The sequence below is a fragment of the Nocardioides aequoreus genome (assembly GCF_000720335.1).
Taxonomy (GTDB): Bacteria; Actinomycetota; Actinomycetes; order Propionibacteriales; family Nocardioidaceae; genus Marmoricola; species Marmoricola aequoreus.
On record NZ_JOJN01000003.1, the window covers coordinates 394384 to 451386 of the forward strand.

Annotated in this window: 51 protein-coding genes and 3 tRNA genes (2 of these 54 cut by a window edge); 30 read left to right on the top strand and 24 right to left on the bottom strand. The window is 74.1% G+C overall.

The window, feature by feature from the left end; all coding sequences use genetic code 11:
- A protein-coding gene (locus IG63_RS0108345) for a type VII secretion protein EccC (protein ID WP_030483915.1) crosses the window boundary here: on the bottom strand, positions 1-3125 show its 5' portion. The gene continues 871 nt to the left of window position 1, outside the view; only the first 3125 of its 3996 coding nucleotides appear in the window; the start codon lies at positions 3123-3125; the stop codon falls past the left edge of the window.
- Positions 3126-3354: 229 nt separating this feature from the next.
- Between IG63_RS0108345 and IG63_RS0108350 the strand changes: the two genes are divergently transcribed.
- The 12 genes from IG63_RS0108350 to purQ all read left to right on the top strand — a co-directional run bounded on the left by IG63_RS0108350 (position 3355) and on the right by purQ (position 15853).
- Entirely contained in the window at positions 3355-4809 is a 1455-nt protein-coding gene (locus IG63_RS0108350; RefSeq protein ID WP_030483916.1) for a hypothetical protein, read from the top strand.
- A gap of 222 nt (positions 4810-5031) precedes the next feature.
- Entirely contained in the window at positions 5032-5331 is a 300-nt protein-coding gene (locus IG63_RS0108355; RefSeq protein ID WP_211249252.1) for a WXG100 family type VII secretion target, read from the top strand.
- A gap of 31 nt (positions 5332-5362) precedes the next feature.
- Positions 5363-5656, top strand: coding sequence for a WXG100 family type VII secretion target (locus IG63_RS0108360; RefSeq protein WP_030483918.1), 294 nt, complete (start codon positions 5363-5365; stop codon positions 5654-5656).
- A gap of 82 nt (positions 5657-5738) precedes the next feature.
- Positions 5739-6287 carry a hypothetical protein gene (locus IG63_RS0108365; protein ID WP_030483919.1) on the top strand — a complete coding sequence of 183 codons (549 nt, stop codon included), beginning with the start codon at positions 5739-5741 and terminating at the stop codon, positions 6285-6287.
- 2 nt (positions 6288-6289) lie between these two features.
- A complete protein-coding gene (locus IG63_RS0108370; RefSeq protein ID WP_030483920.1) occupies positions 6290-7696 on the top strand; it encodes a S8 family peptidase in 1407 nt (468 codons plus the stop codon).
- Entirely contained in the window at positions 7693-9477 is a 1785-nt protein-coding gene (locus tag IG63_RS21410) for a hypothetical protein (RefSeq protein ID WP_051706389.1), read from the top strand. The genes IG63_RS0108370 and IG63_RS21410 overlap by 4 nt, the downstream gene beginning before the upstream one ends.
- A 94-nt stretch (positions 9478-9571) precedes the next feature.
- Positions 9572-10954 (top strand): type VII secretion integral membrane protein EccD, encoded by a 1383-nt coding sequence (eccD, locus tag IG63_RS0108380; RefSeq protein WP_030483922.1) that lies wholly within the window; start codon positions 9572-9574, stop codon positions 10952-10954.
- Between the two features lie 123 nt (positions 10955-11077).
- On the top strand, positions 11078-12172 hold the full coding sequence (locus IG63_RS23270; RefSeq protein ID WP_051706391.1) for a hypothetical protein: 1095 nt from the start codon (positions 11078-11080) through the stop codon (positions 12170-12172).
- Between the two features lie 110 nt (positions 12173-12282).
- Positions 12283-13620: a type VII secretion protein EccB gene (gene eccB, locus IG63_RS0108390; protein ID WP_030483924.1), complete on the top strand. Its 1338-nt coding sequence runs from the start codon at positions 12283-12285 to the stop codon at positions 13618-13620.
- Positions 13617-14870, top strand: a complete 1254-nt coding sequence (locus IG63_RS0108395) for a S8 family serine peptidase (RefSeq protein ID WP_030483925.1) — start codon at positions 13617-13619, stop codon at positions 14868-14870. Before eccB ends, IG63_RS0108395 begins: the two co-directional genes overlap by 4 nt.
- Before the next feature lie 42 nt (positions 14871-14912).
- Positions 14913-15158, top strand: coding sequence for a phosphoribosylformylglycinamidine synthase subunit PurS (gene purS / locus IG63_RS0108400; RefSeq protein WP_030483926.1), 246 nt, complete (start codon positions 14913-14915; stop codon positions 15156-15158).
- Positions 15155-15853: a phosphoribosylformylglycinamidine synthase subunit PurQ gene (gene purQ / locus IG63_RS0108405; RefSeq protein ID WP_036194737.1), complete on the top strand. Its 699-nt coding sequence runs from the start codon at positions 15155-15157 to the stop codon at positions 15851-15853. Before purS ends, purQ begins: the two co-directional genes overlap by 4 nt.
- Here the strand turns inward: purQ and IG63_RS21420 are convergent.
- Together IG63_RS21420 and IG63_RS0108415 are read right to left on the bottom strand one after the other, a co-directional pair.
- Positions 15846-17318, bottom strand: a complete 1473-nt coding sequence (locus IG63_RS21420; protein WP_051706393.1) for a glycoside hydrolase domain-containing protein — start codon at positions 17316-17318, stop codon at positions 15846-15848. The two genes, purQ and IG63_RS21420, sit on opposite strands and share 8 nt — an antisense overlap.
- A gap of 90 nt (positions 17319-17408) precedes the next feature.
- Complete coding sequence (locus IG63_RS0108415) at positions 17409-18023, bottom strand: hypothetical protein (RefSeq protein ID WP_030483929.1); 615 nt, start codon at positions 18021-18023, stop codon at positions 17409-17411.
- Between the two features lie 18 nt (positions 18024-18041).
- Here IG63_RS0108415 and IG63_RS20565 point away from each other — a divergent pair, with 18 nt between their 5' ends.
- The 12 genes from IG63_RS20565 (at position 18042) to IG63_RS22080 (ending at position 33509) form a co-directional block, all read left to right on the top strand.
- Positions 18042-18221 carry a hypothetical protein gene (locus IG63_RS20565; RefSeq protein WP_036194739.1) on the top strand — a complete coding sequence of 60 codons (180 nt, stop codon included), beginning with the start codon at positions 18042-18044 and terminating at the stop codon, positions 18219-18221.
- A 9-nt stretch (positions 18222-18230) separates the two neighbouring features.
- Entirely contained in the window at positions 18231-20510 is a 2280-nt protein-coding gene (gene purL, locus IG63_RS0108425; protein WP_084596838.1) for a phosphoribosylformylglycinamidine synthase subunit PurL, read from the top strand.
- A gap of 144 nt (positions 20511-20654) precedes the next feature.
- On the top strand, positions 20655-22817 hold the full coding sequence (locus IG63_RS0108430; protein ID WP_157210077.1) for an ATP-binding protein: 2163 nt from the start codon (positions 20655-20657) through the stop codon (positions 22815-22817).
- A 9-nt stretch (positions 22818-22826) separates the two neighbouring features.
- The gene (locus IG63_RS0108435; RefSeq protein ID WP_051706395.1) at positions 22827-23177 is read left to right on the top strand and encodes a sterol carrier family protein; all 351 of its coding nucleotides are present in this window, start codon (positions 22827-22829) and stop codon (positions 23175-23177) included.
- 26 nt (positions 23178-23203) lie between these two features.
- On the top strand, positions 23204-24562 hold the full coding sequence (locus IG63_RS0108440; protein ID WP_030483933.1) for a dipeptidase: 1359 nt from the start codon (positions 23204-23206) through the stop codon (positions 24560-24562).
- Between the two features lie 115 nt (positions 24563-24677).
- Positions 24678-26717 carry a sensor histidine kinase gene (locus IG63_RS21425; RefSeq protein WP_051706396.1) on the top strand — a complete coding sequence of 680 codons (2040 nt, stop codon included), beginning with the start codon at positions 24678-24680 and terminating at the stop codon, positions 26715-26717.
- A gap of 9 nt (positions 26718-26726) precedes the next feature.
- Positions 26727-27521: an inositol monophosphatase family protein gene (locus IG63_RS0108450; RefSeq protein ID WP_051706398.1), complete on the top strand. Its 795-nt coding sequence runs from the start codon at positions 26727-26729 to the stop codon at positions 27519-27521.
- A 201-nt stretch (positions 27522-27722) separates the two neighbouring features.
- A complete protein-coding gene (locus IG63_RS0108455; protein WP_030483936.1) occupies positions 27723-30050 on the top strand; it encodes a molybdopterin cofactor-binding domain-containing protein in 2328 nt (775 codons plus the stop codon).
- A 14-nt stretch (positions 30051-30064) separates the two neighbouring features.
- Positions 30065-30550, top strand: a complete 486-nt coding sequence (locus IG63_RS0108460) for a (2Fe-2S)-binding protein (protein ID WP_030483937.1) — start codon at positions 30065-30067, stop codon at positions 30548-30550.
- Positions 30551-30578: 28 nt separating this feature from the next.
- A complete protein-coding gene (gene purF, locus IG63_RS0108465) occupies positions 30579-32147 on the top strand; it encodes an amidophosphoribosyltransferase (RefSeq protein WP_030483938.1) in 1569 nt (522 codons plus the stop codon).
- The gene (gene purM / locus IG63_RS0108470) at positions 32144-33205 is read left to right on the top strand and encodes a phosphoribosylformylglycinamidine cyclo-ligase (RefSeq protein WP_030483939.1); all 1062 of its coding nucleotides are present in this window, start codon (positions 32144-32146) and stop codon (positions 33203-33205) included. Before purF ends, purM begins: the two co-directional genes overlap by 4 nt.
- Before the next feature lie 127 nt (positions 33206-33332).
- Positions 33333-33509, top strand: a complete 177-nt coding sequence (locus IG63_RS22080; protein ID WP_084596840.1) for a DUF3073 family protein — start codon at positions 33333-33335, stop codon at positions 33507-33509.
- A 28-nt stretch (positions 33510-33537) separates the two neighbouring features.
- On the opposite strand, the gene IG63_RS0108480 is transcribed toward IG63_RS22080, so the two are convergent.
- Positions 33538-34665, bottom strand: a complete 1128-nt coding sequence (locus IG63_RS0108480; protein ID WP_084596842.1) for a Glu/Leu/Phe/Val family dehydrogenase — start codon at positions 34663-34665, stop codon at positions 33538-33540.
- 317 nt (positions 34666-34982) lie between these two features.
- Between IG63_RS0108480 and IG63_RS0108485 the strand changes: the two genes are divergently transcribed.
- The gene (locus IG63_RS0108485) at positions 34983-35195 is read left to right on the top strand and encodes a BldC family transcriptional regulator (protein ID WP_030483941.1); all 213 of its coding nucleotides are present in this window, start codon (positions 34983-34985) and stop codon (positions 35193-35195) included.
- 47 nt (positions 35196-35242) lie between these two features.
- On the opposite strand, the gene IG63_RS20570 is transcribed toward IG63_RS0108485, so the two are convergent.
- Both IG63_RS20570 and IG63_RS0108495 read right to left on the bottom strand, forming a co-directional pair.
- Positions 35243-35818: a DUF2231 domain-containing protein gene (locus IG63_RS20570; RefSeq protein WP_051706400.1), complete on the bottom strand. Its 576-nt coding sequence runs from the start codon at positions 35816-35818 to the stop codon at positions 35243-35245.
- A 39-nt stretch (positions 35819-35857) separates the two neighbouring features.
- Positions 35858-36577 carry a DUF305 domain-containing protein gene (locus IG63_RS0108495; RefSeq protein ID WP_051706401.1) on the bottom strand — a complete coding sequence of 240 codons (720 nt, stop codon included), beginning with the start codon at positions 36575-36577 and terminating at the stop codon, positions 35858-35860.
- Positions 36578-36722: 145 nt separating this feature from the next.
- Between IG63_RS0108495 and IG63_RS0108500 the strand changes: the two genes are divergently transcribed.
- Positions 36723-38285 (top strand): LVIVD repeat-containing protein, encoded by a 1563-nt coding sequence (locus IG63_RS0108500; protein WP_030483944.1) that lies wholly within the window; start codon positions 36723-36725, stop codon positions 38283-38285.
- 36 nt (positions 38286-38321) lie between these two features.
- Here IG63_RS0108500 and IG63_RS0108505 read toward each other — a convergent pair whose 3' ends face one another.
- The 4 genes from IG63_RS0108505 to IG63_RS0108520 form a co-directional block, all read right to left on the bottom strand.
- Positions 38322-39299: a lipid kinase gene (locus IG63_RS0108505; protein WP_051706402.1), complete on the bottom strand. Its 978-nt coding sequence runs from the start codon at positions 39297-39299 to the stop codon at positions 38322-38324.
- Positions 39300-39361: 62 nt separating this feature from the next.
- Positions 39362-40219: a patatin-like phospholipase family protein gene (locus tag IG63_RS0108510; RefSeq protein WP_051706404.1), complete on the bottom strand. Its 858-nt coding sequence runs from the start codon at positions 40217-40219 to the stop codon at positions 39362-39364.
- A gap of 150 nt (positions 40220-40369) precedes the next feature.
- Positions 40370-41191, bottom strand: coding sequence for an SDR family oxidoreductase (locus tag IG63_RS0108515; RefSeq protein ID WP_030483947.1), 822 nt, complete (start codon positions 41189-41191; stop codon positions 40370-40372).
- A 78-nt stretch (positions 41192-41269) separates the two neighbouring features.
- On the bottom strand, positions 41270-42853 hold the full coding sequence (locus IG63_RS0108520; RefSeq protein ID WP_030483948.1) for an SLC13 family permease: 1584 nt from the start codon (positions 42851-42853) through the stop codon (positions 41270-41272).
- 130 nt (positions 42854-42983) lie between these two features.
- Here IG63_RS0108520 and IG63_RS0108525 point away from each other — a divergent pair, with 130 nt between their 5' ends.
- Complete coding sequence (locus tag IG63_RS0108525; protein WP_030483949.1) at positions 42984-44435, top strand: PhoX family protein; 1452 nt, start codon at positions 42984-42986, stop codon at positions 44433-44435.
- A gap of 112 nt (positions 44436-44547) precedes the next feature.
- Positions 44548-44820: a GlsB/YeaQ/YmgE family stress response membrane protein gene (locus tag IG63_RS0108530; protein ID WP_030483950.1), complete on the top strand. Its 273-nt coding sequence runs from the start codon at positions 44548-44550 to the stop codon at positions 44818-44820.
- Positions 44821-44919: 99 nt separating this feature from the next.
- On the opposite strand, the gene IG63_RS0108535 is transcribed toward IG63_RS0108530, so the two are convergent.
- From IG63_RS0108535 to IG63_RS0108545, 3 genes are all read right to left on the bottom strand, one after another.
- A complete protein-coding gene (locus IG63_RS0108535; RefSeq protein WP_030483951.1) occupies positions 44920-45759 on the bottom strand; it encodes a helix-turn-helix transcriptional regulator in 840 nt (279 codons plus the stop codon).
- A 31-nt stretch (positions 45760-45790) separates the two neighbouring features.
- Positions 45791-46768 carry an SDR family oxidoreductase gene (locus tag IG63_RS0108540; RefSeq protein WP_030483952.1) on the bottom strand — a complete coding sequence of 326 codons (978 nt, stop codon included), beginning with the start codon at positions 46766-46768 and terminating at the stop codon, positions 45791-45793.
- A 125-nt stretch (positions 46769-46893) separates the two neighbouring features.
- Positions 46894-47727: an Fpg/Nei family DNA glycosylase gene (locus IG63_RS0108545; RefSeq protein ID WP_030483953.1), complete on the bottom strand. Its 834-nt coding sequence runs from the start codon at positions 47725-47727 to the stop codon at positions 46894-46896.
- Positions 47728-47928: 201 nt separating this feature from the next.
- Between IG63_RS0108545 and IG63_RS21430 the strand changes: the two genes are divergently transcribed.
- Complete coding sequence (locus IG63_RS21430) at positions 47929-49647, top strand: CapA family protein (protein WP_051706406.1); 1719 nt, start codon at positions 47929-47931, stop codon at positions 49645-49647.
- A gap of 66 nt (positions 49648-49713) precedes the next feature.
- Here the strand turns inward: IG63_RS21430 and IG63_RS0108555 are convergent.
- A tRNA-Phe gene (locus IG63_RS0108555) sits at positions 49714-49790 on the bottom strand.
- Between the two features lie 144 nt (positions 49791-49934).
- On the opposite strand from IG63_RS0108555, the gene IG63_RS0108560 reads away from it, so the two are divergent.
- Entirely contained in the window at positions 49935-50708 is a 774-nt protein-coding gene (locus IG63_RS0108560) for an acetoin reductase (protein ID WP_030483955.1), read from the top strand.
- Positions 50709-50719: 11 nt separating this feature from the next.
- On the opposite strand, the gene IG63_RS0108565 is transcribed toward IG63_RS0108560, so the two are convergent.
- The 10 genes from IG63_RS0108565 to IG63_RS0108610 all read right to left on the bottom strand — a co-directional run.
- Positions 50720-51103: a RidA family protein gene (locus IG63_RS0108565; RefSeq protein WP_030483956.1), complete on the bottom strand. Its 384-nt coding sequence runs from the start codon at positions 51101-51103 to the stop codon at positions 50720-50722.
- Positions 51100-51699, bottom strand: a complete 600-nt coding sequence (locus IG63_RS0108570) for a TetR/AcrR family transcriptional regulator (protein WP_051706408.1) — start codon at positions 51697-51699, stop codon at positions 51100-51102. The genes IG63_RS0108565 and IG63_RS0108570 overlap by 4 nt, the downstream gene beginning before the upstream one ends.
- Positions 51700-51742: 43 nt before the next feature.
- Entirely contained in the window at positions 51743-53218 is a 1476-nt protein-coding gene (locus tag IG63_RS0108575; protein ID WP_030483958.1) for a phytoene desaturase family protein, read from the bottom strand.
- Positions 53215-53661, bottom strand: coding sequence for an SRPBCC family protein (locus IG63_RS0108580; RefSeq protein ID WP_030483959.1), 447 nt, complete (start codon positions 53659-53661; stop codon positions 53215-53217). The genes IG63_RS0108575 and IG63_RS0108580 overlap by 4 nt, the downstream gene beginning before the upstream one ends.
- 67 nt (positions 53662-53728) lie before the next feature.
- Positions 53729-53805 (bottom strand) — tRNA-Asp (locus IG63_RS0108585).
- A gap of 43 nt (positions 53806-53848) precedes the next feature.
- Positions 53849-55045: a cysteine desulfurase-like protein gene (locus IG63_RS0108590; RefSeq protein ID WP_030483960.1), complete on the bottom strand. Its 1197-nt coding sequence runs from the start codon at positions 55043-55045 to the stop codon at positions 53849-53851.
- A gap of 1 nt (position 55046) precedes the next feature.
- Positions 55047-55119 (bottom strand) — tRNA-Glu (locus IG63_RS0108595).
- A gap of 39 nt (positions 55120-55158) precedes the next feature.
- On the bottom strand, positions 55159-55512 hold the full coding sequence (locus IG63_RS0108600) for a metallopeptidase family protein (RefSeq protein WP_030483961.1): 354 nt from the start codon (positions 55510-55512) through the stop codon (positions 55159-55161).
- A 90-nt stretch (positions 55513-55602) separates the two neighbouring features.
- Complete coding sequence (locus IG63_RS0108605; RefSeq protein ID WP_036194741.1) at positions 55603-56751, bottom strand: fatty acid desaturase family protein; 1149 nt, start codon at positions 56749-56751, stop codon at positions 55603-55605.
- A gap of 52 nt (positions 56752-56803) precedes the next feature.
- Positions 56804-57003: the 3' end of a ferredoxin reductase gene (locus tag IG63_RS0108610; protein WP_030483963.1), read on the bottom strand. It continues 949 nt past the right edge of the window; only the last 200 of its 1149 coding nucleotides appear in the window; the start codon falls outside the window, past its right edge — the gene reads right to left on this strand; its stop codon occupies positions 56804-56806.

Sequence of the window (57003 nt, forward strand, 5' to 3'; positions counted from 1 at the left end):
GGCAGGCCGGCGAGGAAGTGCAGCTTGCCGCCCCAGCGCTGCACGATGCCGCGCCCGGGCCGGCCGCTGGGCACCAGCTGGGCCACCTTGCGGTCGATCTCGGAGTCGAGCGGGTCGCCCAGGCGCAGCTCGAGCCGGTTGCCGAAGAGGTCGCGGATGGCGGCGCGGTAGTCCGACCAGCGGCTCGCGGCGGTGAGCAGGTGCAGGCCGAAGGTGAGCCCGCGCTGCGCCAGCACCTGCAGGCTCATCTCGAGGTCGTCGAAGTCCGAGCGCAGCGTGCTCCAGCCGTCGACGACGAGGAAGACGTCGCCGTAGCCGTCGTCGGCCGTGCCCTCGGCACGACGTCGGCGGTAGGTCTCGATGGAGTCGATGCCCTGGGAGCGGAAGTACCGCTCGCGCTTGTCGACGATGCCGGTGACCTCGGCGAAGGTGCGCCGCACCACGTCGGGCTCGGAGCGGGTCGCCACGCCGGCCACGTGGGGTAGCCCGGCCAGCGGGGCGAAGGTGCCGCCGCCGAAGTCGAGCACGTAGAACTGCGACTCCCGCGGCGTGGTCGCCATCGCGACGCCGGTGACCAGGGTGCGCAGCATCGTGCTCTTGCCGCTGCGCGGACCGCCGACGACCGCCACGTGGCCGCCGGCGCCGGTGAGGTCGGCCTCGAGCACGTCGCGGCGCTGCTCGCGGGGCCGGTCGACGATGCCGAGCGGCACGACGAGCCCGCCGCGAGCGCGCCAGGCGGGCGAGTGCAGCCCGTGCTCGGCATCGGCGGTCAGGTCGGGCATCAGCTGGTCGAGGGTCTCGGGCTGCTCCAGCGGGGGCAGCCACACCTGGTGGGCCTCCGGACCCTGACCCACCATCGTGTCGACGGCGATGTCGAGGATCGAGCGGCTGTCGCTGGTCTCCTGCGGCGGGACCACGAGGTCGTCGGCCTGCTGCTGCTCCACCGCGGCGCGCGGCGGCAGCACGTGCCCGCTCGTGAAGGGCAGGATCGCGGTCTGGCCGGTGCCGGCGCTGCCCTTGCGCCGGGCGCGACGCGGCGGCGGCCCGGAGACGTAGCTGGCCTTGAAGCGCAGCAGCGTCGCCTGGTCGGGCTTGAGGTAGCCCAGGCCCGGCACGGGCGGCAGCTCGTAGGCGTCGGGCACGCCGATGACCGCGCGCGACTCCTGGCCCGAGAAGGTCCGCAGCCCGACCCGGTAGGAGAGGTGGCTCTCCAGGCCGCGCAGCCGCCCCTCCTCGAGGCGCTGGCTGGCCAGCAGCAGGTGGATGCCGAGCGAGCGGCCCAGGCGGCCGATGGCCACGAAGAGCTCGATGAAGTCGGGCTTGGCCGAGAGCATCTCCGAGAACTCGTCGACGCAGATGAAGAGGCTGGGCAGTGGGACGAGGTCGGCGCCGGCCGCCCTGGCCTTCTCGTAGTCGCGCAGCGAGGCGTAGTTGCCCGCGGCGCGGAGCAGCTCCTGGCGGCGCACCATCTCGCCGGACAGGGCGTCCTGCATCCGGTCGACCAGGGTGAGCTCGCCCTCGAGGTTGGTGATGACCGCCGAGACGTGCGGCGCCTCGGCCAGCCCGGCGAAGGTGGCGCCGCCCTTGAAGTCGACGAGCACCATGTTGAGCGTCTCGCTGGAGTGCGTGGCCAGCAGGCCCAGGACCAGGGTGCGCAGGAACTCCGACTTGCCGGAGCCGGTCGCGCCGATCACGAGGCCGTGGGGCCCCATGCCCTGCTGCGCCGACTCCTTGATGTCGAGGTGGATCGGCTGGCCGTTGTCGCCGACGCCGATCGGCACGCGCAGCCGGTCGCGTGCAGGACGCGGCGTCCAGGCCTGTGCCAGGTCGAGGTCGTGCACGTCGCCGAGGCCGAGGAGGTCGAGCAGCTCGGGCGTGGCCTTGGTCGGGTCCTCCCGAGCCGGTCCCTCGTGCGCCTCCAGCGGTGCGAGCCGTCGGGCGAAGGCCTCCGCGGCGGCGACCGACATCTGGTCGCCGGCGGCGCGGGCGGGCTGCTCACGCAGCCGCACGGCGGTCAGCGGCACGCGGCCGCTGGGAAGCACGGCGGGCTCCAGGTGCAGGCGCAGCCGGCTCGGGTCGTCGAGCTCGCCCCACGAGGCGGGCAGCTCGAGCACGGTGACGCCGTCGAGACCCTCGTCGGGCAGCACGCTGTTGCCCGGCGGGAGCGTGACGCCGTCGACCACGAGCACCAGGTGGGGCGTGGTGTCGCGGGGCTCGTGGGAGAAGCGCGGACGGTCGCGCACGTCCTTGGGCAGCATCTCGAAGAGGTCGGGGAGCGAGTCGCTGACCATGCGGCTGCGACCGAGCGCGTCGTGCTGCTCCGGGCTGTGCGCGTGGGGCAGCCACTTGACCCACTCCCAGTGGGCCAGCGCCTCCGGCGAGGTCAGCACGGCCACCATCACGTCGTCGGGTGCGTGCGCGGCGGTGGCCGAGCACACCGTGGCCCGGGCCAGCGCCCGCGCGCGATCGGCGTCGCCGGTGACCTCGATGCGGCTGAAGGCCCCGAGCTTGAGGGCTGCGGGCAGGTCGGGCTGCACCCGGTGCACGGCGATCAGCCGGTGCAGCGCCGAGGCCGAGACGGGGTCGAGCTGGTCGATCGGCGCGGTCTCCGGCGCCACCAGCTGCAGGGCGAGCTCCTGGGGGGCGACGCCGTAGCGCACCTGCAGGAACTCCGGGTCGTCGCTGCCGCGCTCCCACAGCCGGGTGCGGTCCTCGGCCAGCGCCGGGAGCGACTCGGGGTCGGGGAAGCGCCACGTCAGGCTGCGCCGCTGCTGGTCGGCGGCCGCCCGCACCGTCTTGCGCACGCCGGCGAGGTAGCGCAGGTACTCGCGGCGACCTCCGGAGACCTTCTGGCTGCGCTGCTTGCGCTGGCGGTCGATCTGGACGAAGACGAAGCCGAGCATCGCGACCAGGAACATGCCCGAGGCGATGTAGCGCCCGGGGCCGGCGTTGCCGGACCCACCGGCCGCGACGAAGACGATCGCGCCGACGCTGCCGAGCATCGGCAGGGCCATCATCAGCACCCCGCCCGCACCCTCGTGGGGCTCCAGCTCCGGTGGCGGCTCGAGGTGCAGCGTGCCGTGCGGCAGCTCGGGCACCTGCAGCGTGCGGTCGGAGCCCAACATGGCGGTCACGGTGCTGCTCCTGTCACGTCGGCGGTCTCCTGCGGCCTGCGGCGGGACCGGGTGCTGCGCGTCGGGACGGGTCTGGCGATCTCGCGACGTGAGCCGCGCCCCCTGCGGCATGATGATAGGTGCCAGGCGGACCTGCGGGGGCAGAACGTATCTTCCGGACAGACCGCGCGAGGCGACGGACGGGCTGCGCCGGGCACCACACGGCGACCACGGGGGGACGATGACGACGCAGGCGCGCGGTGGCGACGGTCCGACGGGCGCCACGCCGTCGGTCAGGCCGACGCACGGCGTCGACACGGCGCTGCGCGTGACGGTGCAGGGGGCCGCCGGCCGCACCGACCTGGTGGTGCCCTTCGGCACCGACGTCGCCGCGCTCGCCGAGACCTACGCCGCCGAGGTCGGCCTGGAGGGCACCTCGCCGCGGCTCGCCAGGCCGAGCGGCGCGCTGCTCGACGCCGCGACCGACCTCGACGACGTGGTCGACCAGGGCGCCCTGCTGGTGGCGGTCACCGACGACGGCCCGTCCGAGGCCGCCGGTGAGGCCCCCGAGAGCGTCGTCGTACGGCGCCCCCCGCGGCTGGCCGGCTCGGACCCGCGGGCCGTCCTGGTGCTCGCCTGCCTGGTCTCGCTCGCGGCCGCGGTGATCGCGGCGGTGAGCAGCGGCTCGGCCGAGACGCCCGCCTGGCTGCGGCCGGCGGCGGCGGCCGTGCTGGTCGTGGGCGCCCTCGCGGTGGCCCTGCGCACGGCGCGGCACGGCACCTCCGACGCTCCCGTCTACGTGGCCGCCCCGGCCTTCGCCGCGGCCGCGGGCTTCGCGCTCGGCTACGCGCCCGGCCCCGGAGGGGTGCTCCTCGGCCTCGCCGTGGGCGGTCTCAGCGCCGGCGTCGTGGCGGCGGTCGGCCGCACGGGAGCGGAGACCGAGGGCGAGCAGGTGCTACGCGCCTGGCTGGTGGTGGGCGCCGCCGCGTCGGCCGGCGCCGTGCTGTGGCTGCTGCTAGGGGCCAGCCTGCTGGCCCTCGCCGTGTCGGCCTTCGCACTGACGGTGGTCGCGACGCGGCTGCTGCCCGCGATGGCCGTCGACGTCGACGACGACGTGCTGCTCGACCTCGACCGGCTCGCGGTCACCGCGTGGTCGGCTCGCGACACCCCCCAGGGCGGCCGCAAGCGCCACCAGGTGCGGACGCCGATGGTGCGCGACGTCGTGGCGCGCAGCCGCCGCACCGTGCTCGCCGGCGTGCTCGTCGCGGCCGGCGTCGCCTCGGTCTCCGGCTCGGCCGTGGTGCTCGGCACCGGTGACGACCGCACCGCCTGGACGGCGCTCGGCGGCCTGGCCATGGTCGCCCTCGGCGGCGGCTCCTTCGGCCTGGTGGCCCGCACCTTCCGCTCGCGCTGGCCGCGGCTGCTGCTGGGGCTGACCTCCTGCTGGCTGCTGGCGCTCAGCGGTGCCGCCCTGCTGGCGCTGCTGGGGGAGACCTGGCGGTGGTACGTCTTCGCCGGGCTCGCGCTCGTCGTCCCGGCGGTCGTGCTCGGCGCCGTCAAGCTCGGTCAGGGCTGGCGCTCGGTCTGGTGGGCGCGCACGGGGGAGGTGCTCGAGACGCTGGCGGGTGTCTTCGTGCTGGCGCTGGTGCCCCTGGCGACCGGCCTCTTCGACCTGGTGAGGACGTCGTTCAGCTGATGATCAGACCCAGGTGCGTGGCGGGTTCTCGCCACTTCGGTGAGTTCCCCCGGCGCGGCGGGAAACAATTCACGGGTTCAGGTTTGGGGGACAACTCGGGCGGATATCGTCCGACGTGATCCAACCCACGTGCTCCACAGGGGGGCGCACTGCGCGGGCCGGGACGGACTCGGAATCCCGTAGGGACGACGAAAGGGGGCTGGCGGACTCATGGCCAGCGGAATGAACAAGGAAGACGGCGCTCTCGAGCGCGGAGCAGGCCTGGTCGCCACCGCCCGTGGCGAGCTCGACCAGGAGCTCACCGGTCTGCGGGGCAAGCTCGCCGGCATCGGTGCCCAGTGGCAGGGTGGCGGCTCGGCGGCCTTCCAGAACACCATGACCCGGTGGGACGAGAGTGCTCGCAAGATCACCTCGGCGCTCGACGAGTTCGAGGCCAACCTCCGTGGCTCGGAGCAGACCTACAACGCGACCGACGAGTCGCAGCAGGCCACCTTCACCAACTTCGACAGCCGCATCGGCTGAGCGCGCACCACCAGACCACGGGAGACATCAGATGAACACCGGAAACCTCAAGGTCCAGTTCGGCAGCCTCGAGGCTGCCTCGGCCGACATCGCCGGGTCCGCCAACAAGCTCGAGGCGCGCATCGACCAGCTGGAGTCCGAGCTGGCCCCCATGCGTGCGAGCTGGGAGGGCGAGGCGCAGGCCGCCTACATCGCCTGCAAGGCCAAGTGGGACCAGGGCATGCGCGACATCAAGCTGCTGCTGGGCGAGATCGGCACCGCCGTGGCCACCTCCAACGCCGACTACCAGGCGACCGAGAAGGCCAACGCGGGCCGCTGGGCCTGAGTCACCACACAGCACCGAGTCGGGTGGGTCGCGTCCGTGAGGACCGGCCCACCCGGCTGAGCCACCAGGGGGAGAGAACCACATGATCGTGCCCGACTCCGGCGGGGGCACCGCCGCCGCGGCTGCCGCCGTCGAGCTCTCGATCGAGCGCATCCGCGAGATCGGCACCACCACGATGGCGCAGCTCGAGGCCGCGACCTCCGAGGGCACCACGACCTTCAAGAACATCGAGCCCACGGCGGCCCACTTCTCCTCGGTGCCGCTGGCCCAGGAGTTCCACGCCCAGCAGCAGGCGGCCAAGGAGGCCTTCGTGGCCACCATCGAGGGCATCCTCAGCGACCTGCAGTCCTTCGGGGCCAACCTGGTCGCCTCGGCCGAGGCCCACGAGCAGACCGACGCCGAGGTGCAGGCGGCGCTGGCGAGCTTCGGCGAGCACTACGTCGACCAGGACCTCGCGACCATCACCTCCTTCGAGGAGTACCGGGGCGACGTGGCGCTGAACACCACGGGCGCCCAGCAGGCCAGCGCGCCGCAGGCCCAGGACGGCGGCCCGGCGTCGTCGTCCGAGCAGGCCGCCGAGAGCGCCGAGGACAACGCCGGCCCCACCTCGACGGGCTTCGGCGAGGACTGACGGTGCGCGCGCTTCGGCGGGGTGCGGTCGCGGCGGGGGCCTCGATCCTGGCCCTGACAACCGCCCCCGCCGCCACCGCCGCGGACGCCAACCCGGACGGCGCCGGGGTGCAGTCGTGGTGGTACAACGCGATGAACGTCGAGGAGGTCCACCAGGAGGCCACCGGCGAGGGCGTCGTGGTGGCGGTCGTCGACTCGCACGTCAACCCCGACGTGCCCGACCTGCAGGGCGCCGACGTCACCATCCGGCCCGGCTGCGAGGGCACCCGCACGCCGGTGCTCACCGACTCCCGGGCCGACCACGGGACGGCGATGACCACGCTGATCGCCGGCCAGGGGCAGGGCAACGCGGCGGAGGGTCGCGGGGTCGTGGGCGTGGCCCCCGACGCCGAGGTCCGCTTCTACAGCCTCGAGACCGACCCCGACAACGACGAGGTCGACTGCGACGAGTTCGAGACCGGCAAGATGATCGTCCGCGCCGCGAGGGACGGCGCCGACGTCATCAACCTCTCCTTCGACGGCTACACCTCGCTGATCGACCCCTACGTCAAGCGGGCGATCCGCATGGGTGCCGTGGTCGTGGCGGCGGCCGGCGAGCGCGACAGCGAGTACGACACCATGCGCTACCCCGCGACGGTGCGCGGCGTCGTCGCGGTGCTGGCCGCCGACAGCGACGGCAAGCCGTGGAAGGACAACCCCGGCATCCTCGACTGGGAGGCGTCCGCGCGGAAGTCGCGCGGGATCGGCGACCCGACGCTGCTCGCCCCCGGGGTCAACACCCTCGCGGGCGGCTACCGGGCCGGCACCTCCGAGTGGGTCTCCGGAGGGTCGCGCACCGGCACCTCCGGCGCGGCCGCCCTCACCTCGGGTGCCTTCGCGGTGCTGAAGTCGCGCTACCCCGAGGCCACCGGCAACCAGCTCGTGCAGGCGATGATCCACCACGTCGAGGACGGCGAGGTGCAGCCGCTCACGTGGGACGAGCAGGTGGGCTACGGCCTGCTCAACCTGCAGAACGCCATGCTGCTCGACCCTCGCGGCTATCCCGACGTCAACCCGCTGCAGGAGGAGACGCCGATGGCGAGCGTCGAGCGCTTCAGCGACGTCTACGACGAGGCCCGCGCCACCGAGACGGGCGCGGCCGAGGGCGAGGACGCCTCGTCCGAGGAGTCCGCCGCCGACCCCGAGACGGCCGACACCGGGACCACCGACGAGCCGGCCGGCGACGACGAGGCGACGCAGGGCCCGCCCATGGGGGCGCTGCTCGCGGGCGGCGGCATCGCGCTGGTCGTGCTGGGCGCCGCCGCTGTGGCCGCCCGCCGCCGACGCCACGCCGACGAGGCGGCACTCCGGTCGAGCGCGACCGGCACCCAGACACCACAGCCAGGACACCGAGACGAGGGGGAGCGATGAGTGCAGGACCCAACGAGCAGGCGCTCGCACAGGCCTTGGAGGCCAACACCACGATGATCGGCCTCACCGGCTTCGTGTGGGGCTCTGCGGGTGAGTCGCTCGAGCAGGTCGCCACCGACCTCGAGGCCACCCGCGAGGAGATCCTGGCGGCGTACCCCGAGGGGACCGGTGGCGAGGCTGCCGCGGCGGCCTTCACCTCGATGGCCCAGGCCGTGCGCACGCGTGGCCAGCAGATGGTGACCGGCGGCCGCGCGATCCAGGACGCCGGCGCCGCCCTCGGCGAGGCGCAGCGCGCCCACAGCTCGCTGCCCCCGGGGGCCTCGCCCGTGGAGCCGCTCGCCGACTCGGCGACCCCGGCGTCCGCGCAGCAGCACAAGGCCGCCGTCGAGGCCGAGGAGGGCAAGGCCGCAGCACGCGAGGCGGCCGCCGCCGCGGCCGTGCGCAACATGAACACCAAGCTCACCGACGCGCAGGGCGAGATGTCCCGGGCCGTGGGCTACCAGGACCAGGGCATGACCGACACCAGCTCGCCCGGCGGGACCACGACCGGTGGTTCCCCCGGGGCCGTCGGCAGCGCGTCGCCCTCGGGCTCGGGCCCCTACTCGACGAGCACCTCGGGCACCTACGCCGGGGCGGCCATCGGCGCGGGCTCGGCCTTCGCCCCCGTGCTCGGGGGCGGCACCGGCGGGCGTCCCAACACCACCGGCAGCGGCAGCAGCAGCCAGCCGGTCGACGGTCCGGCGGGCACGACGAGCGGGTCCGGCTCCCAGGGTGGCGCCGGCGGCGCCGGTGCCGGCGTCGGCAGCGGCCTCGCCACCGGCGGCAGCGGGGCCGGGATGGCGGCCGGAGGCGCCGCCGCCGCGATCGGTGGCGGCAAGGGCATGCTCGGCAGGCTGGCCGGCACGGGCGCGGCCGGTGCCGCGGGTCGTGCGGCCGGTGCCGCCGCGCGTGGTGCCGGCGCCGGAGGTGCCCGGGGCGGTGCGGCCGGTGCGCGCGGAGCGTCGGCGGGCCGCCCGGTGATGGGCGGACGCGCCGGACAGACCTCCTCGGGCGTGCTGGGCAAGAACGCCGGCAGCGGAGCCCGCCCCGGGGCTGCCCAGGGCGGTCGCGCCGGTGGCGCGTCGTCCGGTGCGCGTCCGGGTGCCTCGCAGGCGGGTCGTGCGGGTGGTGCGTCGTCCGGTGCGCGTCCGGGTGCCTCGCAGGCGGGTCGTGCGGGTGGTGCGTCGTCGGGTGCGCGTCCGGGTGCCTCGCAGGCGGGTCGTGCTGGTGGTGCGTCGTCCGGTGCGCGTCCGGGTGCCTCGCAGCCGGGCGCCCGCAGCGCGGGCGCGGGTCGCGCCGGGGCCTCCGGTGCCCCGGGGTCGCGGCCGGGTGCGTCATCGGCCAAGCCCGGGTCGGCCGCGACCGGCTCGCGCGCGACGGGAGCCTCGGCGGCCAAGCCCGGCTCGACCGCGGGCACGGCCAGGTCCGCCACGAGCGGGACCTCGGCCAAGGGCGGTGCCGCCAAGGGCGGTGCCACCAACGGCGGAGCAGCCAAGGGCGGAGCAGCCAAGGGCGGAGCAGCCAAGGGCGGAGCAGCCAAGGGCGGGGCGGCCGCCGGCCGCGGCGCCGGCCAGGGCGCGGCGAGCGGCCGCGGCGGGCGCAGCGGCGTCCCCGGCTCGGGTGCGGGCGCGGCGCGCTCGGGTCGCGGCGGGGCCGACCGGAAGCAGCCCGGCCGCGAGGCGATGGTGATGGACGAGGACTGGATCGACGACGACGACATCACCCCCGGAGTGATCCGCTGAGCCGCCACCCCTCCGGCGCGATGAGCCGGAACCGACCACGAGCACGCGCTGCCCGGGAGAGACTGGTCCTCCCGAGCCGCACGGAGGTGCCTGCATGACCCAGACGGCCGTCCCCGACGGTGCCGCCACCCCGCCGACCGACGGCGGGGCGCTGCTGCGCGTCACCCTGGTCGTCGGCGACCGGCGTGCCGACCTGGCGCTCCCCGGGCACGTCGCCGTGGTCGAGCTGCTGCCCGAGCTGGCGCGCTCGACCAACCTGCTCGACGCGGAGACGGTCTACGCCGGCTACCGGCTCGTGGCCGCCGACGGCCGCCCCCTCGACGGGTCCGTCGGCCTCTTCGGCCAGGGCGTCGAGTCCGGCGCCGTGCTGACCCTCACCGCGGGCGTCGACGAGCGGCCGCCGCGGGTCTACGACGACGTCGTCGAGGCGATGGCCGACGTGGTCGAGGACGACCTGCGTCCCTGGGACCCCGCCACCGGACGCCGCACGGCACTCGTGGCCGCCGCGCTGCTGCTGGCCCTCGGCGCGCTCTGCCTCGGGCTGCAGCGCCCCGACGTGGTCGCCGGCGCGGCCGCCGGCGTGGTGGCCGTCGTGCTGCTCGTGGCGGCGGTCGTGCTCGCGCAGGTCCGGCAGGAGCACGAGACCGCCGTGATGCTCGCCTGGTCGGGCGTCGGGTACGCCGCCACCGCCGGGATCGTGGCGATGCCCGGCGACACCGCGGCCGGGCTCCCGCTCGCCGTCGGCGCCGCGGCCGCCGTGGCCGCCGGGCTGGTGGCCATGGTCGGCCTGCCCGAGCGTCGCGCCGCCCTGGTGCCGGCCGTCGCCGCGGGCACCGTCTTCGCCGTGACGGGCTCCCTCGGCGGCCTGACCTCGCTGCCCTCGGCCGGCGTGCACCTGGTGGCGCTCGTGCTGGTGGTCGTCGCCGGCAGCGCCGTCCCGTGGGTGGCGCTCTCGGCCACGGGCACCCGGGTGCCCCAGGCCCAGGACCACGCCGAGCTGATGCCCGACGAGGTCGCCCCCGTCGACGCCGAGGCGGTGCGCCGCGACGCGCGCCTCGGGCACGAGGTGCTGCTCGCCGTGACGGTCACGGTGGGTCTCGTCGCCGTCGGCATCGCGCCCGTCGCGGTCTCCCTGGGCGTCACCGGCGCCCTGGTCGCGGTGTGCGCCGCGCTGGTGCTGCTGCTGCGGACCCGCCAGTACCGCGTCGGTCCCGAGGTCGCCACCGGGCTGGCCTGCGGCCTGGCCGTGCTGCTGGCCGTGTGCCTCGGCATCGTCGCGCTGCAGCCGACCTGGCTCTCGGTGCTCGCGGTCGCGCTCGCGGTCGTCGCCGTGGCCCTGCTCGTCTCGACGCTGGTCCCGCGCCCCACCTCGGTGCGCTGGGGCCGCCTCGGCGACGTCGTGGAGCTCGTCGCGCTGGTCGCGATGATCCCGCTGACGGTCGTCGCCATCGGTCTCGTGGGGAGCGTGGGCCGCTGACCAGTCGGGGGGAGAGCCGGAGTGCGGCGCCGCCGTACCCCGCCGCTGTCCTGCACGTTGTGATGTCTAGTCTGTGCGTCGTCTTGGGCGACGCAGTCGTTTGATGTGGGGGGAGAACCACCGATGAACACCCTGTCCGTGCCGCGCGCGCGGCGACGTACCACCCGCGGCGCACGCCGCTCCGCCGCGACCCTGCTCTTCGCCATGGGTCTCGTGGTCAGCGCGCTGGCCTCGCCGTCGGTCGCGGCCGAGGTGTCGGCCGACGACGTGCCGACCCTGGAGCAGTGCCGCCAGGACTTCGAGAGGACCGGCAAGGTCTCCGAGGAGTGCGAGCCGCACCGCGCCCGGCTGCTCGACGAGAAGGCCGCGGCCGACAAGGCGGCGGCTGAGAAGGCGGCGGCTGAGAAGGCGGCGGCTGAGAAGGCGGCGGCTGAGAAGGCGGCGGCTGAGAAGGCGGCGGCTGAGAAGGCTGCCGCGGAGAAGGCGGCCGCGGAGAAGGCGGCCCTCGAGAGGGCTGCCGCGGAGCGCCTCGCCGCCCGCCAGACCGCCCAGGCGGCCGCAGCTGCACCCGTCGACGACCTGGTCGATGACGTCCTGGACTGCGAGGAAGGCTCGACGCTGCCGGAGTGCATCGTCCCCGATCCGACCGACCCGCCCGTGCCGCCGGTCGAGCCCGGTCCCGAGGAGTGCCCTCCCGGGCAGGAGGACTTCAACGGTGAGGAGCCCGGTTGCGGCCTTCCCGAGGTGCCGGACCCGGAGCCCGAGCCGGACCCCGAGCCCGTCCCCTGCACTGGCACGGACTACAACGGTGCCGAGGACGGCTGCGGCCTGCCGCCCGTCGACGGTGACGACGGTGACAACGGCAACGGCAACGGGAACGGCAACGGCAACGGCAACGGCGGCGACCTCGGCACCATCGAGGGCGGCCAGGGCGACCAGGGTGAGGGCCAGGCGGCCGGCGAGCAGATCGGCTCCGTCGCCGGTCAGCCCGAGGGCGTCGGGTCGACCGTGACCCAGTGCGGTGGCTCCGTGGTCTGCCAGAGCACGCCGACGGTCCCCGAGGCCGCGGCGGCGCCGACCACCCAGGGGCTGCCCGAGACCGGGGCGCCCGACGACGCCGGCCTGCTGTGGCTCGGTGCGGCGCTGCTCGCCGGCGGCTCGGTGCTGCTGCGCCCGCGCCGCGGCGCGGGCCGTCACCGCGCGACCGTGGCCGGCTGACCACCTGAAACCAGGACAGCGGGCACGACGCCGGGAGACCATGGGTCTCCCGGCGTCGTCACGGCTCGGGCCGGGACAGCGGGACATGAGCGACGGGGAGGGACGCACAGGTGTCGACCAAGCGTGACCTGGTCGAGGCGCACGGCTTCAACCGCCGACGCCTGGTGACGGCGTTCGTGAGCGGTGCTCCCGGGGGCCGCGAGGTCGAGCCGGTGCGCTACACCCGCACCATCGTCGGCGGGGTCGTCCTGGCGCTGCTCGTGGTGGCCGGGGCCGCGGTCAGCGGCTTCCTGGTCAAGCCGCCCCCGAAGGACTGGGACCAGCAGAGCCTCGTCATCGGCAAGGACAGCGGCTCCCGCTTCTACGCCTACCAGGGCACGCTCTTCCCGGTGCTCAACATCACCTCCGCCCGCCTCCTCATGGGCGCCGACCAGCTGAACCCGCTGACGATCGACGAGGACATGATCGCGGCGGCCGACGCAGGCCCGACGATCGGCATCCAGGGCGCTCCCGAGGTGCTGCCCTCGACCCTGGTCGACGACGGGTGGACGGCCTGCACCAATGCCCAGGGCGGGGTGCGGCTGACCCTCACCTCGACGCCCGCCTCGACCCCGGCCACCGGCCAGGGGCTGCTCGTGAGCTCGAAGCGCACGCAGTACCTGCTGGTCGACCGCTACCGCTACCCCGTGGCCCGTGGCCAGGAGGGTCAGCTGGTGCTGCGCCGACTCGGCTTCGAGACCGAGCCGCTGCCCGTCTCGGGCCTCTTCCTGAGCCTCTTCGAGGAGGGTGCGCCGCTCGGCCTCCCCGAGATCGAGGGCGACGGCACCGACGTCGACACTGGCGTCGACCGGCTGCGCCGGGTCGGCACGCCGGTCGAGGTCTCCGGCAGCAGCTACGTCCTGGGGGCCGACGGCACCCTGGTCGCGACCTCGGAGTTCACCGACGAGGTGCTGCAGAGCCAGCGGCAGCCGGTCTCCCTGGAGTCGGCGGAGGCCACCGGGTTGCAGGGTGCGCCGGGCGAGACCGTGGGCGACGAGACCTGGCCGCAGACCGTGCCGACGGCCTTCGAGCAGCCCGCCTCGCCCTGCGTGCGCATGGACCTCGCTCCCGACTCCCTCCCGGCGGTCAGCCTGGCGGTCGCCGACGACCCCTCGGCGGTGCCGACCAGCACCGACGTCCGGGCCTCGGTCGCGCCGGGCATCGGCGCCGTGGTGCGGGCGATCAGCGGGGGCGTGCTCGACAGCGGCTCGGTCTACCTCGTCGACGGCTCCGGCACGGCGTACGCCGTGGGTGCCCGGGGCGACGGCGCCTCGCTGCCCGCGCTCGGGTACGCCGACGTGGCGCCGCGGCCGATGCCGCAGCCCTGGCTGGCGCTGCTCGACTCCGGGCCGGTGCTCGACCCGCAGGCGGCCAACGACCCCGTCACCGGCAGCGGCGGCTCGTCGTGAGCCGGGCCGCCGGCCTCGTCGTGGCCGCCCTCGCGGTGGGCGGGCTGAGCCTGGTGCCGGCCCCGGCGGCCCTGGCCGCCGACGCGGCCGACGGCGGCGCCCCGGCCTGCACCCAGGGTCAGACGCAGTACGCCGAGGAGCCCTCGCCGGCGCTGACGAACCTGGCCGTGCCCGCCTCGTGGGGCGTGGCCACCGGCCGGGGCGTCACGGTCGCCGTCGTCGACTCGGGCATCAACCTGGGCAACCGGCACTTCCCCGAGGGCAGCGTCGTGCCCGGCACGTCGCTGGTGCCGGGCGACACCACGGCCGGCCGCACCGACAGCTACGGCCACGGCACCGCGGTGTCGGGCATCATCGGCGCCCGCGCCATCCCCGGCATCACCAGCGGCATGATCGGGGTGGCCCGTGACGCGCAGCTGATGCCGGTGCGGGTCTTCGACCGGGTCCGCCAGGACGGTGCGCCGGAGCCCGCCGCGCCACTGACCGGCGAGCGCATCGCCGAGGGGATCCGGTGGGCGGTCGACAACGGCGCCGACGTCGTCAACGTCTCGCTCAGCGTGCCCGCCAACAGCTCCGGGCTGGCCGCGATGAAGTCGGCCCTGCAGCTGGCCGAGCGTCGCGACGTCGTCGTCGTCGCCGCGTCGGGCGACAACGTCGCCGACCCCGAGCAGACCGTCGTCCAGGACCGCTATCCCGCCTCCGAGCCGACCGTGCTCGGCGTCTCCGCCCTCAACGCCGAGGGGGTCGTCGACTCGCGCTCGATCCAGGGCCCGCACGTCGACGTGTCGGCGCCGGGGACCAACGTGCTGGTCACCTACCAGTCCTACGGCGACTGCCAGGACGACGCCACGCTCACCAGCTGGTCGGCCCCCTTCGTGGCCGGCCTGGCGGCCCAGCTCAAGGAGCGCTTCCCCCGCGCGACGGCGGAGGAGATCCGCTACCGCATCACCAGCACCGCCCGCCGGCCCGTCGCCGACCAGCGCGACGACGCCCAGGGCTGGGGCCTGATCCAGCCCTACGAGGCCCTGACCGCCGACCTCGACGAGCGCCGCGCCGGGCCCGCCGCCCCCGACGCCGCGCCGGTCGAGGACGAGGTCACGGCCTCGGGCGCCGAGCCGCTCAGCGCCGTCCCCGACCCCCTCGCCCCCGCCCGCGACGAGGCGGTGTGGTGGGCCATCGGCGGGGTGGGGCTGGCCGCGGTGGCGCTCGTGCTGCGTCCGCTCGTACGCCGCCGCGTGGCCGACGACTAGACTCACCGGCGTCCTGCACCCCCAGCCCGCGAAGGACCCCCCGTGGCCCGAGTCGTCGTCGACGTGATGCCCAAGCCCGAGATCCTCGACCCCCAGGGCAAGGCGGTGCACGGAGCACTCCCACGACTCGGCTTCGCCGGCGTCGTCGACGTGCGCCAGGGCAAGCGCTTCGAGCTCGAGGTCGAGGGCGAGGCGACCGACGAGGTGCTCGCGGAGGTGCACCGGATGGCCGAGACGCTGCTCTCCAACCCGGTCATCGAGGACTTCGCCGTGCGGGTGGAGCCGTGAGCGCCGACGGCCTGGGCGGTCTCCGGGTCGGTGTCGTGACCTTCCCCGGCTCGCTCGACGACGTCGACGCGGCCCGCGCCGTGCGCCTCGCGGGCGGTGAGGCCGTCGCCCTGTGGCACGGCGACCACGACCTGCGCGGCGTCGACGCCGTGGTGCTGCCGGGCGGCTTCTCCTACGGCGACTACCTGCGCTGCGGCGCGATCGCGCGCTTCGCCCCGGTCATGACCGAGGTCGTCGAGGCGGCCGGTCGCGGCGTGCCCGTCCTCGGCATCTGCAACGGCTTCCAGGTGCTCTGCGAGAGCCACCTGCTGCCGGGTGCGCTGATCCGCAACGACCACCGCAAGTTCGGCTGCCTCGACCAGCGGCTGGTGATCGAGAACGCCCGCACCGCCTGGACCTCCGACTACACCGAGGGCCAAGAGGTCACCGTCGCGCTCAAGAACGGCGAGGGGTCCTACGTGGCCGACGCCGCGACCCTCGACCGGCTGGAGGGCGAGGGGCAGGTCGTGGCCCGCTACGTCGGGGCCAACCCCAACGGGTCGCAGCGGGCGATCGCGGGCGTGACCAACGCGGCGGGCAACGTCGTCGGGCTGATGCCGCACCCCGAGCACGCGGTGGAGGACCTGTGCGGTCCCGGCACCGACGGTCTCGGCTTCTTCACCAGCGTGCTCGCGCGCGCGGCGTCCTTCAGCTGATCCGGCCGGCCTTCAGCGCCTTCAGCGTGCGGGGCCCCACGGTCCGGGTGGCCGGGAGACCGACCTTCTTCTGGTAGCCGGCGACGGCCCGGGCGGTGGCCGCGTCGTAGCGGCCGGTCACGCCGAGCCGCGCCCCGGTGGCGGCGTTCAGGCTGCGCTGCAGCCAGGTGACGTCGGGCCCGGTGGAGCGGGAGCCGATCGAGCGGCCGGTGAGCCCGGAGGCGTGCAGGGCGACCCAGTTCTGGGTGACGAAGTAGGGCCGCGCCTTGTGCCCGACGCTGCGCTGGAAGGCACGCATGCCCTGCTCGAAGGGGTCGTTCCACTGGCCGGTGACCTGGTAGGGGTAGCGACCGCGCTGCTTGAGCACGCATTGCAGGGCCGTGAGGTTGGCCGGCCGGTTCCAGCCGGTGCGCCGGTAGGACTGCTTGTTGATCGAGGCGGGCGAGCACTTCGCGTCGCTCATGTCGGTGCCGGTGTGGCGCGGCGTGGGGTTCGACGGCCGCCCGGTGGCCGGCGGCGCGGGGGCCGGCTCCGGAGCCGGTGCCGGGGTGGCGGCACCGCCGGGGAGCTTCGGCGTGCGCAGCTCCAGCCAGTTGCTGTCGATGTTGATGGTCACGCCGCCGTAGCGCTCGTTGTGGCCGCCGCGGTACTGCTTGGCCCGGCCGCCGTCCTGCCACCCGTCGCTGCGGATGTAGGTGGTCTTGGTGTTGCGCTTGCCGTCCCAGTCGGCGATCCAGATCTGGTCGGGCAGCGTGTGGGGGCTGCCCGCGCGCACCCGCTCGTCGTCGAGCAGCTTGATGCCCGAGGCGGCGCTGGAGTAGAAGCCGGAGGCGTAGCCGAGCTGGTGCAGCCGGCGGGTCCAGGCCGAGGTGAACCACAGCGCCGAGGCGTTGCACGCGGTCGAGTGGCGCAGGTTCCACGCCTCGAGGTCGTAGAAGATCGTGCTGCCCGGCACGATGCCCAGTCGCTTCGCGGCGCGGACGGCGTCCTCGGCCTCGGCGCGGCCCTGCGAGCGGGCCTTGCCGTAGGTGTTGGCCGTCGCCGAGCTGATGACGGGGTCGACGCGCGAGCTGTAGCGGGGGAAGCGGTGCGAGCACGAGGCCTGTGGGCCTAGCGTGATCGGCATCAGCCGCCAGCCGTCGGCGAGCTGGTTGCGCACCCAGCCGGCGGTGAGGTTCTTCTGGGTCTTGCAGAAGCGCGAGTCACCGGAGATGTAGACCCCCACCGCGCGGTACGGCGAGTGCCGCCGCCAGGTGCGCATCGCCGACTCGCTCACCGTCTCGCACTGGTCGAAGGCGCGGCCGGTGAAGTCGCCGGGCGTGACCGGGTTGGACGACGCGGCCAGCCTCACGGGCTCGAGCTCGGCGGGCGCGGCGACCGGGGTGCCGTGGGCGGAGAGCACGCCCGCGGTGAGCACGGCGACCAGACCGCCCACGAGGACCGTGGGCCGGGGGACCAAGCGCATCGCAATCTCCAAGAATGGGGGGAATAGCGCGCCACTTTAATCCCAGAAATCACAGCGGTAACACGGTCGCGGGAATTACAGAAATGTAATTCAATGTGCGTCGACCGCGATCTCGCGCCCCAGCCGGGCCCCTCCGAGCAGGCTCAGGCCGTCGCCGGACCAGAAGCTGCCGGGGTCGTAGAAGTTGGCGGGCCGGTCGGGGTCGAGCAGGCCCATCTCGGTGTAGGTGGTGGCCACCACCTCGGCGCAGTACGCCGTCTCCACCCCGGCGGAGTGGTGCACGCGGCCGCGCGCCCAGCGCGCCGCGAGCGAGACGGTCGTGGGGAAGGGGGTGCCGTCGAGCCGCGCGATGGTGCGCAGCAGCGCGTCCTCCTGGGCCGGGGTGACGCGCGCGTCGAGCTGGCGCAGCCAGGCGTGCTGCTCGTAGCGCCCGCACCACTGCGTGACCGCGTCGCGCAGGTCGTGCAGCTGCACCCCGCGGTGGTGGCTGCCGCTCCAGACGCAGCGCAGACCCTTGCCGAGCTCGGCGTGCCACATCAGCGGCGGCATGTCGTCGAGGACCACGGCCATGCCGACGTGGTTGACCGGGGCGTTGGTGAGGGTGCGGATCGCCCGGTCGGCGGCGGAGTGACCGCGGAAGAGCCACAGGTCCCCGGTGCGGGTCAGGTCGACGGCCTCGTCCAGACTGAGGGGGCTCGTGCGCATCCTGCTGGGGGTCCTCTCGTGACGCTGTCGCTGTGGAAGGTGCTCGGCGTCGCCGGCGTGGCCGGGGTCGCCGCGACCGGGGCCATCATCGCCCGTGACCAGCGCCAGCGCGCGCAGCTCACGCCCGAGGAGGTCCGCGCCCGGCTGCAGCAGCGTCTGGCCGAGGCGGACGACGGCGTTCCGCCCCGCTCTCCCTAGACTGCTGCCGTGCCGGAGCCCGCTGCCTCGCCCGTCCTGTCCTCGCTCGACACCGTGAGCCGCGCGGGCGCCGACCCCGACCGCGACCAGCCGTGGGCCGAGCTCGGGCTCAAGCCCGACGAGTACGCCCGGATCCGCGAGATCCTCGGCCGCCGCCCGACCAGCTCGGAGCTGGCGATGTACTCGGTGATGTGGAGCGAGCACTGCTCCTACAAGTCGAGCAAGGTGCACCTCAAGCAGTTCTCCGAGATCCCGCAGGAGACGCGCCGCGGCAAGATGCTCGCCGGCATCGGCGAGAACGCCGGCGTGATCGACATCGGTCAGGGCTACGCCGTGACCTTCAAGGTCGAGAGCCACAACCACCCGTCGTACGTCGAGCCCTACCAGGGCGCCGCGACCGGCGTCGGCGGCATCGTGCGCGACATCCTGGCCATGGGCGCGCGCCCGGTCGCCGTGATGGACCCGCTGCGCTTCGGCCCGCTCGACGCGCCTGACACCCACCGGGTGCTGCCCGGGATCGTGGCGGGCGTGGGCGGCTACGGCAACTGCCTGGGGCTGCCCAACATCGGCGGCGAGGCGGTCTTCGACGCGACGTACCTCGGCAACCCGCTGGTCAACGCGCTGTGCGTGGGCGTGCTGCGCCACGAGGACCTCCACCTGGCCAAGGCGAGCGGGGCCGGCAACCTGGTGGTGCTCTACGGCGCCCGCACCGGCGGCGACGGCATCGGCGGGGTCAGCGTGCTGGCCAGCGAGACCTTCTCCGACGGCGGACCGACAAAGCGGCCGAGCGTGCAGGTGGGCGACCCCTTCCAGGAGAAGCTGCTCATCGAGTGCACCCTGGAGCTCTTCGCCGCCGGCGTGGTCGCCGGCATCCAGGACCTCGGCGGGGCGGGGCTCTCGTGCGCGACCAGCGAGCTGGCCAGCGCCGGCGACGGTGGCATGCACGTCGACCTCGAGAGGGTGCCGCTGCGCGACTCCTCGCTGGCGCCCGAGGAGATCCTCATGAGCGAGAGCCAGGAGCGGATGATGGCGGTCGTCGAGCCGGCCGACGTCGAGCGCTTCCTGGCGATCTGCGAGCGGTGGGACGTCGAGGCCACGGTGATCGGCGAGGTCACCGAGGGCGAGCGGCTGCAGATCGACTGGCACGGCGAGCGCGTGGTCGACGTGCCGCCGCGCTCGGTGGCACACGACGGTCCGACCTACCAGCGCCCCTTCGCGCGACCCGACGAGCAGGACGCGCTGCAGGCCGACCGTGCCGAGGACCTCCCGCGGCCCTCGGGTGGGGAGGAGCTGCGCGGCACGTTGCTGCGGCTGCTGGCGAGCCCCAACCTGTGCGACAAGTCCTGGATCACCGACCAGTACGACCGCTACGTGCGCGGCAACACCGTGCTCGCCCAGCCGAGCGACGCCGGCATGGTGCGCGTCGACGAGGAGACCGGGCTCGGCGTCGCGGTCAGCACCGACTGCAACGGTCGCTTCGCCCGGCTCGACCCGTACGCCGGCGCGCAGCTGGCGCTGGCGGAGAGCCACCGCAACGTCGCCGCAGGAGGTGCGGTGCCCCTGGCCATCAGCGACTGCCTCAACTTCGGCAGCCCCGAGGACCCCGCGGTGATGTGGCAGTTCGCCGAGGCCTGCCGCGGTCTCAAGGACGCCTGCGTCGAGCTGGGCATCCCGGTGACGGGCGGCAACGTCAGCCTCTACAACCAGACAGGCGAGACCGCGATCCTCCCCACCCCGGTCGTCGCGGTGCTCGGCGTGATCGACGACGTCACGCGGCGCACCCCCACCGGCTTCACCGCCGCGGGCCACCGGGTGCTGCTGCTCGGCGAGACCCGCGAGGAGCTGTCGGGGTCGGAGTGGGCCCACGTGGTCCACGGCCACCTCGGCGGGCTGCCTCCCCGGGTCGACCTGGGCGCGGAGGCCGCGCTCGCCGCCCTGCTCGCCGAGGCCGGGCCCGGCCGCGGGCTGCTCGGCGGCGCCCACGACCTCTCCGACGGCGGGCTCGCCCAGGCGCTGGCCGAGTCTTCGCTGGCGCGCGGGATCGGCTGCACCGTCGAGCTGCCCGGCGACCCCTTCGTCGCCCTCTTCGCCGAGTCGACGGCGCGGTGCCTGGTCACCGTGGCCCCCGAGCAGGAGGCCGAGCTGCTGGCCCTGGCCGGCGAGCACGGCGTGCCCGTGACCGCCCTGGGCAGCACCGGCGGCGACGTGCTCGAGGTCGGCACCTTCGCGGTGCCGGTCGAGGAGCTGCGCACCGCCTGGACGGCCACGCTGCCCGCCGCCCTGGGCTGAGTCCCGCTCCGGGTCGAGCCGCGCATCCCGGTGGTCTTGTCCACCTTCGGTGGGCTTTCGTAACTAGCGCCCGACTTGTCGTGAATGTGCGAGCCTGGCGGCGCTGCCCGCGGCTGCGGGCGCGTGGTCCCCGGGGGAGTGGCGATGGTGGAGCGCGTGCGGCTGCTACGCCGGCGTCCCGTGCTGCTCGGCGCAGTCGCGGGCCTCGTGGTCCTCGCGGCCGCGCTGGTGGTGCCTCGGCTGCTGCCCGTGCCCCGCGCCGTCGACGCCGCCGAGCTGCTCCTGGGCGGGTACGCCGCGCTCCTGTGCGCCCGGGTGGCGCGCCACTCCCGCGGTCGGGAGCGGCTGGCGTGGTCGCTGCTCACGCTGGCGCTGGTGTGCTGGAGCTGGAGCGGCGTCACCCACGCGGTGCAGACGGTGCTCGGGCAGCCGCTCTCCGAGGCCGGCCTGGCGCTGCACGCGCCGTACGCCGCGGGACTGCTGCTGACCTGGGTCGCGCTGCTGCGGCTGCCGGTCCGAGCGTGGCGCCCCGGTGAGCGGGCGAGGGCCTGGCTCGACGGGGTCGTGCTCTTCGCCTGCTTGCTGCTGCTCCTGCACCTGCTGCTGCTGCGGCGCGTGCTCGGCGACGCCAGCCCCGCGGAGACCGCGCTCGCCCTCGGCTACGTGCTGGTCGACCTCGGGCTCGTGGTCACCGCGGTCGACGTGCTGCGCCGGTGCGGGCCGCGTCGCCGTCCCCCGCTGCTGCTGGTCGCGGCCGCGCTCGCGCTGTGGACGGTGGCCGACGGCGCGACCCTGGTCGACCTCGTCTCCGGCAGCTCCGGTGCCCAGGTCCTCGCGAACGCGCTGTACGCCGCGGGCTTCGCGCTGGTCGCGGCCGCCGCCCGCGCCGCGCTGCACCCGCCGCTGCCGCACGAGCGTCCGCTGCCGGCCGCCCCGCGCGCCACCCGCGCGGCCCGTCACGCCGCCGCTGTCGGGCCCGACGTCTTCATCCTGGCCGTCAGCTGGGTGGTGCTCCTGGTGGGCCCGCGCAGTGCCGTCGACTGGGCGCTCACGGCGCTCGCCGGCGGGCTCGCCGCGGTCCGCCAGGTGTGGCAGGCCACCCGGGCGACCCGCACCTGCGACCAGCTGGAGCGCATGGTCGCCGAGCCCACCGACGAGCTGCAGTTCGTCACCGGGAGCCACGGCCGCATCCTCGACGCCGTCGGCGAGGGCATCATCGGGGTCGACCACCGCGGCCGGATCTCCTTCGCCAACGCCAAGGCGCTGCACCGCCTCGGCTGGTCGCGCGAGGAGCTGCTGGAGCGCGACGCCTGCGAGGTGCTCTGCCCCGAGCCGCACCGCCAGTGCGCCGTGCAGCTCGTGCTCGAGACGGGGGCGGCGCTGCAGGACGTCGAGACGGCGTACCTGCACCGCGACGGCACCCTGCTGCCCGTCGAGCTCACCGCCGCGCCCAAGCCCGACGAGCGCGACTCCGACCTGCACGGGGTCGTCGTCGCCTTCCGCGACGTCAGCGCCAAGCGGGCCATCGAGCAGCACAAGCACCAGTTCGTCTCCTCGGTCAGCCACGAGCTGCGCACCCCGCTGACCTCGATCCGGGGAGTGCTGGAGGTGCTGGCCGACGGCGACGCGGGCGACCTGACGCCGACGGCGCGCTCGCTGGTGGTCACCGCCGAGCGCGGCGTGCAGCGCCTGGGTCGGCTGGTCGACGACATCATCGACGTCGAGAAGCTCGCGGCCGGCACCTTCAGCGTGGTGCCCGTCGCGACCGACCTCGAGGAGGTGCTGCTCGACGCGGTGACCTCGCTGCAACCGCTGGCCGCGCAGACCGGCGTGGGGATCTTCCTGGAGCCGCTGCAGGTCGACCCGGTCTGGTGCGACCCCGACCGGGTGGTGCAGGCGCTGGTCAACCTGATCGGCAACGCCGTGAAGTTCAGCGCTCCCGGCGACGCGGTCGAGGTGCACGCCGGCAGCGCCGACGGCGAGGTGCGGGTCGAGGTGCGCGACCAGGGCCGCGGCATCCCCGCCGAGGACCTGCCGCACGTCTTCGAGCGCTTCCGCCAGGTGAGCGTCTCCGACGCCAAGGAGAAGGGCGGCACCGGCCTCGGCCTGACGATCACCCGCTCCATCGTGGAGCGGCACGGCGGCCGCATCTGGGTGGAGAGCGAGCTCGGCGTGGGCTCCACCTTCGGCTTCACGCTGCCGGTGGTGGCGGTGCCGCGCACGGCCGACGAGGTGGTCGGGGCCGCTCCCGCGGCCTCGCGCGAGCTCGTGGGCGCCCCGGAGCCCGAGGTCCGGGGCGTCGCCTAGGGTCGCTCCGTGCCCGCCCGACTCCGTCCCGCCGACCCTGCGCAGGTCGCCGAGGCGCTGGCGCGCGACGAGCCGACCCGCGCCGACCTCAAGCTGCTCGTCAAGCACTTCCTCGCTGTGCTCTCCGAGCGCGCCCCCGGGGCGTCGGTCGAGGTGCGCGTGCCGCCGTACGCCGCCGCCCAGGTGGTGCCCGGTGTGCGACACACCCGCGGCACCCCGCCCGCCGTCGTCGAGCTCGACGCGGAGGTCTGGATCGCCCTCGCGACCGGGCGCACCACCTGGGCCGAGGAGCTCGCCGCCGGCCACGTGCGGGCCTCGGGCGAGCGCGCCGACCTGGCGGCGTACCTCCCGCTGGGCTGAGACGGCTGCCCCGTAGGGTCCGCGTCATGGACATCGCTGAGCTGCGCAGGCGCGTCGAGGCCGAGCTGCCGAGGGTCCGTCGGGACCTCGAGGACCTGGTGCGGATCGAGTCGGTCAGCGCCGACCCGGCGCGGGCCGAGCAGGTGCAGCGCAGCGCCGAGGCCACCGCCGCGCTCTTCGCCGCCGAGGGCCTCCGGACGCGCATCGTCACGGCGCACGACGACGGCGTCGCGCCCGCGGTGATCGCCACGAGGCCGGCCCCCGAGGGTCGCCCGACCGTGCTGCTCTACGCCCACCACGACGTGCAGCCGGAGAACGACCACGCCGAGTGGGACTCGCCGCCCTTCGAGCCCACCGAGCGCGACGGGCGGCTCTACGGCCGCGGCGCCGCCGACGACAAGGCCGGCATCGCCGCCCACCTCGCTGCGATCCGCGCGCTCGGCGACGACCTCGACGTCGGGGTCACGGTCTTCGTCGAGGGCGAGGAGGAGGTCGGCAGCGACACCCTGCCCGCGCTGCTGGCCCGCTACGTCGACGACCTGCGTGCCGAGGTGATCGTGATCGCCGACAGCGGCAACTGGGACATCGGCGTGCCCGCCCTGACCACCAGCCTGCGCGGGCTGGTGCGGGTCGACGTCACCGTGCGCACGCTGACCCACGCGGTGCACTCGGGCATGTGGGGCGGCGTCGTGCCCGACGCGCTGATGGCGCTGGCCCGGCTGCTCTCCCAGCTCTACGACGCCGACGGTGGGCTCGCGGTCGCCGGCCTGCACGCCTCGCCCGCCGCCGACGTCGACTACCCCCTCGACCGGCTCCGCGCCGAGTCCGGCCTGGCTGAGGGCGTGCAGCAGGTCGGCACCGGTCCCGCGGTGGAGCGGCTGTGGACGCAGCCCGCGCTCACCGTCACCGGCATCGACGCCCCGCGCGTCGACGGCGCCAGCAACACCCTGACCCCCGTCGCCCGGGCCAAGCTGTCGATGCGCATCGCCCCCGGCGACACCTGCGAGAGCGCGCTGGCCGCCCTCACCGCGCACCTGGACGCCACGGTGCCGTGGGGAGCCCAGCTCGACGTCGACGTCGTCGACACCGGCGAGGCCACCGCGATCGACGCCACCGGACCGGCGTACGACGTGGCCCGCAGCGCCTTCGAGCGGGCCTGGGACGGCACCCCGCCGATCGACATGGGGGTGGGCGGCTCGATCCCCTTCATCGCGGAGTTCCTCGAGCGCTTCCCGGAGGCCAGCGTGCTCGTGACCGGGGTCGAGGACCCCGACACGCGGGCGCACGGCGCCAACGAGGGCCTGCACCTGGCCGAGTTCGCCCGGGTCTGCCTCGCCGAGACCCTGCTGCTCCACGACCTCGCCCTGGAGCCCGCCGCTCACTGACGGTCCGGCACCCGCTCCAGGCACTACGATGCCGCCCTGAGGACTGCGCGGCGTGCCCGGACGCCGCGCCGCGCTGGGGATGGGGCGGGGTGTGCGTGCGGCAGGACCGAGCCCGGTGAGCTCCCCGCCGTGGCTCGTCGTCGTCCTCGTGCTGGCGAGCGGCGTGGCCGCCCTGGTCGCGTCGTCCTCCCTGGTCGCCGCCGTGGTCGCCCAGCTGGCGGTGGTCGGCGTCTGCGTGCCGGTGGTGGTCTGGTGCCGCCGCGCCGCCGTCGCCAGCGACGGCCGCTGGGCGTCGGGCTGGCGGCTGCTGACCCTGGCAGCCGTGCTCTTCCCGGCGGCCAACCTCGTCACGGTGGTCTCGGTGGTGCTGCCCGACCGCGGCATCAACAGCCTGATCTATCCCCTGCAGGGCGGCGCGATGCTGGCGGTGCTCACGGCGCTGGTCGTGCTGCCGCGCCCCCGGCGCAGTCGCGGGCTCACGCTGCGCACCTGGCTCGACGTGGCCGTGCTGGTCTCGAGCGTGGCGCTGGTCGGCGCCGTGGTCCTCATGGGCGGCGAGCTCAGGTCGTCGGCGGGCGCCGACCTGGTCTTCGCGCTGGCCTACCCCACCGCCTCGCTGGCGATGCTCGCCGTCGCCTACGAGCTCAGCCGACACCACGTGCAGGCGGACCGACCCGAGCTCGCCTTCCTCACCGCAGCCTTCGCGGTCTGGCTGGTCGGCGCCACGGCGTACGCCGCGCTGACTCCCGACGCCTACGTCGCCCCCGCGCCGGTGTCGTGGACGGTCGGCGTCGGCAGCCTGCTGCTGGGCCTCGCCGCGCGGGTCGCCGCGCGACCCCGCGGCGCCGGCTCCGAGCTCGGGGAGCGCACGGCGCGCGTCGTGCTCGCGGCGCCCGAGGCGTCGGTGGTGCTGGCCGCGCTGACCGTGGTGCTCGGCGGCCTGCCGCTGGGGCCGCAACGGGTGCTGGCCGCCGTGGTGGCGGCCGTGGTCATCGCCCGGCACCTGGTGGTCACCTCCGACGCGCGCCGCTTCCACTGGCGCCTGGAGCGGGAGGTGGCCGAGCGCACGACCGAGCTGCGTCGCATGACCGAGCGCTACGTGCGCATCCTCGACACCGTGGGCGACGGCATCGTGAGCATCGGCCCCTCGGGACGGGTCATCTTCGTCAACGCCGCGGCGCGCCGGCTGCTCGTCGCCCGTGACGGCGAGCTCGTCGGACGCGACGCGTGCGAGGCGCTGTGCACCCCGGCGCCGCACGACTGCCCCTTCGAGGAGGTCGGTCGCGGCCGCGTGCTGCGCGGCGTCGACACCGAGCTGCGCCGCTCCGACGGGGGGATCGTGCCGGTCGAGCTGAGTGCCGCGCCCGAGCTCCGTGACGGCCAGGAGCTGCCGCGGGGCGCCGTCGCGGCCTTCCGCGACGTCTCCGACCGCATCGCCGTCGAGCAGGTCAAGCGCCAGTTCGTCTCCTCGGTCAGCCACGAGCTGCGGACGCCGCTGACCTCCGTGCGCGGCGTCCTGGAGATGTTCGCCGACGGCGAGGCCGGCGACCTCAGTCCCGTGGGCCGGTCGCTGGCCGCCAACGCCAGCCGCGGCGTGGAGCGGCTGAGCCGCCTCGTCGACGACATCATCGACGCCGAGAAGCTGGCCACGGGCGAGTTCCGGATGCAGTGCTCCCGCGTCCCGCTCCCGCGGCTGCTGCGCGACGCCGCCGCCACGCTGCAACCGCTGGCCGCCGGCTCCGGGGTGAGCCTGGTCGTCGAGGCCCCCGGGTCCGACGTGGTCTGGGCCGACCCCGACCGGGTGGAGCAGGCCCTGGTCAACCTGGTGGGCAACGCGGTGAAGTTCTCCCCCCGTGGCAGTGCGGTGACCGTGGGCGCGTCCGCACTCGACGGCCACGCCGTGGTCTCCGTGCGCGACGAGGGCCCGGGCATCCCGGGCGACCAGCTCGAGCACGTCTTCGAGCGCTTCCACCAGGTCACGTCCGGCGACGCCACCGACCGCGGCGGCACCGGGCTCGGGCTCACCATCACCCGGGCGATCGTGGCGCAGCACGGCGGCCGGGTCTGGGTGGAGAGCGCCGAGGGTGAGGGCGCGACCTTCCACTTCACGCTGCCCCTCGCGGGCGCGCACGGCGTGAACGGACGGCCCCGATAGCCTGCAGCGGTGCCGCTCTCGACCGAGGCCGTCCTCGCGCTGGTCCAGGAGGTCGCCGCCGAGGTGGTGACCCCGCGCTTCCGCTCCCTGAGCGAGGAGCAGATCGACGAGAAGCGCCCCGGCGACCTCGTCACGGTCGCCGACCGCGAGGCCGAGGAGCTGATCACCGCGGCGCTGCGGGCGGCGTACCCCGACGCCGTCGTGCTCGGCGAGGAGGCCTTCTCCCTCGACCGCGAGCTGCTGCCGCGCTTCGTGGCCGCCGACCACGGCTTCACCGTCGACCCGGTCGACGGCACCAAGAACTTCGTCGCCGGGTCGCCCGACCACGCCGTCATGGTCAGCGAGGTGCGCGACGGCCAGCCGGTGCGCGGCTGGATCTGGCAGCCGGAGCACCGGCGCGCGTGGGTCGCCGAGCACGGCGCCGGGGTGACCCGTGACGGCGAGCAGGTGCGCCGCGCCCCCGCCGGCGACCAGCCGCAGGGAGCGACGTCCATCTGGTCGCGCCGCGGGCGCCACCCCGAGGGCCTGCCCTCGCTGCGCGGGTCCTGGGTCTGCTGCGGCGTCGACTACCCCCGGCTGATCGAGGGTGCGGCCGACTACCTGCTCTACGGCCACACCAACCCCTGGGACCACCTCCCCGGCGCGCTCATGGTCCGCGAGGCCGGTGGCGCGGTCGCCCACGCCGACGGCACGCCGTACGACGCTCGCTCGGGGGGTCGCGGGCTGGTCGTCGCCTCCGACCCCGCCACGCTCGACCGCGCGGTCGAGGCCTGCCGCGACCTCTGGCCGCGACCTCGCGGCTGACCCCACCCAAGACCCCGGGGCACACCCCGGCACTCTCGGGATGCGGACACGCGTCTCGCGAGGCGAGCGTCGTGCGCAGGGATGAAGTTGCATGAAGTGGACGTACCGGATGGTTGGGTGCTCAACGACCGGCGGGTAGGTTCCGAGGCGGGGAGGGAAGCCCGGGTGCGCCCGGGTCCCCACACGGTCTTGGAGCGACGCGTGACGACCCAGTCCGACCTCACCGACACCTCACCAGCCGGGGCCAGCCGACGCGGCTTCCTCGGCTACGTCCTCGGCGGCAGCACCCTCGTCGCCGCGGCTGACCTCGGCCTGGGCCGCGCCCCCGCGGCCCACGCCGCCGTCCCCTCGCCGCCGCAGGTCGCCGAGCTCTACGACCTCGAGGACCTGCAGACCGACGCCGCCCGGCCGACGGCCAACCTGATCACCATCACCGTCGACGACGAGGGCCGCGCGACCTTCGCGCTGCCGCGCTCGGAGAACGGGCAGGGCATCACGACCTCGACGGCGATGCTCATCGCCGAGGAGCTCGACATCGACGTCGAGGACGTGGTGGTCGAGCTCGCGCCGGCGCGGCCCGAGCTGGTCTTCAACCAGCTCACCGGCGGCTCCAACACCACCGTCTCCACCTACACCCCGGTGCGGGTGGCCGCGGCGATCGCCAAGGGCGCGCTGCTGCGCGCGGCCGCCGTCCAGCTCCGCACCACCGTCGACCTGCTGGAGTCGAAGGCCGGCGTGATCCGTGCCCCGGGCGGCGCCTCCGCGACGTACGGCGAGCTGGCGCGCGCGGCGGCGTCCGAGACCACCCAGCGCGTCGAGGTCGACCTCAAGCCGGCCTCGGAGTTCACCACCATCGGGACGCCGCGCAACCGGGTCGACGCCCGCGACATCGTGACCGGCGCCAAGAAGTTCGTCACCGACCTCGACGTGCCCGACGCCCTTCCCACGATGGTCTGCCGCCCGCCGACGCTCAACGGCACCCCGCGGGCCCTGCGCAACCGCGCCGAGGTGCTCGCCATGCCCGGCGTGACCGACGTCGCCCAGATCGCCACCGGCATCGCGGTGCGCGCCGAGACCTTCGGCCAGTGCATCGAGGCGATCCGCGCGATGGACGTGGAGTGGAACGGCGGACCCGTCGACGGGGAGGACGACGAGTCGGTCCTCGCCGGCCTGCGCCGGGCCGCGCTCCCGATGGCCGTGCCGAAGGTGCCCGTGCTGGCCAAGACGGTCGACCTCGAGTTCGAGTTCATGTTCCGCAGCTCCGCCGCCCTCGAGCCGTACGCCGCCATCGCCGACGTCCGCGACGGTCGCGCCGAGGTCTGGGCGGGCCTGAAGGCCCCGATCGTGGCCCAGAAGAAGATCGCCGAGGCGATCCTGCTGCCCACCACGGCGATCACGGTCAACGTCGTCACGGGCGGGGGGTCCTTCGGCCACAAGCTCTTCCCCGACCACGCGGTCGAGGCCGCCCGGGCGTCGAAGGCCATGGGCAAGCCGGTCAAGCTGATGTGGCACCGCGCCGACGAGCCCCGGCAGGGGCGGGTGCACCCCCTGTGCACCTCCCGGGTGCGCGCCACCCACCTCGCCGGGCAGGTGCTGAGCTTCGAGCAGCGGCACACCAGCGTCGAGACCGACTTCAGCCACGGGCTGGGCGACATGCTCAGCGCCACCGCCGCCGAGCTGCCGCCGGGCGTGGGCAACCTCTCCGTCGCGGAGGGCATCTTCGCCCTCACCCAGGAGCTGCCCTACGACTTCGGTGTCGTGACCCAGCTGCTGACGGAGGCCGACCGGCGCTTCAACACCGGCTCGATGCGCAACATCTACTCGCCCGACGTGCGCGTCGCCAACGAGCTGGTCGTCGACGTGCTGGCCGCGGCGCTGCGCAAGGACCCGCTCGACTTCCGGCTGCAGTTCCTCAAGGACGAGCGCACCCGCGCGGTGCTGGAGCGTGCGGCCGAGGTGGCCGGCTGGGGCAAGGCGATGCCACCCGGCACCGCGATGGGGCTGGCCGTCCACAAGGAGTACAAGGGCTCCACGGCCTGCGTGGTCGAGCTCGACTGCCGCCCCGAGACCGTGGGGCGGACCGTCCGCGACGCCGTCACCGGGCCCCGCGTGACCAAGGCGGTCTTCGCCGTCGACGCCGGCCTGGTCGTCAACCCGCGCGGCCTGGAGGCGCAGATGATCGGCGGCTTCGCCGACGGGCTCGCCCTGACCCTGACCAGCAGCCTGCACCTGCGCGACGGTCACTTCCTCGAGGCGAGCTGGGACAACTACTTCTACACGCGCCAGTGGAACGTCCCGCCCGACTTCCGGGTGGAGATCGTCGACGCCGGGGTCGACCAGCCGGGCGGTGCGGGGGAGGCCGGCGTCGCCGCGTCGGCCGCCGCCGTGGCCTGCGCCTACGCCCGCGCCACGGGCAGCGTCCCGAAGCGCTTCCCCATCAACCACGACGACCCGATCTCCTTCGAGGTCAAGTCGTTCGTCCCGCCGGTCCCCGCCGCGCCGACCAACGGGCGCGACCTCACCTACTAGAGCCTGGAGTCCCCATGCCGATGCACACCTTCACCGTCAACGGCGAGACCGTGACCGTCGACGCCGACGACGACGTCCGCCTGCTCTGGGTGATCCGCGACCTCCTCGGCCTCACCGGTCCCAAGTACGGCTGCGGGATCAACGTCTGCAAGGCCTGCACCTCGCACCTCAACGGCAAGGCCTTCAACCCGTGCGCCGTCCGGGTCGGCGACGTCGCGGAGTCCGACGAGGTCACGACCATCGAGGGCCTCGCCGACACCGACGGCACCCCCGAGGGGGAGCTGCACCCGATGCAGGAGGCCTGGCTCGAGCGCGACGTCGCCCAGTGCGGCTACTGCCAGCCCGGCCAGATCATGGCGGCGGTCGCCAAGGTGAAGCAGGTCAGGGCCGAGGGGCGCTCGGTGACCGAGGCCGACCTCGACGAGATCCGCAACGTCTGCCGCTGCGGCACCTACACCCGGATCCGCGAGGCGGTGAAGCTCGGCGCCGCCCGCATGTGAGGGTCCGGCTGCCCGTACAGTGGGGCCCGTGGCCAGCCCCCCCAGCCGTCATCGCGGGCGCCGTGGTGACGGCCGCCTCACCCAGGAGATCGATCCCCACGACCGCGGCCCGCAGGACGCCTGCGGCGTCTTCGGCGTCTGGGCGCCGGGGGAGGACGTCGCCAAGCTGAGCTACTTCGGGCTCTACGCCCTGCAGCACCGCGGCCAGGAGTCGGCCGGGATCTCGGTGAGCAACGGCAGCCAGATCCTGGTCTACAAGGACATGGGACTGGTCTCCCAGGTCTTCGACGAGTCCACGCTGGAGGCGCTCAAGGGCCACGTCGCGGTCGGGCACTCGCGCTACTCCACCACCGGCGCCAGCACCTGGGACAACGCGCAGCCCACCTTCCGCTCGACCCCGGACGGCTCGATCGCGCTCGCCCACAACGGCAACCTGACCAACACCCGCGAGCTGCAGCGGATGGTCGCCGACCTGCCCCACGACGACGAGCTCGACTTCGGCCGCAAGCTCCAGGTGAGCACCAACGACACCTCGCTCGTGACGGCCCTGCTCGCCCACCACCCCGACACCTCCCTGGAGGAGCGCGCGGCCGAGCTGCTGCCCTCGCTGCGGGGCGCCTTCTCCTTCGTCTGGATGGACGAGCAGACGCTGTACGCCGCCCGCGACCCGCAGGGCATCCGGCCCCTGGTCGTGGGCCGGCTCGAGCGCGGTTGGGTCGTGGCCAGCGAGACCGCCGCGCTCGACATCGTGGGTGCCTCCTTCGTCCGCGAGGTCGAGCCGGGCGAGATGGTCGTCGTCGACGAGGACGGCCTGCGCACCCGTCGCTTCGCCGAGGCCGCGCCGAAGGGCTGCCTCTTCGAGTTCGTCTACCTCGCCCGCCCCGACACCCGCATCTCCGGCACCCGGATGCACTCGGTCCGGGTCGAGATCGGTCGCCGGCTGGCCCGCGAGTTCCCTGCCGACGCCGACCTCGTCATGCCCGTGCCCGAGTCCGGCACCCCCGCCGCCATCGGGTACGCCGAGGAGAGCGGCATCCCCTACGGCATCGGGCTGGTCAAGAACAGCTACGTCGGCCGCACCTTCATCCAGCCGAGCCAGACGATCCGGCAGCTCGGCATCCGGCTCAAGCTCAATCCGCTGCCCGACGTCATCGAGGGCAAGCGGCTGGTCGTCGTCGACGACTCCATCGTGCGCGGCAACACCCAGCGCGCGCTGGTCCGGATGCTCCGCGAGGCGGGCGCCCGCGAGGTGCACGTGCGGATCTCCTCGCCCCCGGTGAAGTGGCCCTGCTTCTACGGCATCGACTTCCCGACCCGCGCCGAGCTGATCGCCAACGGCCTCTCCTCCGAGGAGATCTGCGAGACCGTCGGGGCCGACTCGCTGGCCTACATCTCGCTGGAGGAGCTGGTCGAGGCGACCACGGTGCCCAACGACGAGCTGTGCCGGGCCTGCTTCGACGGCGTCTACCCCGTCGCCCTGCCCGAGCCCGAGCACCTCGGCAAGCACCTCCTCGAGCTCGCGCCGATGCTCGACGTCGGGACCCTGACCACCACCGTCGGCGGCACCGGGGCCGGCGACTCCCTGGAGCGGCCATGACCACGGGCAGCAGCTACGAGGACGCCGGCGTCTCGATCGAGGCCGGCGACCGCGCCGTCGAGCTGATGAAGGTGTGGGTCGACAAGGCCCGGCGCCCGGAGATGGTCGGCGGCATCGGCGGCTTCGCGGGGCTCTTCGACGCCAGCGCGCTCAAGGCCTACGACCGCCCGCTGCTGGCGTCGTCCGCCGACGGCGTCGGCACCAAGGTGGCGATCGCCCAGGCGATGGACAAGCACGACACCATCGGCTTCGACCTCGTCGGCATGCTCGTCGACGACCTGGTCGTCTGCGGCGCCGAGCCGCTCTTCCTGACCGACTACATCGCGACCGGGCGGGTGGTGCCCGAGCGCATCGCCGCCATCGTCAAGGGCATCGCGGAGGCGTGCGTGGTCGCGGGCTGCGCCCTCGTCGGCGGCGAGACCGCCGAGCACCCGGGGCTGCTCGGACCCGACGACTACGACGTGGCGGGCTCGACCACCGGCGTGGTCGAGGCCGGCCAGCTGCTCGGCCCGGGCCGGGTCCGTCCCGACGACGTCGTGGTCGCGATGGCCTCCTCGGGGCTCCACGCCAACGGCTACTCCCTGGTGCGGCACGTGCTGCTGCAGCAGGCGGGCCGGCAGCTGGACGAGCACGTCGACGACCTCGGCCGCACCCTGGGGGAGGAGCTGCTCGAGCCCACCCGGATCTATGCCCGGGCCTGTCTCGACCTCGCCCGCGACACCACCACCCACGCGATGTCGCACATCACCGGCGGTGGCCTGGCCGCCAACCTGGAGCGGGTGCTGCCGGTCGAGCTCGACGTCGTCCTCGACCGCAGCTCGTGGAGCCTGCCCCCGGTCTTCGGCCTGGTGGCGGAGACCGGCGGCGTCGCGCGCGACGACCTCGAGCGCACCCTCAACTGCGGGGTGGGCATGGTCTCGCTGACCGCGGCCGACGACGCCGACCGTGCCATCGCGCTGCTGGCCGGACACGGCATCGAGGCGTGGGTCGCCGGCACCGTCGTGCCCGCCGAGCCCGGGGGCGGCGGCCGGGTGCGCCTGGTCGGCCACCACCGCTGAGCTGCGCGGCGACCCGGCGGGGTCGCGTGCGGGATTGACCAGCGGCCGGTTAGGGTTGGGTCACGAACAGTTGATTCCGACCGGCTGCCGATGAGCGCCGGCCAGACGCGTGAGGGGGTCGACCCATATGGGGCGCGGCCGAGCTAAGGCGAAGCAGACCAAGGTCGCTCGCGATCTGAAGTACCGCACCCACGAGGCGGACTTCGGCGCGCTGGCGAAGGAGCTGCACGGCGACCAGCCGGAGGACGACGTCGACGAGGTCGACGACAAGTGGTCGGACTACGCCGACCGTCCTCGCGACTGACCTCACCGAGGGGCGCCCCCGGCGTCCCTCACCCCTCCGGCAGCCAGACGCCGGGTGCGGAGCGCTGCATGCGCTGCTCGGCGATGCGGTCCGCCGCGACCGCCGGTGGCACGCCGTCGGACGCTGCGCGCGCGAAGACCTCGCGCGTGGTCGCGTGGATCCCGGCGGCCCGCTCACGAGCACGGGCGAAGTCGAAGCCGTCCAGCTCGTCGGCGACCTGGATCAGGCCGCCTGCGTTGACGACGTAGTCGGGTGCGTAGAGCACGCCCCGCTCCTCCAGCAGCCGCTCCACGCCCGGGTGGGCGAGCTGGTTGTTGGCCGCCCCGCACACGACGCGGGCGCTGAGCACCGCCACGACGTCGTCGTCGAGGGCGCCGCCCAGCGCGCACGGCGCGTAGACGTCGAGCGGCTCGCGCACCAGGGCAGCGGTGTCGGCCACGGCCCGGACCTCGGGGCGGGCCTGGAGCAGGGCGCCGAGCGTCGGGGCGTGCACGTCGGTCACCACGACGTCGGCCCCCTCGTCGAGCAGGTGGCCGACGAGGTGACGGCCCACCTTGCCGACGCCGGCCACGCCCACGGTGCGTCCGGTGAGCTCGGGAGAGCCCCACGCCACCTCGGCGGCGGCGCGCATGCCCTGGTAGACGCCGTACGCCGTCAGCACCGAGCTGTCGCCCGCACCGCCCTGCTCCACGCTGCGCCCGGTCACGTAGCGGCACTGCTCGGCCACGACATCCATGTCGGCCGAGCAGGTGCCCACGTCGCAGGCGGTGTAGTAGCGCCCGCCCAGCGACTGCACGAAGCGCCCGTAGGAGCGCAGCAGGTCGGGCGTCTTGTCGGTGCGGGGGTCGCCGAGGATGACCGCCTTCCCGCCGCCGAGCGGGAGACCGGCCATGGCGGCCTTGTAGGACATCCCCCGGGAGAGCGCGAGCACGTCGCGCAGCGCGGCGTCCTGGTCGGCGTACGCGTGGAAGCGGGTGCCGCCGAGGGCCGGGCCCCGGGCGGTGGAGTGCACCGCGACGAGGGCGCGCAACCCGGTGTCGGGATCGGCGCAGGCGACCACCTGCTCGTGCCCTTCGAGGGCGTCGAACAGGCCGGTGGTGCTGGGGTGGGCGGGCTCCCGGTGGGTGGGGGGAGCGCTGGGGGACGTCGTCGTCACGGTGGTGACCTCTCGTGCGGGGCGGATGGCGCCCGGTCACGCAGGTCGTGCGCACCGGACACCTCCACGGTCCCACGCGGGTCGGGGCTGGACCACCCGCCGAGGGTCGGGGAGAATGTCAAGGCATGTCGGACTTGGCCCGATTGCACGATATCGGTGGCCCGGCAAGGGTGGATCTCGGCTGGTCTAGTCAAGATGCGGGGGTTTCGCCCCACTTTCCGGAATCCGGACATTTCAGGTTTCGCCAGACCTGCCCCGGTGGCAGTATCAACAGGCAGAGCAGGGAGCTCTGGAACCAAGCACCAAGGGGGAACGCCGTGGTTACGCGTCCGACCGAATCTGAATCACTCCTCACGCCCGCTGAGGTCGCCGCCATGTTCCGCGTGGACCCCAAGACGGTCACGCGCTGGGCGAAGGCCGGCAAGCTGTCCGCGATCCGCACGCTGGGTGGCCACCGCCGCTACCGCGAGTCCGAGGTGAAGGAGCTGCTGGGCGACGTCATCCCGACGCAGCGCAGCGCCCGCGAGTGACCCGCCGCCTCACCTGACCTGATCCGTCCCGGAGACCCCTCGGCTGCTCACCGGGGGGTCTCGGTCGTTCCCGCCCCTCGGTCGTCGGCGTCCGGGGGGTCTCGGCGTGCGGTGCCGTGGCGCAGCGCGAGGTGCCCGCCGAGGAAGCCCCCGGCCACCATCACCAGGTTGCCCGCGAGCGCGAGCCTGCCGCCGCGGCCGTGGCCGCCGCGCAGCCGGGCGACGAGCGAGCCGAGGAAGAGGAACGTCGCGGCGTCGGTGGCGACCGCGTGCACCGCGCCGACCCGGCGCTGGACCCCCCCGACCTCCGCCCAGTCGGCGGCCCCCGCCAGCGCGGTCGGCACGGAGGCCAGCAGCCCGAAGCCCGTCAGCAGCGTCGCCGCGCGGCGCGACTCGGCGCCACCGGTGAGGTCGAGGAGCGAGGCCCCCAGCCAGCACCCGGTCGTCACGTCGGTCAGCGGCGGGTGCATCGAGTGCCCCAGCGCGTCGGTGTGCAGCGGGCTGCGCCGCACCCGGTCGATCAGCGGCCCGTAGACGGCCTCCTGAGCGCGGGCGAGCCGTTCGGCGAGCTCGCTCTCGCCGACCGCTGCAGCCGCGCGTTGCGGCAGCGTCGTGCGTGCCACGTCGCCACGCTACGCCGTCGACGACCGGACGCCCACCCCTCAGAGCTGGTCGAGCAGCTGCTCCATGCGGGCGATCTCGGCCGACTGGCTGCTGCTGATGTCGTCGCGGGTCTCGCCGACACGGACGTCGAGGCCGCCGCCCGCCGTCTCGTCGGCCATCTGCACGGCGCCCTCGTGGTGGCCGATCATGTAGCGCAGGAAGAGCCGGTCGAAGTCCTCGCCCCGGGCCGTGCCGAGCCGGCCGAGCTGGGCCTGGGTGAGCATGCCGGTCATCTCCATGTGGCCGTGCTCGCCGTGGTCGAACTCCAGCGGGTCGTCGGAGGCCCGAGGCACCTCGAGGTCGCGCTCCTCGAGCCACGCGGCCATCATCGAGATCTCCGGTCCCTGGGCCGCGCTGATGCGCTCGGCCAGCAGCCTGACCCGGCGGTCGGTGGCGTGCTCGGCCGCCAGCTCGGTCATCTCCAGCGCCTGTGCGTGGTGCGGGATCATCATCTGCATGAACATCTCGTCGTCGTGAGACCACTCGTTGGGCGCCATCGTGGTGTCGGAGGGCACCTCGGTGGCCTGCTCGCCCGGCTCACCCCCCTGCACCAGGCGGGGCTCGCCGTCGGCGGCGGACGCCGACGCGGACGGCGTGGAGGAGCCCTCCGCGGCCTCGCCCCCGTCGTCGCTGCCGCCGCAGCCGGCGAGCGTGAGGACGAGCAACCCCGTCACGGCTGCGGCCGCGAGGCGGCCGGTGGGCGGTCCCGAGAGGGCCACGACGTCTCCTTGGTCCAGTCACGAAATCGGAACGATCTCGGACGAGTCGCCCCACAGCCCCTTTACAGGGCGTTGCGCCACAGGGTACGACGTTCTCGACACCTGGCGAATCTCGGTCGCCGGGTCACGATCGAAAGGTCTCGGGATGCATCATCGACTCAAGCGCACGCGCGCGCGCCGGCTGGGGATCCTGGCAGGGGCGCTCGCGGTCGCGGGACTGCTCGCCACCGCGAGCCCGGTCCTCGCCCACGAGGGCCACGGCGCGGAGGGCGCGGCCGCCGAGGTGTCGGTGCCCGCCGACGACCCGGCCTGCACGGCCCAGGAGCGCAAGAAGCTCGCCAAGGCGGGCGACAACTTCACCGAGGCCTGCGACCTCCCGGGCCAGGACTTCGCGCAGCTCGACGACCGCCGCGCGGCGCTGGACGAGGACGAGATCAGCAAGAGCGACAACATCGACCTCGTCGCCAACGTGCCGAAGCAGGGCGCCTTCAACTCCTTCGACAGCTACAACAGCGACCTGGCCTTCAAGGGCAACTACGTCTTCGCGGGCAACTACAACGGCTTCACCGTCTACGACATCAAGAACCCTAAGAAGCCGAAGGCGATCACGCAGTACATCTGCCCGGGCGGGCAGGGTGACCCGGCGGTCTACGGCGACATCCTGGTCTTCGCCGTCGACTCCAGCCGTAGCAGCAGCTCGTGCAACAACGTGCCGCAGAGCGCGGAGAACCCCACGTCGTGGGAGGGCCTGCGGGTCTTCGACATCAGCGACCCGAAGAACCCGGCGTACGTCGCCGCGGTCGAGACCGACTGCGGCTCGCACACCCAGACGCTGGCGCCGAGCCGCAACGGCAAGCAGCTCTTCGTCTACGTCTCCTCCTACGCGCCGCGGGCGAGCTTCCCCGACTGCCAGCCCCCGCACGACAAGATCAGCGTGGTGCAGATCGACGTGGAGAACCCGCGCGACGCCTCGGTCGTCAACGAGCCGGTGCTCTTCCCGGACGGCGGCATGCAGCCCGGCGGCTACTCCGCGGAGACCAGCGGCTGCCACGACATCACGGCGTACCCGGAGCGCAACATCGCCGCCGGTGCCTGCATGGGTGACGGCATCCTGCTCGACATCACCGACCGCAAGAACCCCTCGGTGATCGAGCGCGTGACCGACACCGAGAACTTCGCCTTCTGGCACTCGGCGACCTTCAGCAACGACGGCAAGAAGGTCATCTTCACCGACGAGCTGGGTGGCGGCGGTGCCGCGACCTGCAACCCGACGGTGGGCCTGCGCAAGGGCGCCAACGCGATCTACAGCGTCGAGAACCTCAACACGCTGACCTTCAAGAGCTACTACAAGATCCCCCGGGTGCAGTCCAACACCGAGAACTGCGTGGCCCACAACGGCTCGCTGATCCCGGTCAAGGGCAAGGACTTCATGGTGCAGGCCTGGTACCAGGGCGGCATCTCGGTCTTCAACTTCACCAAGGCCGCGAAGCCCAAGGAGATCGCCCACTTCGACCGTGGTCCGCTCTCCGACGCCTCGCTCCAGCTGGGCGGCTCGTGGTCGGCGTACTACTACAACGGCTACATCTACTCCAACGACATCCAGAAGGGCCTCGACGTCCTGAAGCTGGACGACAAGCGGACCAACTCCGCCGCGAAGGTGAAGATGGGCCAGTTCAACCCGCAGACCCAGCCCTCCTACGCGGGCTGAGCACCGGGCTCACAGCCACCAGCGGCACCGCCGCGGTCAGGCCGCTTCGGCGTCCTTGACCGCGGCGGTGCTGTGCTGCGGGACGACGACGTGCAGCGCGTTGCGCTCGACCCGGAAGTCGACGGGCGTGCGCAGCGCGACCTCGCCGTCGAGGTTGACACCCATCCGCTCGGCGGTGTGCACGCGGACGCGCCGGGTGAGCACGTGGTGCACGCGCTCGTGCTCCACGAAGCTGCCGTCCTTGAGGAAGCGGGCGATGGAGAGGTGGTCGCGCAGCCGCCCTCGCTCGATGGCGTAGACGTCGAGGGTGTGGTCGTCGACCGACGCCGTGGGCGAGACCGTCTGGCCGCCGCCGTAGTGCACGCCGTTGCCGACCGCGACCTGCAGCAGGTCGTCGAGCTCCATCGTCGGGTGGTCGCCGTCGGGGAACTCCAGGCGCGCGGAGAAGGGCCGGTGGTGCCGGTACGCCGCCAGCGTGGCGGCGGGGTAGGCGAGCGGACCGAGCCGGCGCTTGAGCCGGGGGCCGAGGCGCTCGGTGACCGCGACGGAGAGTCCGAGCGAGGCGACGTTGAGGAAGGGCAGCGCCAGCGAGGCGGTGTCGGGCCCGTAGCCGCGGGCGCGGCCCAGGTCGACGTCGACGACCTTGCCGGTGGCCAGCGTGCGGGTGGCCTCCTCGAGCCCCGTGGGGATCTGCAGCGTGCGCGCGAAGTCGTTGGCGGTGCCCAGCGGCAGCACGCCCAGGATCGTCCGGGTGCCGGCGAGACGGTCGGCCGCGGCCCCCACGGTGCCGTCGCCGCCACCCACGACCAGCAGGTCCGGCTGCTCCTCGAGCACCCGGTCGAGCGTCGGCACCAGCTCGGCCCCCGTCGGGACCGCGTGGATCCGGGCGGCGCGGAGCCCGGCCCGGTCGAGGTGGTCGCGCACCGCGCCGGCGAGGGCGGCGCCGCGGCGCGACGCGGAGTTGAGCACCACGTGCACGCGTGAGGGATCCAGGTCGGGTGGTGCGGAGGGCATGTCTCCGAGAGTAGGCACCCAGGGTGAGCGGGCCGTGTGCACGACCTGAGCGCCCGCTGAGATCAGGCGACCCGCAGCGCGTCGTGCAGGGCGTCGAGCACCCGTGCGGCGGCGACCCGGCCGTCGGTCATGTGCTGCACGGTCTGGGTGAAGTCCGTCATCCGCACCCCGCGGTCCGGCGTGCTGATCCGGTGCACCTCGACGCCCACGCCGAGGTCGGGGGTGCGCCCGGCCCGCATCGCGGCGCCGAGGCTGGCCACGAGCACGTCGACCGGCGTCCGGCTGCGCGGCGTGCGCAGCGTGGCGAGGGTGGCGTCGAGCACGAAGACGCGGGTGGGGGTGAGGTCGGCGGCCCCGGCCACGGGCACGTTGTCGGCCACGCCGCCGTCGACGTGCAGCTCCTCGCCGCCCGCGCCGTCGGGCAGCAGGACCGGCGCGAAGACCGCGGGCACGGCGGCGGAGGCGAGCAGCAGCCGGGCCAGGTCGCCGTGGCGGTGGTAGACCGCGCCCGTGCCGGCGAGCGGCGTGGTGACCACGCGCACCGGTGTGGGCAGCTGCTCGAGCCGCTCCACGGGCTGCCAGTCGCGGATCAGTCGGTGCAGTGCGTGGTGGGAGAAGAGGTAGGGCCGCTGCCGGGCCAGGTGGTGCACGCGGGTCAGCGTGCCGCCGGGGAAGATGTCGCGGGTGCGCAGCGCCAGCCACTTGGCCCGCAGCTCACGCACCCGGGCGCGGTCGGGACGCCAGGCCACGAAGGTGGCGTTGAGTGCGCCGACGGAGGTGCCCACCATCGCGTGCGGGACCACGCCGGCGTCCAGCAGCGCCTCCAGCATGCCGATCTGCACGGCGCCGCGCGCGGCGCCGCCGGACAGCACGAAGACGTTGCGGTGCGGCGCGCCCGAGAGGGTGGTGCTGAGATCCATGGCGCCCTCCTGCGTCCAGTCCCTGACTGCCCTCGAGCTCCCATGATGCGCCCCAGATGTCCGTTTTGCAGGGGAATCGAGAACGTGGGGCGACGGGCGAGGATCGGAACTCCCCGGATCCGGCGTCCGGGACGTCGTCGAGGGCCGGGGTCAGTCTCCCGAGAGGCGACGGTTGACCTGGCGGGTCAGCCACGCGGGGGAGAAGTGCGAGCCGAGGTTGAGCACCTTGGTCTGGGCCCCGACCGGGAAGTGCACCTGGTGCAGCGCGCGCCGCAGCCGCGAGGGCTCCGTGGCCGCCACGACGGCCTGCGCGACGTCGGAGGCGGTGAGCCGGATGCCCAGGGACCTGGTGGTGCCGGTCGACACGCCGTCGGTCATCGCGGTCTGCACGAAGAGCGGCCACATCGCGATCATCCGGATGCCGTGGCGCGCCCACTCCAGGTCGAGCGCCTCGGTGAGGCCGCGCACGTAGAACTTCGTGGCGCTGTAGTTGGCCAGCTCGGCCTGGCCGTAGATCGCGGAGGCCGACGCGAGGTTGACCACCGTCGCCGCGCCGTGCGCCCGTGCGGTGTGGCGCAGGGCCTCGAAGCCCGCGTGGAGCCCGTGCATGACGCCCTTGACGTTGATGTCGATCTCGCGGTCGTGCACGCCCACGGCGAGCTCCTCGAAGCGCCCGGCGCGCAGCACCCCGGCGTTGTTGACGAGCACGTCGAGCCGCCCGGTCTCGGCCACCAGCTCGTCGACCGCGAGCGCGAAGGCCTCGGCGTCGGTGACGTCGAGCCGGGCGGTGCGGACGCGGGCACCGAGCGCCTCCACCTCGGTGCGCAGCGTCTCCAGGCCTGCCTCGTCGACGTCGTAGGCGCCGATCGTGCAGCCGCGGCGCGCGAAGGCGAGCGAGATCTCGCGACCGATGCCGGCGGCGGCGCCGGTGACGAGGACGGTGCGGGCAGCAGGACCGGCGTTGACACTCATGGGGCCGATGTCTAGCAGGGATCGTTACCCGTGGGTATGACCCGCACCACGCGGCGCTCCGGCGCGACCGCCGCCCGGTCAGGCGAGCCCGACCACCCCGACCATGACGGGCAGCAGCGCCACGATGAGGATCGCGCCGAGCACGTCGAAGGTGATGCCGGTGCGGATCATCGTGGTGATGGGCACGATGCCGGAGCCGTAGACGATCGCGTTCTGCGGTGTCGAGACGGGCAGCATGAAGCCGAAGCTCGCGGCGAAGGTGGCCGCGAGCGCGGGGATGAAGGGGTTGACGTCGGCGGTCACGGCGATCGGGATGATGATCGGCACCACCACGGCGGCCGCCGCCGTGTTGCTGGTCGTCTCGGAGACCACGATCGCGAGCAGCGCGGCGAAGGCCGTCAGCGTGATGACGCTGCTGACGCCGAGCAGGTCGGAGGTGCCGGTGCCGATCGTCTCGGCCAGCCCGCTGGACTCCAGCAGCGACCCGAAGATGATGCCGGTGCCGAAGAGCACCACCGTGCCCCAGTCGATCCTGGCCGCGTCGCTCCAGCGCAGGGTGAACTCGCGCTCCTCCCACCTCGTGGGCAGCAGGAAGAGCAGCGAGGCCCCGAGCACCGCCACGACGCCCTCGTCGAGCCGGTCGCTGACGGCGGTGTACGTCGAGGACTCGGTGCCGGCCACGAGAGCGACCACACCGGGGAAGATCCACAGCGTCACCGTGGTGCCGAAGGCGATCAGCGTGTTGACCTCGGCCCGTGAGAGTCGACCCAGCTTGGCCTTCTCCGCGTCGACCCACTCCTCGACGCCCTCCAGGTGCCGGATCTCGGGCTTGTTGACGAGCAGCACCACCACGGCGAGCGCCACGAACATGCAGGCGCAGATCGGCACCGCCATGATCATCCAGTCGAGGAAGGAGATCCGGGTGCCGGTCGCCTCCTCGATGAGGCCGCGCCCGATGAGGTTGGGGGGCGAGCCGACGGGGGTCAGCAGGCCGCCCACGCTCGCGCCGTACGCCAGCATCAGCATCAGGGCCGCGCCCACGCGCAGCCGCAGCGGGTCGAAGCCCTCGTCGACGACGCCCTGGTCCTGCATCAGCTTGGCGATCACGGTGAGGATGCCGAGGGCGGTGGGCAGCAGCATCGCCACGGTGGCGGTGTTGGAGACGAAGGCCGAGAGCAGGCAGGTGATGGCGCCGAAGGCGATGATCACCCGGAAGGTCGAGGTGCCGACACCGGGGAGGTCGAGCACGAACATCGCGAAGCGCTTGGCCAGCCCGTGCTTGAGCATCGCCTGCGCCAGGATGAAGGCGCCGATGAAGGTGAAGACCGTGGAGGAGCCGAAGGGCGCGAGCGCCTCGTCGGCGGTGGCCACCCCGAGGAGCACGATCGCGGCGATCCCGATGAAGCCGCCGATCGGGATCGGCACCGGCTCGGTGACCCACAGCACCACCACCCCGAGGAGCACGGCGGCGAGGGTCTGCTGCTCGCCGGGCAGGTCGAGCGGGAGCAGCAGCATCACGATCGTGACCACCGGTGCGAGCACCAGCCCGACCGTGCGGCGGCCCTTCTCGAAGGCCTCCTCGCGCGGTGAGAGCTGCTGCTCCCCGAGACTGCGGTAGGTCGCGGGCCGCGAGAAGGCGGCGTCGACGTCGGTGCGGGACATGGCGGCTCCGAGAGGTGGGGACGTGTGTCCCAGGTCACCCTAATCGGCCGCGGGCGGTTCCGCCGGGCGGCGGAGCGGGCTAGCGTGCCGGGATCCAGCCCAGGAGTCTCGGAAACCGGAAGGCCTGCCCATGTCCCTCGACCGCCGCACCCTGCTGAAGACCACCGCGGCCGCCCCGCTCGCCGCCGGTCCCTTCGCTGGCCTGCTGACCACCCCCTCGGAGGGGCGCCGCCGGCCTCGTCCCGAGCGCCTGGTGCCGGTGCCCGACGACCGCGACGGCGCGGTGCGGCTGCACCTGCCCCGCGGCTTCTCCTACCGCTCCTTCCACGACACCGAGTCGCCGGTGGTGCTCGACGACGGCACCCGGCTGCCCGGCCGCCACGACGGCATGGGCGCCTTCAAAGGCAAGCGCGGGTCGACCGTGCTGGTGCGCAACCACGAGGTCAACAACCCCCAGCCGGCCTTCGGCCCGGGCACGCCGTACGACGCCATGGCCGGCGGCGGCACCACCACCGTGCACGTGGCCCGCGACGGGCGGGTGGAGCGGGCCTTCACCAGCCTCAACGGCACGATGATGAACTGCAGCGGCGGCCAGATGCCGTGGGGGGCGTGGGTCACCTGCGAGGAGACCGTCAACGGCCCCGACGTCGGCCCCGACTTCACCGGTGCGTCCAACGTGTCGCTCACCAAGCCGCACGGCTACGTCTTCGAGGTCCCGGTCGACGGGCAGTCCTCCCGCGAGCCGATCACGCGGGCCGGGCGCTTCCCGCACGAGGCGGTCTCCTTCGACCCGCGCGAGGGCGTGCTCTACCTGACCGAGGACAACTTCGCCTTCCCGTCGGGCTTCTACCGCTACAAGCCGCGCCGCCACCCGATGCGCGCCGGCTACCTCGACAACGAGGGGCGGCTGCAGATGCTCGCGGTGCGGGGACGCCCCGGAGCCCACCTCGAGGGGCAGCAGCGCCGTGGGGCGACGTACGACGTGCGCTGGGTCGACATCGACGAGCCGGACCCGACCTACACCTACACGCCCGGCGAGACGGCGCCGACCACCAACGACGAGGCGCTGCGCCACGTGAGCAGCCAGGGGCTGGCCCAGGGGGCGGCGAAGTTCTCCCGGCTGGAGGGTCAGGTCTACGACGACGGCGTCGTCTACTTCACCTCCACCCAGGGCGGGGGCGAGCCGGAGGTCGTCGAGGGCGACAACGTGGCGGGCTGGGGCAACGGCTTCGGCCAGGTGTGGGCCTACGACACCCGGCGCCAGACGCTGCGCTGCGTCTACCAGTCGCCGGGCAAGGACACCTTCGACTTCCCCGACAACATCACCGTCAGCAAGCGCGGCACGCTCGTGGTCTGCGAGGACAGCAGCCAGGACAACTACCTGCGCGGCCTCTCGACGCGCGGCCACCTGTGGGACATCGCGCTCAACCGGCTCACCAGCTCGACCGGCGTCGACCGCAGCAACGACGAGTTCGCCGGCTCGACCTTCAGCCACGACGGGCGCACGCTCTTCGTCAACATCCAGGCGAGCGCCGGCATGACGATCGCCATCACCGGCCCGTGGGGGCGCATCGGCGTCTGAGGCGCCGTACGGACCGTGGCCTGCGACTCCTGGGGTCCATGTGACTCAAGGGGCGCATTCGGGTACTGGCGCCTACGACGGGGTGGTACGACGTCGACAGCGGGAGGGCAACATGCCTGGAGAATACGGATTCATCGTCTGGATCATCGTGGGTGGCCTGGCGGGGTGGGTGGCCAGCAAGTTCATGGGCACCGACGCCCAGCAGGGCATCCTGCTCAACATCGTGGTGGGAGTCGTCGGGGCCTTCCTCGGCGGCTTCCTGCTGAGCCTGCTCACCGACCCGAGCGGCTTCGGCATCATCTTGACCTTCGTCACCGCGGTCGTGGGCGCCTGCCTGCTGCTGTGGATCGTCAAGGCGGTCACCGGCTCGCGCGCTCGCGCCTGAGCCCAGCCACAGCACGTATCACCCGGAGGGCCGGCCGCGAGGCCGGCCCTCCGGTGCGTCCGGACGGGTCCGGGCTCCTCGGAGCCCGGGTCCGCCCGGTCAGGTCAGCTGCTGGGTGCCGATCACGCTGAGCACCTGCAGCCTCTCGTGGCTCTCGGTGCCGGGGTCCGCGGTGTAGACGAGCAGCCGGTGCGACTGGTGGGGGTCGAAGAGCACCTGGCAGTTCAGCTCCAGCCGGCCCACCTCAGGGTGGTCGTAGCGCTTGACCTCGTCGGGCTCGACGCCGATCTCGTGGTCGGCCCACAGGGTCGCGAACTCCTCGCTCCGCTCCAGGAGCAGGTCGGCCAGCTCGGCCGCGCGCGACGTCGGTCCCCGCATCGCGGCGATGCTGCGGAGCCCGGCGGCGTACATCCGGGAGAGGAACGCGTGGTCCTCGGGCACGTGGAGCTCGCGGGAGGTCGGATCGGTGAACCACCGGTAGCCGGTGCTGCGGGCCGGTCCGGTGTAGCGGGTCCGGTCGCCGACGAGCGCCACCATGGGTGGGGTCTGGCGCAGGGTCTCGCCGAGCTCGGTCACGATCTCGACCGGGGTGTCGAGGAGCCGGTCGAGGATCCGCAGCATGCCGGGGCTGACGTGCTCGCTGCTCGGCCCGCGGGCGGGCGGCTGGTGCCCGGCGAGGCGGAAGAGGTGGTCGCGCTCGGCCACGGTGAGGTGCAGGCCCTGGGCGATCGAGGCGATCATCTGCTCCGACGGCTGCGGGCCCCGCTGCTGCTCCAGGCGGGAGTAGTAGTCGGTCGACATGTGGCAGAGCACGGCCACCTCCTCGCGGCGCAGGCCACGGGTGCGGCGTCGCTGCCCGCGCGGCATGCCGACGTCCTCGGGCTGCAGCGCCTCGCGGCGGCGTCGGAGGAACTCCGCGAGCTGGGGACGGTCGATCACGGCGGCTCTCCTCGGTGCGCGGTCGTCGGTCTCAGACGTTTCTACCCTCGGTGGACGCCCGGGCGTCGTCGGCGGGGAAGCTGACGCCGGCCAGCTCCTGCGACACCTCCCAGACCCGCTGTGCCTCCCGCTCGTCGCGCAGCGGGGGGTAGAGCTGCTGCTCCGCCGGCCCGCCCCCCACGTGCTGGAAGCCACGCGGGCCGTACAGCCGCCCGCCCTCGGCGTCCGGCGAGGTGGCGGCGAGCAGCGCGGGGAGGCCGGCGCTCTCCACGGTGCCGACGAGGAGGCCGCGCGCCGAGAGCGCCCTGATCACCCGTCGGCCCAGGGTGTCGCTCTCCCGGCCGAGCTCCGGTCGGGCCGCCAGCAGGCTGGTCGGCGCGACCCCGGGGTGGGAGAGGTTGCTGGTGATGCCCCAGCCGGAGGCGCGGCTGCGCCGGTCGAGCTCGAGGCCGAAGAGCCCGAAGGCGATCTTGGACTGGCGGTAGGCCCTCATGCCGTCGTAGTCGCGCTCCCACTGCAGGTCGTCCCAGTGCACCGAGCCGCGGGCCGCGGCCACGCTGACCTGGGAGGTGACCCGGGCGCGCCCCGCGCGCAGCAGGGGGAGCAGGTGCGAGACCAGGGCGACGTGGCCCAGGTGGTTGGTGCCCAGCTGCAGCTCGTGGCCGTCGACCGTGGTCTGCCGGGTCGGTGGCGTCATCACGCCGGCGTTGTTGACCAGCAGGTGGATCGGCGCCCCCTCGGCGCGGAGCGCCTCACCGAGGGCCGCGACGGAGTCCAGCGACGACAGGTCGAGCGTCTGAAGGGTGACGGTCGCCTCGGGCGCTGCCGCGTGGATCCGGTCGAGCGCCGCCCGGCCCTTGGCCGGGTTGCGCACCGGCAGCACGAGGTCGGCGCCCGCCGCGGCGAGTCGTGTCGCGATCCCGAGGCCGATGCCGTCGCTGCCGCCCGTGAGGACGGCGCGTCGGCCGGCGAGGTCCGGGACGGTGATGTCGAGGTCGGTACGAGGCATGGTGCGTGCTCCTGGTGGTCGTGGCGTCGGGGCCTGCGGGGCTCCCGGGTGCGTCACGACCCACGCTCGCGCAGATCGGCAGCCCTGTTCAGGGTCTGTCGATCCCCCCTTGGCGGCGCTCCCGGCTAGACCTGCTCGGCGGGGCACCACCAGGTGGTGCGGCTGCCGACGGTGGCGCGACGCATCTCGGCGCCGCAGCGCGGGCAGTGGCCGCCGCGGGCGCGGTGGGGGACCACCTCGCCGGTGTGGACGCCGCCGCGACGCAGGGCGCGGCGTACCGAGGCCCGCAGCTCGCGTCGCAGCTCGTCGAGCTCGTCGTCCCGCAGCTCCCCGGCAGGGCGCAGCGGCGAGATCCGGCTCTGCCAGAGCACCTCGTCGGCGAGCAGGTTGCCGACGCCCGCCAGCACCGACTGGTCCAGCAGCCGGGCCTTGAGCGGCGCCGTACCTCGGCCGACGCGCGCGCGGAAGTCGTCGCGGCCGATCTCCGCGGCGTCGGGACCGAGGGCGTCCAGGTCGGGGTCGAGCCGCACCCGGCCCAGGCGGCGCTTGTCGAAGAGGCGCAGGGTGCCGCCGTCGGCGAAGTGGAGGGTGAAGCGGTACCACTCCGGCTTGCGGGCGTTGCCGCGGCTCGGCTGGTCGCCCGAGGACCCCTGGTAGTCGCCACCCTCGTCGGAGGTGCCGTCGCGAGTCACCAGGATCCGCCCGCTCATGCCGAGGTGGAGGCCCAGCACCGGACCCTCCCCGTCGCGCGACCGGACGCCGGTGGTCTCGCACCACAGCGCCTTGCCACGCCGGTGCGCCGCGCGCAGCCGCCGCCCCAGCAGCGCCTCCCGGATCTCTCCCGGCGCGTGCGGCCGGCACTCGTAGGTGTCCGTGTCGTCGACGTCGACGATGCGACGGTCGAGCGCGCCACGCTCGATGACCTGGCGGGCCGACTCGACCTCGGGCAGCTCCGGCATGTCCCGTGGGTGCCCGCCCGCCGAGAGGTCACTCCCTGACCGCCCACACGTCACTCCCTGACGTCCGAGAGGTCACTCCCGGACAGCGGCGGGTCAGGCAGTGACCTCTCGGGGGTCAGGGAGTGACGTGTCGGCGGTGACGTACGCCGCCGCTTGGGCGGCCTGGTCAGGATGGGGAGCACATCGAGCTCTGGGGTCGACATGCCGACGTGGTCACGGACGCTCCGCTCCGGCACGGTGGCGGCGGTCGGGCTGGTGCTCGCCCTGACGGGGTGCTCCTCGGGCACCACCGCGACCCCCGAGGAGCCCGAGGCCGACCGCGCCGACGCGGCCACGACGCCGCAGCCGCAGCAGCAGCCGATCACCCTCGCCCTGGCCGGTGACGTGCACTTCGAGGACGTGCTCTCCCCGCGTCTCGACGACCCCGACGGCACGCTCGGCCCGATGAGCCGCGAGCTCGCCGACGCCGACGTCGCGATGGTCAACCTCGAGTCGGCGGTGGCCGCGCCCGGGGCGACCCTGGCGTCGAAGGAGCTGGAGGACCCGGCGGTGCGCTACTGGTTCCAGGCGCCCGCCCGCGCGCTCGGCCTGCTCGGTCGCTCCGGCGTCGACGTCGTCAGCGTCGCCAACAACCACGGCGCCGACCTCGGTCGCACCGGGCTGCGCGCGAGCCTCGCCGCCGACGGGCGCGCGGGCGTCGCCGTCGTGGGTGCCGGGCGCGGGGCCGGGGCGGCGTACGAGCCTCACCGGGTGGACGTGCGTGGCGCCGAGGTCGCCGTGCTCGCCGCCGACGCGTCGCCCCGTGAGAGCGCCTCGCCGGTGTGGGACGCCGGGGAGGGCGGCCTGGGCCTCGCGACCGCCCGGGGTCCGGGCACCCGGCGGCTGCTCGACGCCGTGCGGGAGGCCGCCGACCGCTCCGGCGTCGTCGTGGTCTACCTGCACTGGGGCGAGCAGGGGCAGGTCGCGCCGACCGAGCGGCAGCAGCGTCTCGCGCGCCGTCTCGCCGAGGCGGGCGCCGACGTCGTCGTCGGCACCCACGCCCACGTGCTGCAGGGCTCCGGCACGCTCGACGGCGCGTACGTCGCCTACGGGCTCGGCAACTTCGCCTGGTACAACGCCCGCCGCTCGGTCACCGGCGTGCTGCGTCTCGCGGTCAGCCCGGACGGCGAGGTCGTCTCCGAGCGCTGGGTGCCGGGGCGGATCCCGCCGGGCGGCGGCTACCCGCAGCGCGTCGAGGGCGCGCAGGCGACGGCCGCGGCGGTGCAGTGGCGCCGCCTCGGGCTCCGTGCCGGGCTCGAGCCGGTCGCCGGCGAGCGCCCCGCGCCGCTGCCGCCGTACGCCGCCGAGGTCTCCCGGCTCTCGCCCGAGCTGCGGGAGCGGATGCGTGGCAGCAGCCACCGCGCCGGCTGCCCGGTGCCGCTGGACCGGCTGCGCCTGGTCGAGCTGTCGTACGTCGGCTTCGACGACCGGCCGGCGACGGGCGAGCTGGTGGTGGCCACGGGCGTGGCCGACGACGTGGTGGCGATCTTCCGCGAGCTCTACGAGGCGCGCTTCCCGATCCGGCGCATGGAGCTGGTCGACGAGTACGGCGGCGACGACGACCGCTCGATGGCGGCGAACAACTCCTCGGCGTACAACTGCCGCTTCGTCGCCGGCACCGACCGCTTCTCCGACCACGCCCGGGGCCGGGCGATCGACGTCAACCCGGTGCAGAACCCCTACCTGACCGGCGGCGAGGTGCTGCCGCCCGCCGGGTCGGTCTTCGCCGACGTCGACCGGACCCCCGGCGCGCAGCCCGAGCCGGGGGCGGTGCGCGCGGGTGACGTGGTGGTGCGGGCCTTCACCTCGCGCGGGTGGACCTGGGGCGGCACGTGGTCGGAGCCGGACTACCAGCACTTCGCGGCACCCGACCCGGGGTGAGCGGGCCGACCGCCCGCAGGACGCGACGAGGCCCCCGGGGCACGCCCCGGGGGCCTCGTCCTGCGGTGGTGGGCAGGGGCGGGGTCGAACCGCCGACCTTCCACTTTTCAGGCGGACGCTCGTACCAACTGAGCTACCTGCCCTCACCGGCTCCCCGGAGGGAACGCGGGAACTCTACCCGACCCGGTGCGCCCGGGCCGAACCGGCTGCATCGCCTTGCAACCCTCCCGTGACGACGTACGACGCTCCTAGCGTGACGGGCCTCACGTCACCCCAGGAGGCCCACCATGACCGTCGCCCACGTCACCGGAGCCGCGCGCGGCATCGGCAGGTCCATCGCGCTGAGGCTCGCCGCCGACGGCCACGACGTCGCCGTCTCCGACCTGCCGTCGATGCGGGCCGAGCTCGACGCGACCGCGGAGGGGGTGGAGCGGGCGGGGGTGCGCGCCCTCGCGCTGCAGGGCGACGTGTCGGACCACGACTCGGTGCGGGCGCTGGTGCAGGACACCGCCGCCGGGCTCGGCAGCCTCGACGTGATGGTCGCCAACGCCGGCATCGCGCAGACCAAGGCGCTGCTGGAGGTCACGCCGGAGGAGTACGACCGGGTGCACGCGGTCAACGGTCGCGGCGTCTTCCTGTGCTACACCGAGGCGGCCCGCCAGATGATCGCGCAGGGCAGCGGCGGCAAGATCATCGGCGCCGCCTCCATCGCCGCGCACAAGGGCTTCGCCCTGCTGGGCGTCTACTGCTCCTCGAAGTTCGCCGTGCGCTCCCTGACGCAGAGCGCGGCCCAGGAGTGGGCCGAGCACGGCATCACGGTCAACGCCTACTGCCCCGGCATCGTCGACACCACCATGTGGGAGGAGATCGACAGCGACCTCGGGGCGATCAACCACGTCGGCAAGGGCGAGTCGATGAAGGCGATGGCGGCCGGCATCACGCTCGGCCGGGTCTCGACGGGCGAGGACGTCGCCAAGCTGGTCTCCTTCCTGGCCGGCCCCGACTCCGACTACATGACGGGGCAGTCGGTGCTCATCGACGGCGGGATGCTCTTCGTCTGAGGCGTACGCCGTCAGGCCGCGGCGACGGCCTGGATCTCGACCAGCAGGTCGGGGGAGGCGAGGCCGGCCACGACGAGGAGCGTGATCGCCGGCCGGTGGGTCGGCAGCCCACCCGCGGCGGCGGCCATGAAGGGCTCGAGGTGGGCGACGTCGGTGAGGTAGATCGTCGACTTCACCACGTGCTCGGTGGTGAGGCCGGCGGCCGCCAGCGCGGCGCCGAGGTTGGCGATCGCCAGCCGTGCCTGCGCGGCGATGCCGTCGCCCGGCACGCCGTCGGCGCCGACGCCGACCTGGCCGGAGACGAAGACGAGCCGGTCGGCGCCGGTGACGGCCGCGGCCTGGCTGTAGAAGGGGGACGGCGGGGCGCCCTCGGGGTCGTGCGTCGTGATGGTCATGGCTGCTCCTCGTGGGTGGTGTGGGTGTCGCGGCGGTGGTCACGGCGGGTGGTCAGGGTGCGCAGGTGCGTGCGGATCGCCTCGGCGTGCTCCGGGGTCTCGAGCCCGGCGCGCATCAGGCCGAGCAGGCCCTCGTAGAGCAGCATCAGACCGGCGGCGTCGCGGTCGTGCCCGAGCTCGCGGGTGAGCACGGCGCGGAAGCGCTCCTCGACCAGCCCGAGCCCGCGGCGTACGCCGGCGCCCGCCACGGGGTGCTGCGAGCCGAGCTCGGTGGCGGTGTTGACCACCAGGCAGCCGTGGCCGTCGGCGTAGGGCAGCTCGAAGAGACCGAGGAGGAGCTGCTCGAGGTCCTCGAGCCGGGCCTCCGGGCCGGCGTGGGCGTCGAGCCGGGCCTCGACCACCTCGACGACGTAGGCGTCGAGGGCGGCACGGAAGAGGGCGGCCTTGTCGCCGAAGCCGCCGTAGAGGCTGCTGGTGCTGAGCCCGGTCGCGGCTGTGAGGTCGCTGACCGAGGTGGCGGCGTAGCCCTGGCGCCGGAAGACGTGCATCACGGTGCGCAGCGTCTCGTCGCTGTCGAACGCGCGGGGTCGGGCCATGCGAGCGATTTTGAAACGATCGTTTCAGAATGTCAAGGGTGGGTCAGCGGCGTGCGTGCCACAGCGCCGCCCGCGCGGCGTTGGCCCCCGGCGCGCCGTGCACGCCGCCGCCCGGGTGGGCGGAGGAGGACGCCAGGTAGAGACCGGGTACGCCGCTCTCCGCGCGGCCGAGGCCGGGCACCGGGCGCAGCACCAGCTGCTGGCGCAGCCGCGCCGTGCCGCCCCCGATCGAGCCGCCGCGCAGGTTGCGGTCGCGGGCCTCCAGGTCGGCAGGCCCCAGCACGCGCCGCGCAAGGACGCGCGCGCCGAAGCCGGGGGCCAGCCGCTCGAGCCGCGCCTGCACGTCGTCGGCCACCTCGCGCGGGTCGCCGCCCCAGCCCTGCGGGACGTGGGTGTAGGCCCACATGGCCTCCGTGCCGGCCGGGGAGCGACGGGGGTCGGTCGTGGTCATCTGGCCCGCGAGCACCAGGTCGCCCTGGCCGCTGCCGGCCGGGTCGCCCAGGTGGAGGCACCCGGGCGCCACCTCCGGGGGCACCTCCCACGGCACCGTGCCGTCCAGCGCCCAGTCGACCTTCACCGTGCCCGGGTCGAGCTCGAAGCGGCGCAGCCCGAGCCGCACCCGGCGCGGCACCACCGCCGGGTCCAGCAGCTCCTCGTAGAGCGCCGGGGCGAGCACGTCGGCCAGCACCTGGTCGGCGGCGACGACCTCCCGCCCCGCGCGGACGCCGCACGCGCCCCGTCCGTCGGTCAGCACCCGGTCGACGCGCACGCCGCAGCGCAGCTCGCCGCCGGCGGCGAGGAGCCGGCGCACGAGCGCGTCGGTGAGGGCCTGCGCCCCGCCCGTCGGCACGGGGAAGCCGACGCGCTGGCCGGTCATGGTCATCAGCAGCGCGAAGGCCCCCGACCCGAGGGCGTCGACGGGCAGGTCGGCGTGGCCGGCGTTGCCCGAGAGCAGCAGGCGCGCCGCCTGGCTGCCGAAGCGCCGGCGCACCAGGCCGGTCGCCGGTCGCAGGAGGTCGGGTGCCAGCGCGGGCGTGCGGGCCAGGTCGCGCAGGGCCGCCGCGCCGCGGCGTACCGGCGGGAAGGGCGCGAGCAACGCGTCCAGCAGCGCCGGGCCCACGCGGTCCCACTGCCGGGTCAGGGCGAGCCAGGCGTCGCCGTCGCCGGCGTGGTGGCCCTCGAGACCGGCGGCGGTGCGCTCGGGGTCGCGGTGGAGCAGCGCCCACCCCCCGTCGGGCAGCGCGTGGCCCAGCACGGCGGGCGCGTGCGCCCAGGTCAGGCCGTGCTGCTCCAGCCCGAGGTCGCGCAGCACCGGCGAGGCCGCGCCGAGCGGGTAGAAGGCGCTGAAGGTGTCGTGGACGAAGTCGGGGTGCAGCTCGGAGTCGCTGCGCACCGCGCCGCCCGGCGTGGGCTGCTCCTCGAGCACCAGCACGGAGCGGCCGGCGTCGGCCATGAGGTTGGCGGCGACCAGGCCGTTGGGGCCGGCGCCGACGACCACGGCGTCGTAGGCGCCCGTCATCGTGGCTGCGGCTCCCGGCGCTCGGCCAGGTAGGCCAGCCGCCGCAGCGCCTCGACGTTGCGCCACCGGATGCCGGGGTCGCGCACGAGGCGCGGCACGAGCGCGCCCGGCCCGGAGATCGCGTCCTCGGTCATGGTCACCAGGGTGCCCTCCGCGTGCGCCTCCAGCGACAGCCGCACCATCGCCTCGCCCATCGGCCAGCCGCGCGCGGTCAGCTGCAGCAGCCTGGCCGGCTGCGAGGCGGTGACGCTGGTGGTGTCGTCGAGCAGCGCTGGCCACACGCCGACGGAGTGGTGCAGCTGCGCGCCGACGGCCGGCCAGCCGGGGTCGACCTCCCTCATGCGGGAGGCGCCGACCACCCAGGAGGGGTAGAGCCAGCCGTCGCAGAGCACCTCCCAGACCTGCTCGGGGGTGGCCTGGAGGACTCGCTCGACACTCGCCATGCGGCCCCGTGTACCCAGGTCCGGACAGAGCACGAGGGCGAGGTCGTGAGACCTCGCCCTCGTGTGGTGGCGACCCCGACGGGACTCGAACCCGCGGCCTCCGCCGTGACAGGGCGGCGCGCTAACCAACTGCGCTACGGGGCCATGATCGTGCTTGGCAGGCTCCAGTTTTCGAAGCCACGGAATGCTAACGCACCCGGGGAGCGGTCACGAAATCGAGGCCGTCGAGGAGCCGGTCGACGTCGTCGGCCGTGGTGTACGCCGCCAGCCCGACGCGCACCCCGCCCTCGGTCGCCAGGCCGAGGCGGGTGGCGGGCTCGTGGGCGTAGAAGGTGCCGGCGGGGGCGACGACGCCCCGCTCGGCGAGGGCGGCGGAGACCTCGGCGGGCGCGAGCCGGTCGAAGGTCAGCAGCAGCGTGGGCGTGCGGTGACGGGCGCGCGACCAGGAGGTGACGCCGGGGAGCGCGGCGAGGGCGCTCTCGAGCCGCGCCCGCAGGCCGTCCTCGTGCCGCTCGAGGGCGGCGTACGACGCGGCGAGGCGCTCCCGGCGGCTGCCGCTGCCCGGGACGAGCCCGGCCAGCAGGTCGACGGCCGCGGTGACGCCGGCGAGCTGCTCGTAGGGCAGCGTGCCGAGCTCGAAGCGCTCGGGCACGGCGTCCGACGACGGCAGCAGCTTGTCGGGGCGCAGCGACTCCAGCAGCTCCGCGCGACCGGTCATGACGCCGCAGTGCGGCCCGAGGAACTTGTAGGGCGAGCAGGTGTAGAGGTCGGCGCCGACCGCGGGCACGTCGGGCAGCACGTGGGCGGCGTGGTGCACGCCGTCGACGTGCAGCAGGGCGCCGGCCCGGTGCACCTCCGCCGCGATGGCGGGCACGTCGGGGCGGGTGCCGACCAGGTTGGAGGCGGCGGTCACGGCGACCAGCCGGGTGCGCTCGCCCAGCACCGAGGCGACCGCCTCGACGGTGAGCTCGCAGGTCTCCGGGTCGAGGTCGGCCCAGCGCACGGTCGCCCCGGCGCGCTCGGCGGCGATCACCCACGGCCGCACGTTGGCGTCGTGGTCGAGCCGCGAGACCACCACCTCGTCGCCCGGGCCCCACTCCCGCGAGAGCGTGCGGGCCAGGTCGAAGGTGAGCGCGGTCATGCTCCGCCCGTGCACGACGACGCCCGGGTCGACCCCGAGGAAGTCGCCCATGGCGGCACGGAAGCCCTGCACGACGGCCTCGGCGTTGCGGGCGGCGGCGTACGCCGTGCCGCGGTTGGACAGCGGCGCCCGCAGGGTGGCGGCGATGGCGTCGGCGACGACGTCGGGCGTCTGCGTGCCGCCCGGTCCGTCGAAGTACGCCGTGCCGTCGGCGAGGGCGGAGAGGGCGTGACGGTCGAGCACGTACCCCCAACGGGATTCGAACCCGCGCAGCCGGCGTGAAAGGCCGGTGTCCTAGGCCGCTAGACGATGGGGGCCAGCCGCCCTGGGGACGGCCCGGGTGAGTCTAGGTCAGGTCAGCCGTAGCCCAGCTCGTGGAGCGCGGCGTCGTCGATGCCGAAGTGGTGCGCGATCTCGTGCACCACCGTCACCCGCACCTCCTCGACGAGCTGCTCCGGCGTCTCGCACATCCGCAGCAGCGGCCCGCGGAAGACCAGGATGCGGTCGGGCTGGGCGAAGGTGTAGGTCGTGACGTCGCGCTCGGTGAGCGGGACGCCGTCGTAGAGGCCGAGCAGCCCGGGGTCCTCCGGGGGCGGCTCCGCCTCGACGAGCACGACGACGTTGTCCATCAGCGCCGCCAGCTCGGCCGGCACGCCGTCGAGCGCCTCGGAGACGAGGTCGTCGAAGTCGGCCTCGGTGGTCTCCAGCATGGGGCCAGTGTGCCGAACGGCAGGGCATGGAGTGCCGAACGGCTGGTCCCCCGGCGTGCGGGGACCAGCCGTCCGGACGGCGCGTGCGGCTCAGGCGGCCTTGGCGGTCGCCTCGCGCACGGGCAGCGGGGTCGGGTTGACCTTCTTGCCCAGGAAGTCGTTGGGCAGCGAGAGCCGGATGACCTTGGCCCACGCGGAGGCGACCTGCTTGGGCAGCGGGCCCTCGACGTAGGTCAGGCCGTAGCGCTCGAAGAGGTCCTTGACCTGCGGCGCGATCTCGGCGTACCGGTTGCTCGGCAGGTCGGGGAAGAGGTGGTGCTCGATCTGGTGCGAGAGGTTGCCGGTCATGAAGTGCATCGCCTTGGAGCCGGAGATGTTGGCGGCGCCGAGCATCTGCCGCACGTACCACTCGGCCTTGGTCTCGCCGTCGATCGACTTCTTCTCGAAGGTCGCGACGCCCTCGGGGAAGTGGCCGCACATGATCACCGAGTGGGTCCACAGGTTGCGGCCCAGGTTGGCGACGAAGTTGGCCGCGACGGTGTGGAAGAAGGACGGGCCCGACAGCAGCGGGTGCACCAGGTAGTCCTTGGTGGCCTGCTTGCGGATCTTGCGCAGGGTCTGCTTGGCCTTGGCCTTGAACTCCGGCGTCTTGGTGCGCTTCTTCTTGATGTTCTTGCCCAGCTCGAGGTCGTAGGCCGCGATGCCGTACTCGAAGAAGCAGGCGTTGACGAAGTTCCACAGCGGCTGCGCGAGGTAGAAGGGCACCCAGCGCTGGTCCTCGTCGACGCGCATGATGCCGTAGCCGAGGTCGTTGTCCTTGCCGACGACGTTGGTGTAGGTGTGGTGCACCTCGTTGTGCGAGTGCTTCCACTGCTCGGCCGGGGAGGCGTTGTCCCACTCCCACGTGGTCGAGTGGATCTTCGGGTCGCGCATCCAGTCCCACTGGCCGTGCATGACGTTGTGGCCGATCTCCATGTTCTCGATGATCTTGGCCACGGTCAGGCCGGCCGTGCCGACGAGCCACGCGGGCGGGAAGAGCGAGAAGAGCAGCACGGCGCGCGAGCCGAGCTCGAGCTTGCGCTGGGCGTCGATGACCTTGCGGATGTACGCCGCGTCGTCGGCGCCGCGGCTGGCGATGACGGAGGCGCGGATGGCGTCGAGCTCGCGGCCGATCTGCTCGATGTCCTCGGGGGTGAGGTGGGCGATCGGGTTGTCCTGCTGCTTCTGGATCACGGTCATGGGGGGCTCCTTCGTCGGTCGGACGGTGGGCTGGGTCGTGCGGGCTGGGGGGCTAGTTGTCGATGCGGCAGGGGCCGGCCGCAGCGTTGATGCAGGTCTGGATCTTCACGCCGTCGCCTTCGACGGCCGTGGTGATGTCGCCGCTGCGCAGATCGCGCACGACGCCCTCGCGCAGCGGGAGCACGCAGCCGAAGCAGACGCCCATGCGGCAGCCGCTGGGCATCAGCGCGCCGGCCTCCTCGGCCTGCTCCA

Bases quoted from the DNA above. Each gene is read 5' to 3' on its own strand.
- IG63_RS0108350 (WP_030483916.1), top strand. From the start codon at position 3,355: ATGACGACGCAGGCGCGCGGTGGCGACGGTCCGACGGGCGCCACGCCG.
- IG63_RS0108355 (WP_211249252.1), top strand. From the start codon at position 5,032: ATGAACAAGGAAGACGGCGCTCTCGAGCGCGGAGCAGGCCTGGTCGCC.
- IG63_RS0108360 (WP_030483918.1), top strand. From the start codon at position 5,363: ATGAACACCGGAAACCTCAAGGTCCAGTTCGGCAGCCTCGAGGCTGCC.
- IG63_RS0108365 (WP_030483919.1), top strand. From the start codon at position 5,739: ATGATCGTGCCCGACTCCGGCGGGGGCACCGCCGCCGCGGCTGCCGCC.
- IG63_RS21410 (WP_051706389.1), top strand. From the start codon at position 7,693: ATGAGTGCAGGACCCAACGAGCAGGCGCTCGCACAGGCCTTGGAGGCC.
- eccD (WP_030483922.1), top strand. From the start codon at position 9,572: ATGACCCAGACGGCCGTCCCCGACGGTGCCGCCACCCCGCCGACCGAC.
- IG63_RS23270 (WP_051706391.1), top strand. From the start codon at position 11,078: ATGAACACCCTGTCCGTGCCGCGCGCGCGGCGACGTACCACCCGCGGC.
- IG63_RS21420 (WP_051706393.1), bottom strand. From the start codon at position 17,318: ATGCGCTTGGTCCCCCGGCCCACGGTCCTCGTGGGCGGTCTGGTCGCC.
- IG63_RS0108415 (WP_030483929.1), bottom strand. From the start codon at position 18,023: ATGCGCACGAGCCCCCTCAGTCTGGACGAGGCCGTCGACCTGACCCGC.
- IG63_RS0108430 (WP_157210077.1), top strand. From the start codon at position 20,655: ATGGTGGAGCGCGTGCGGCTGCTACGCCGGCGTCCCGTGCTGCTCGGC.
- IG63_RS0108440 (WP_030483933.1), top strand. From the start codon at position 23,204: ATGGACATCGCTGAGCTGCGCAGGCGCGTCGAGGCCGAGCTGCCGAGG.
- IG63_RS0108460 (WP_030483937.1), top strand. From the start codon at position 30,065: ATGCCGATGCACACCTTCACCGTCAACGGCGAGACCGTGACCGTCGAC.
- purM (WP_030483939.1), top strand. From the start codon at position 32,144: ATGACCACGGGCAGCAGCTACGAGGACGCCGGCGTCTCGATCGAGGCC.
- IG63_RS22080 (WP_084596840.1), top strand. From the start codon at position 33,333: ATGGGGCGCGGCCGAGCTAAGGCGAAGCAGACCAAGGTCGCTCGCGAT.
- IG63_RS0108500 (WP_030483944.1), top strand. From the start codon at position 36,723: ATGCATCATCGACTCAAGCGCACGCGCGCGCGCCGGCTGGGGATCCTG.
- IG63_RS0108505 (WP_051706402.1), bottom strand. From the start codon at position 39,299: ATGCCCTCCGCACCACCCGACCTGGATCCCTCACGCGTGCACGTGGTG.
- IG63_RS0108510 (WP_051706404.1), bottom strand. From the start codon at position 40,219: ATGGATCTCAGCACCACCCTCTCGGGCGCGCCGCACCGCAACGTCTTC.
- IG63_RS0108515 (WP_030483947.1), bottom strand. From the start codon at position 41,191: ATGAGTGTCAACGCCGGTCCTGCTGCCCGCACCGTCCTCGTCACCGGC.
- IG63_RS0108520 (WP_030483948.1), bottom strand. From the start codon at position 42,853: ATGTCCCGCACCGACGTCGACGCCGCCTTCTCGCGGCCCGCGACCTAC.
- IG63_RS0108525 (WP_030483949.1), top strand. From the start codon at position 42,984: ATGTCCCTCGACCGCCGCACCCTGCTGAAGACCACCGCGGCCGCCCCG.
- IG63_RS0108530 (WP_030483950.1), top strand. From the start codon at position 44,548: ATGCCTGGAGAATACGGATTCATCGTCTGGATCATCGTGGGTGGCCTG.
- IG63_RS0108540 (WP_030483952.1), bottom strand. From the start codon at position 46,768: ATGCCTCGTACCGACCTCGACATCACCGTCCCGGACCTCGCCGGCCGA.
- IG63_RS0108545 (WP_030483953.1), bottom strand. From the start codon at position 47,727: ATGCCGGAGCTGCCCGAGGTCGAGTCGGCCCGCCAGGTCATCGAGCGT.
- IG63_RS21430 (WP_051706406.1), top strand. From the start codon at position 47,929: ATGCCGACGTGGTCACGGACGCTCCGCTCCGGCACGGTGGCGGCGGTC.
- IG63_RS0108560 (WP_030483955.1), top strand. From the start codon at position 49,935: ATGACCGTCGCCCACGTCACCGGAGCCGCGCGCGGCATCGGCAGGTCC.
- IG63_RS0108565 (WP_030483956.1), bottom strand. From the start codon at position 51,103: ATGACCATCACGACGCACGACCCCGAGGGCGCCCCGCCGTCCCCCTTC.
- IG63_RS0108570 (WP_051706408.1), bottom strand. From the start codon at position 51,699: ATGGCCCGACCCCGCGCGTTCGACAGCGACGAGACGCTGCGCACCGTG.
- IG63_RS0108575 (WP_030483958.1), bottom strand. From the start codon at position 53,218: ATGACGGGCGCCTACGACGCCGTGGTCGTCGGCGCCGGCCCCAACGGC.
- IG63_RS0108580 (WP_030483959.1), bottom strand. From the start codon at position 53,661: ATGGCGAGTGTCGAGCGAGTCCTCCAGGCCACCCCCGAGCAGGTCTGG.
- IG63_RS0108600 (WP_030483961.1), bottom strand. From the start codon at position 55,512: ATGCTGGAGACCACCGAGGCCGACTTCGACGACCTCGTCTCCGAGGCG.
- IG63_RS0108605 (WP_036194741.1), bottom strand. From the start codon at position 56,751: ATGACCGTGATCCAGAAGCAGCAGGACAACCCGATCGCCCACCTCACC.